The organism is Sulfurimonas sp., assembly GCF_029027405.1.
GTDB lineage: Bacteria > Campylobacterota > Campylobacteria > Campylobacterales > Sulfurimonadaceae > Sulfurimonas.
Genome location: NZ_CP093396.1, coordinates 1 through 57,671 on the forward strand (window position 1 = coordinate 1; position 57,671 = coordinate 57,671).

Annotated in this window: 58 protein-coding genes and 1 tRNA gene (1 of these 59 running past the window's edge); 47 read left to right on the forward strand and 12 right to left on the reverse strand. The window is 32.0% G+C overall.

Annotated elements, in window-relative coordinates:
* Positions 1-172: 172 nt before the first annotated feature.
* Complete coding sequence (locus MOV42_RS00005) at positions 173-2,368, reverse strand: TonB-dependent receptor (protein WP_324171772.1); 2,196 nt, start codon at positions 2,366-2,368, stop codon at positions 173-175.
* A 245-nt stretch (positions 2,369-2,613) separates the two neighbouring features.
* The gene (locus MOV42_RS00010; RefSeq protein WP_324171773.1) at positions 2,614-4,734 is read right to left on the reverse strand and encodes a TonB-dependent receptor; all 2,121 of its coding nucleotides are present in this window, start codon (positions 4,732-4,734) and stop codon (positions 2,614-2,616) included.
* 143 nt (positions 4,735-4,877) lie between these two features.
* On the opposite strand from MOV42_RS00010, the gene MOV42_RS00015 reads away from it, so the two are divergent.
* The 13 genes from MOV42_RS00015 (at position 4,878) to MOV42_RS00075 (ending at position 20,770) form a co-directional block, all read left to right on the forward strand.
* A complete protein-coding gene (locus MOV42_RS00015; protein WP_324171774.1) occupies positions 4,878-7,982 on the forward strand; it encodes an efflux RND transporter permease subunit in 3,105 nt (1,034 codons plus the stop codon).
* 93 nt (positions 7,983-8,075) lie between these two features.
* On the forward strand, positions 8,076-8,564 hold the full coding sequence (locus MOV42_RS00020) for a MotA/TolQ/ExbB proton channel family protein (protein ID WP_324171775.1): 489 nt from the start codon (positions 8,076-8,078) through the stop codon (positions 8,562-8,564).
* A complete protein-coding gene (locus MOV42_RS00025; protein ID WP_324171776.1) occupies positions 8,564-8,890 on the forward strand; it encodes a DUF2149 domain-containing protein in 327 nt (108 codons plus the stop codon). The genes MOV42_RS00020 and MOV42_RS00025 overlap by 1 nt, the downstream gene beginning before the upstream one ends.
* A complete protein-coding gene (locus tag MOV42_RS00030; protein WP_324171777.1) occupies positions 8,887-12,984 on the forward strand; it encodes a cobaltochelatase subunit CobN in 4,098 nt (1,365 codons plus the stop codon). The genes MOV42_RS00025 and MOV42_RS00030 overlap by 4 nt, the downstream gene beginning before the upstream one ends.
* Positions 12,985-12,989: 5 nt before the next feature.
* Entirely contained in the window at positions 12,990-13,697 is a 708-nt protein-coding gene (locus tag MOV42_RS00035) for an energy transducer TonB (RefSeq protein ID WP_324171778.1), read from the forward strand.
* Positions 13,698-13,700: 3 nt separating this feature from the next.
* A complete protein-coding gene (locus MOV42_RS00040) occupies positions 13,701-14,168 on the forward strand; it encodes a MotA/TolQ/ExbB proton channel family protein (RefSeq protein WP_324171779.1) in 468 nt (155 codons plus the stop codon).
* 25 nt (positions 14,169-14,193) lie between these two features.
* Positions 14,194-14,538: a biopolymer transporter ExbD gene (locus MOV42_RS00045; RefSeq protein WP_324173038.1), complete on the forward strand. Its 345-nt coding sequence runs from the start codon at positions 14,194-14,196 to the stop codon at positions 14,536-14,538.
* 120 nt (positions 14,539-14,658) lie between these two features.
* Positions 14,659-16,593: a TonB-dependent receptor plug domain-containing protein gene (locus MOV42_RS00050; protein ID WP_324171780.1), complete on the forward strand. Its 1,935-nt coding sequence runs from the start codon at positions 14,659-14,661 to the stop codon at positions 16,591-16,593.
* Between the two features lie 88 nt (positions 16,594-16,681).
* Positions 16,682-17,671 carry an ABC transporter substrate-binding protein gene (locus tag MOV42_RS00055; protein ID WP_324171781.1) on the forward strand — a complete coding sequence of 330 codons (990 nt, stop codon included), beginning with the start codon at positions 16,682-16,684 and terminating at the stop codon, positions 17,669-17,671.
* Positions 17,672-18,454: an ABC transporter permease gene (locus MOV42_RS00060; RefSeq protein WP_324171782.1), complete on the forward strand. Its 783-nt coding sequence runs from the start codon at positions 17,672-17,674 to the stop codon at positions 18,452-18,454.
* Positions 18,442-19,179, forward strand: a complete 738-nt coding sequence (locus MOV42_RS00065; protein WP_324171783.1) for an ATP-binding cassette domain-containing protein — start codon at positions 18,442-18,444, stop codon at positions 19,177-19,179. The genes MOV42_RS00060 and MOV42_RS00065 overlap by 13 nt, the downstream gene beginning before the upstream one ends.
* Complete coding sequence (locus MOV42_RS00070) at positions 19,179-20,426, forward strand: NnrS family protein (RefSeq protein ID WP_324171784.1); 1,248 nt, start codon at positions 19,179-19,181, stop codon at positions 20,424-20,426. Before MOV42_RS00065 ends, MOV42_RS00070 begins: the two co-directional genes overlap by 1 nt.
* Positions 20,427-20,428: 2 nt before the next feature.
* Positions 20,429-20,770: a DsrE family protein gene (locus MOV42_RS00075; RefSeq protein ID WP_324171785.1), complete on the forward strand. Its 342-nt coding sequence runs from the start codon at positions 20,429-20,431 to the stop codon at positions 20,768-20,770.
* Here the strand turns inward: MOV42_RS00075 and MOV42_RS00080 are convergent.
* The 3 genes from MOV42_RS00080 to MOV42_RS00090 all read right to left on the reverse strand — a co-directional run bounded on the left by MOV42_RS00080 (position 20,767) and on the right by MOV42_RS00090 (position 23,862).
* Positions 20,767-21,645 (reverse strand): bifunctional methionine sulfoxide reductase B/A protein, encoded by an 879-nt coding sequence (locus MOV42_RS00080; protein ID WP_416385460.1) that lies wholly within the window; start codon positions 21,643-21,645, stop codon positions 20,767-20,769. The genes MOV42_RS00075 and MOV42_RS00080 overlap by 4 nt on opposite strands.
* Before the next feature lie 149 nt (positions 21,646-21,794).
* Positions 21,795-22,817 carry a virulence RhuM family protein gene (locus MOV42_RS00085; RefSeq protein ID WP_324171786.1) on the reverse strand — a complete coding sequence of 341 codons (1,023 nt, stop codon included), beginning with the start codon at positions 22,815-22,817 and terminating at the stop codon, positions 21,795-21,797.
* Between the two features lie 67 nt (positions 22,818-22,884).
* Positions 22,885-23,862, reverse strand: coding sequence for a hydrolase (locus MOV42_RS00090; protein ID WP_324171787.1), 978 nt, complete (start codon positions 23,860-23,862; stop codon positions 22,885-22,887).
* Between the two features lie 57 nt (positions 23,863-23,919).
* On the opposite strand from MOV42_RS00090, the gene MOV42_RS00095 reads away from it, so the two are divergent.
* The 9 genes from MOV42_RS00095 (at position 23,920) to MOV42_RS00135 (ending at position 28,928) form a co-directional block, all read left to right on the forward strand.
* Positions 23,920-24,942: a ribonucleotide-diphosphate reductase subunit beta gene (locus MOV42_RS00095; protein ID WP_324171788.1), complete on the forward strand. Its 1,023-nt coding sequence runs from the start codon at positions 23,920-23,922 to the stop codon at positions 24,940-24,942.
* A 22-nt stretch (positions 24,943-24,964) separates the two neighbouring features.
* Complete coding sequence (locus tag MOV42_RS00100) at positions 24,965-25,495, forward strand: carboxymuconolactone decarboxylase family protein (RefSeq protein ID WP_324171789.1); 531 nt, start codon at positions 24,965-24,967, stop codon at positions 25,493-25,495.
* Positions 25,496-26,218, forward strand: a complete 723-nt coding sequence (locus tag MOV42_RS00105; protein WP_324171790.1) for a carbon-nitrogen hydrolase family protein — start codon at positions 25,496-25,498, stop codon at positions 26,216-26,218.
* 250 nt (positions 26,219-26,468) lie between these two features.
* On the forward strand, positions 26,469-26,720 hold the full coding sequence (tssD, locus tag MOV42_RS00110; RefSeq protein WP_324171791.1) for a type VI secretion system tube protein TssD: 252 nt from the start codon (positions 26,469-26,471) through the stop codon (positions 26,718-26,720).
* A 20-nt stretch (positions 26,721-26,740) separates the two neighbouring features.
* The gene (locus MOV42_RS00115; protein WP_324171792.1) at positions 26,741-26,926 is read left to right on the forward strand and encodes a type VI secretion system tube protein Hcp; all 186 of its coding nucleotides are present in this window, start codon (positions 26,741-26,743) and stop codon (positions 26,924-26,926) included.
* Positions 26,927-26,935: 9 nt separating this feature from the next.
* On the forward strand, positions 26,936-27,571 hold the full coding sequence (locus tag MOV42_RS00120) for a hypothetical protein (RefSeq protein WP_324171793.1): 636 nt from the start codon (positions 26,936-26,938) through the stop codon (positions 27,569-27,571).
* Complete coding sequence (locus MOV42_RS00125; protein ID WP_324171794.1) at positions 27,571-27,948, forward strand: hypothetical protein; 378 nt, start codon at positions 27,571-27,573, stop codon at positions 27,946-27,948. Before MOV42_RS00120 ends, MOV42_RS00125 begins: the two co-directional genes overlap by 1 nt.
* Positions 27,938-28,618, forward strand: a complete 681-nt coding sequence (locus MOV42_RS00130) for a M15 family metallopeptidase (protein WP_324171795.1) — start codon at positions 27,938-27,940, stop codon at positions 28,616-28,618. Before MOV42_RS00125 ends, MOV42_RS00130 begins: the two co-directional genes overlap by 11 nt.
* 172 nt (positions 28,619-28,790) lie before the next feature.
* On the forward strand, positions 28,791-28,928 hold the full coding sequence (locus MOV42_RS00135) for a hypothetical protein (RefSeq protein ID WP_324171796.1): 138 nt from the start codon (positions 28,791-28,793) through the stop codon (positions 28,926-28,928).
* Positions 28,929-28,984: 56 nt separating this feature from the next.
* Here MOV42_RS00135 and MOV42_RS00140 read toward each other — a convergent pair whose 3' ends face one another.
* Both MOV42_RS00140 and MOV42_RS00145 read right to left on the reverse strand, forming a co-directional pair.
* On the reverse strand, positions 28,985-29,254 hold the full coding sequence (locus MOV42_RS00140) for a Txe/YoeB family addiction module toxin (protein WP_324171797.1): 270 nt from the start codon (positions 29,252-29,254) through the stop codon (positions 28,985-28,987).
* Positions 29,248-29,493, reverse strand: coding sequence for a type II toxin-antitoxin system Phd/YefM family antitoxin (locus tag MOV42_RS00145; RefSeq protein WP_321779536.1), 246 nt, complete (start codon positions 29,491-29,493; stop codon positions 29,248-29,250). Before MOV42_RS00145 ends, MOV42_RS00140 begins: the two co-directional genes overlap by 7 nt.
* 144 nt (positions 29,494-29,637) lie before the next feature.
* Here MOV42_RS00145 and MOV42_RS00150 point away from each other — a divergent pair, with 144 nt between their 5' ends.
* Genes MOV42_RS00150 through MOV42_RS00165 form a run of 4 tightly spaced genes read left to right on the forward strand, consistent with a single transcriptional unit; the run spans position 29,638 to position 32,483 of the window.
* Positions 29,638-30,285 carry a protein-L-isoaspartate(D-aspartate) O-methyltransferase gene (locus MOV42_RS00150; RefSeq protein WP_324171798.1) on the forward strand — a complete coding sequence of 216 codons (648 nt, stop codon included), beginning with the start codon at positions 29,638-29,640 and terminating at the stop codon, positions 30,283-30,285.
* Between the two features lie 5 nt (positions 30,286-30,290).
* Entirely contained in the window at positions 30,291-31,376 is a 1,086-nt protein-coding gene (locus MOV42_RS00155) for a phospholipase A (RefSeq protein ID WP_324171799.1), read from the forward strand.
* 52 nt (positions 31,377-31,428) lie between these two features.
* The gene (locus tag MOV42_RS00160) at positions 31,429-32,256 is read left to right on the forward strand and encodes an FAD-dependent thymidylate synthase (RefSeq protein WP_324171800.1); all 828 of its coding nucleotides are present in this window, start codon (positions 31,429-31,431) and stop codon (positions 32,254-32,256) included.
* A gap of 5 nt (positions 32,257-32,261) precedes the next feature.
* Entirely contained in the window at positions 32,262-32,483 is a 222-nt protein-coding gene (locus MOV42_RS00165; protein ID WP_324171801.1) for a hypothetical protein, read from the forward strand.
* Here MOV42_RS00165 and MOV42_RS00170 read toward each other — a convergent pair.
* Positions 32,473-33,603: a multiheme c-type cytochrome gene (locus tag MOV42_RS00170; RefSeq protein WP_324171802.1), complete on the reverse strand. Its 1,131-nt coding sequence runs from the start codon at positions 33,601-33,603 to the stop codon at positions 32,473-32,475. The genes MOV42_RS00165 and MOV42_RS00170 overlap by 11 nt on opposite strands.
* Before the next feature lie 88 nt (positions 33,604-33,691).
* On the opposite strand from MOV42_RS00170, the gene MOV42_RS00175 reads away from it, so the two are divergent.
* Both MOV42_RS00175 and MOV42_RS00180 read left to right on the forward strand, forming a co-directional pair.
* On the forward strand, positions 33,692-34,252 hold the full coding sequence (locus MOV42_RS00175) for a PhnA domain-containing protein (protein ID WP_324171803.1): 561 nt from the start codon (positions 33,692-33,694) through the stop codon (positions 34,250-34,252).
* A 5-nt stretch (positions 34,253-34,257) separates the two neighbouring features.
* A complete protein-coding gene (locus MOV42_RS00180; protein WP_324171804.1) occupies positions 34,258-35,325 on the forward strand; it encodes a dGTP triphosphohydrolase in 1,068 nt (355 codons plus the stop codon).
* 171 nt (positions 35,326-35,496) lie between these two features.
* Here MOV42_RS00180 and rpsU read toward each other — a convergent pair whose 3' ends face one another.
* Positions 35,497-35,709 carry a 30S ribosomal protein S21 gene (rpsU, locus tag MOV42_RS00185; RefSeq protein WP_008340937.1) on the reverse strand — a complete coding sequence of 71 codons (213 nt, stop codon included), beginning with the start codon at positions 35,707-35,709 and terminating at the stop codon, positions 35,497-35,499.
* 193 nt (positions 35,710-35,902) lie between these two features.
* Here rpsU and MOV42_RS00190 point away from each other — a divergent pair, with 193 nt between their 5' ends.
* From MOV42_RS00190 to MOV42_RS00200, 3 genes are all read left to right on the forward strand, one after another.
* Entirely contained in the window at positions 35,903-36,046 is a 144-nt protein-coding gene (locus MOV42_RS00190; RefSeq protein WP_324171805.1) for a hypothetical protein, read from the forward strand.
* Positions 36,047-36,115: 69 nt separating this feature from the next.
* Complete coding sequence (gene dnaG, locus MOV42_RS00195) at positions 36,116-37,780, forward strand: DNA primase (RefSeq protein WP_324171806.1); 1,665 nt, start codon at positions 36,116-36,118, stop codon at positions 37,778-37,780.
* Positions 37,781-37,842: 62 nt separating this feature from the next.
* On the forward strand, positions 37,843-38,253 hold the full coding sequence (locus MOV42_RS00200) for a hypothetical protein (RefSeq protein ID WP_324171807.1): 411 nt from the start codon (positions 37,843-37,845) through the stop codon (positions 38,251-38,253).
* Here MOV42_RS00200 and MOV42_RS00205 read toward each other — a convergent pair.
* Positions 38,232-38,483, reverse strand: coding sequence for a hypothetical protein (locus tag MOV42_RS00205; RefSeq protein ID WP_324171808.1), 252 nt, complete (start codon positions 38,481-38,483; stop codon positions 38,232-38,234). The genes MOV42_RS00200 and MOV42_RS00205 overlap by 22 nt on opposite strands.
* Positions 38,484-38,590: 107 nt before the next feature.
* Between MOV42_RS00205 and MOV42_RS00210 the strand changes: the two genes are divergently transcribed.
* The 12 genes from MOV42_RS00210 to MOV42_RS00265 all read left to right on the forward strand — a co-directional run bounded on the left by MOV42_RS00210 (position 38,591) and on the right by MOV42_RS00265 (position 53,125).
* Complete coding sequence (locus MOV42_RS00210) at positions 38,591-40,099, forward strand: flagellar hook-length control protein FliK (RefSeq protein ID WP_324171809.1); 1,509 nt, start codon at positions 38,591-38,593, stop codon at positions 40,097-40,099.
* Positions 40,100-40,109: 10 nt separating this feature from the next.
* Positions 40,110-40,805, forward strand: a complete 696-nt coding sequence (locus MOV42_RS00215; RefSeq protein WP_324171810.1) for a flagellar hook capping FlgD N-terminal domain-containing protein — start codon at positions 40,110-40,112, stop codon at positions 40,803-40,805.
* Positions 40,806-40,822: 17 nt separating this feature from the next.
* Positions 40,823-42,082: a flagellar hook-basal body complex protein gene (locus MOV42_RS00220; protein ID WP_324171811.1), complete on the forward strand. Its 1,260-nt coding sequence runs from the start codon at positions 40,823-40,825 to the stop codon at positions 42,080-42,082.
* Positions 42,083-42,155: 73 nt separating this feature from the next.
* Complete coding sequence (gene flgE / locus MOV42_RS00225; protein WP_324171812.1) at positions 42,156-44,285, forward strand: flagellar hook protein FlgE; 2,130 nt, start codon at positions 42,156-42,158, stop codon at positions 44,283-44,285.
* Between the two features lie 150 nt (positions 44,286-44,435).
* Positions 44,436-45,599 carry a formate-dependent phosphoribosylglycinamide formyltransferase gene (purT, locus tag MOV42_RS00230; protein ID WP_324171813.1) on the forward strand — a complete coding sequence of 388 codons (1,164 nt, stop codon included), beginning with the start codon at positions 44,436-44,438 and terminating at the stop codon, positions 45,597-45,599.
* 37 nt (positions 45,600-45,636) lie between these two features.
* Positions 45,637-46,572: a D-2-hydroxyacid dehydrogenase gene (locus MOV42_RS00235; RefSeq protein WP_324171814.1), complete on the forward strand. Its 936-nt coding sequence runs from the start codon at positions 45,637-45,639 to the stop codon at positions 46,570-46,572.
* A 5-nt stretch (positions 46,573-46,577) separates the two neighbouring features.
* The gene (locus MOV42_RS00240; protein WP_324171815.1) at positions 46,578-46,982 is read left to right on the forward strand and encodes a YqaA family protein; all 405 of its coding nucleotides are present in this window, start codon (positions 46,578-46,580) and stop codon (positions 46,980-46,982) included.
* Positions 46,983-46,988: 6 nt separating this feature from the next.
* Positions 46,989-49,589: an ABC transporter substrate-binding protein gene (locus MOV42_RS00245; RefSeq protein ID WP_324171816.1), complete on the forward strand. Its 2,601-nt coding sequence runs from the start codon at positions 46,989-46,991 to the stop codon at positions 49,587-49,589.
* Positions 49,576-51,108: an FAD-dependent oxidoreductase gene (locus MOV42_RS00250; protein WP_324171817.1), complete on the forward strand. Its 1,533-nt coding sequence runs from the start codon at positions 49,576-49,578 to the stop codon at positions 51,106-51,108. Before MOV42_RS00245 ends, MOV42_RS00250 begins: the two co-directional genes overlap by 14 nt.
* Complete coding sequence (locus MOV42_RS00255; RefSeq protein ID WP_324171818.1) at positions 51,105-51,806, forward strand: succinate dehydrogenase/fumarate reductase iron-sulfur subunit; 702 nt, start codon at positions 51,105-51,107, stop codon at positions 51,804-51,806. The genes MOV42_RS00250 and MOV42_RS00255 overlap by 4 nt, the downstream gene beginning before the upstream one ends.
* 192 nt (positions 51,807-51,998) lie before the next feature.
* Positions 51,999-52,496, forward strand: a complete 498-nt coding sequence (locus tag MOV42_RS00260; protein WP_324171819.1) for a YajQ family cyclic di-GMP-binding protein — start codon at positions 51,999-52,001, stop codon at positions 52,494-52,496.
* 5 nt (positions 52,497-52,501) lie between these two features.
* On the forward strand, positions 52,502-53,125 hold the full coding sequence (locus MOV42_RS00265; protein WP_324171820.1) for a DNA-binding protein: 624 nt from the start codon (positions 52,502-52,504) through the stop codon (positions 53,123-53,125).
* Between the two features lie 11 nt (positions 53,126-53,136).
* Here MOV42_RS00265 and MOV42_RS00270 read toward each other — a convergent pair whose 3' ends face one another.
* Positions 53,137-55,062 carry a DUF1538 domain-containing protein gene (locus MOV42_RS00270; RefSeq protein ID WP_324171821.1) on the reverse strand — a complete coding sequence of 642 codons (1,926 nt, stop codon included), beginning with the start codon at positions 55,060-55,062 and terminating at the stop codon, positions 53,137-53,139.
* 100 nt (positions 55,063-55,162) lie between these two features.
* Between MOV42_RS00270 and MOV42_RS00275 the strand changes: the two genes are divergently transcribed.
* The 3 genes from MOV42_RS00275 to MOV42_RS00285 all read left to right on the forward strand — a co-directional run bounded on the left by MOV42_RS00275 (position 55,163) and on the right by MOV42_RS00285 (position 56,185).
* Positions 55,163-55,250: transfer RNA gene (locus tag MOV42_RS00275), tRNA-Ser, on the forward strand.
* A 403-nt stretch (positions 55,251-55,653) separates the two neighbouring features.
* Positions 55,654-55,872, forward strand: a complete 219-nt coding sequence (locus MOV42_RS00280; RefSeq protein WP_324171822.1) for a hypothetical protein — start codon at positions 55,654-55,656, stop codon at positions 55,870-55,872.
* 73 nt (positions 55,873-55,945) lie between these two features.
* Positions 55,946-56,185, forward strand: a complete 240-nt coding sequence (locus MOV42_RS00285; RefSeq protein WP_324171823.1) for a hypothetical protein — start codon at positions 55,946-55,948, stop codon at positions 56,183-56,185.
* Between the two features lie 189 nt (positions 56,186-56,374).
* Here the strand turns inward: MOV42_RS00285 and MOV42_RS00290 are convergent, their stop codons facing one another.
* A complete protein-coding gene (locus tag MOV42_RS00290; protein ID WP_324171824.1) occupies positions 56,375-57,259 on the reverse strand; it encodes an AraC family transcriptional regulator in 885 nt (294 codons plus the stop codon).
* 113 nt (positions 57,260-57,372) lie between these two features.
* Here MOV42_RS00290 and MOV42_RS00295 point away from each other — a divergent pair, with 113 nt between their 5' ends.
* Positions 57,373-57,671 carry the 5' end (the start) of a TonB-dependent receptor gene (locus MOV42_RS00295; protein WP_324171825.1) on the forward strand. It continues 1,693 nt past the right edge of the window, so only the first 299 of its 1,992 coding nucleotides appear in the window; the start codon lies at positions 57,373-57,375; its stop codon lies beyond the right edge, outside the window.

Below are 57,671 nucleotides of genomic sequence, written 5' to 3' on the forward strand. Positions count from 1 at the left end.
AAAAAACAAATATATATGAAGGCACTCACTTTCGAGTGTTATATTTATTTTATATATCTATGAAGAGTATGGCGCCTCCTATGACATGCTGATATATAAAAACACAGTAAACCTAAGATGAATTTTCAGTTAAACTCTTTGCTAAAAATTAGCAAAGAGTTTAAACTTTATTTTAGAAACGACCTCTGATACCAGTAAAATAATATCTTCCAACATTTGAACCTAGTACATCTTCAACCGTAGCATCTCCTACATTGTTAATTCCGCCGTAAAATTCAAAACTTTTATTTACCTTGTATCCAATAGTCAAATCAACTATATTAATTACATCTGTTGTGGCATCTGGATTGGTCGTTTGAGTAGGAGCTCCTCTATTTATGACCTCAGTGTAGTGTTGTTGACCTATATATTTACCCACAATACCAAGATTAAGTGCTTTTGTTGCTTGGTAGTCAAAGCTAAGCATTAAAGTTCTATCTGGGTTAAATTCTAAATCTTTTTTAGTATCTTCATTTTCTGTTTTAAGTTCACTCCAAAAGAATTTTGAATTTAAATTATCTAATATCTGATAGCCAAAAGACAGCTCAAGCCCTTTTGTGTTTGCATCTGATACATTTTCAAAGGTTGTTATAGCGCCGTTTTGAACTTGCTCTATTTTATTTTTAATTTGATTATAAAAAACGACTAAATCATAACTTAGTTTAGAATTGCGTCCACCAAGTCCTAGTTCAAAAGCATTCGTAGCTTCTGGTTTTAAATCATATCCAACTACATCAGCACCTCGTTGAGAACCGTTTGGTGTGTTCATATTTATATACATCTCTCTGATGTCTGGTGTACGAAAACCTTGTGCAAAATTTGCTCTTACTTTTGCTAGTTTATCAAAAGCATAGATTCCGCCAACACGAGCTGTAGGTCTGTTCTCGGCATTACTGATATCTTCGTATCTAGCACCAAAGATAGTGTTAAATTTATCTGTGACTTCGAATTCATCTTGAATATAGACGGATGAATAGTTAACTTTTTTCTCAGTAGTGCTTACATTATTGTTAAAAACAGAAGATTTTCTTTTTTCATTTCTATACTCTGCTCCACCAGTTAGAAGATGTGATGCACTTGCTAAGTATGTCGCAGAAGCTTCATAAACAGTAATATCAACATCAGCATTCATAGCGGGATTTGTAGAAGCATCCTCATCTGCATAGTTAAAATTAGCAAAATATTCAAGGGTTGTTGCATTTCTTTTTTTATAAGCAGAAGCATCCTCATTGGCATAGTTATAATCAGCCCAATATTTAAGGGTTGTTGTGTTTCTTTTTTTATAACTAGAGTTATAAATACGAGCTTTTACGCTTAAATCATCCGTTGGAGTATATACAACATCAACACTTAAATCAAGACGATTATTTTCATCATGTGAGTTAACTGGAGCATTCCAAGTTGGAATATTTTTACCTGCATTTGATCCTGCTGCAAATTTAAAGTTTGACGGATGAAGATAACCTATATAAACACCATCTCTTTCTTCCTTAAAGTAGTTTACATCTACTCTAGCTGTAAAAGTAGAAGTGAAATCATAGGAAAGGCTTGTACCTAAAGTATAGATACTGCTCTCTTCTCTATAAGTTGTATCAACACCATAGCTGTCCTTAATACTTGTCATATCAGGTACAAGACCAGGAATAGGTGTTTGAGATGGTTTTTTTCCCATATGAACCCAAGTATCTGCTGTTTCTGTTTGGGAGTAGGGTTTTGTAGTCGTTAAGCCTGCATAAACACTGTAACCAAAACCATCACTTTTACCTTGGATGCTAAGAGATAGATTTATATTTTGTGCATCGCCATCTTGGTTCGCACCATATCTAGCCCCTACATCTATTTTTGTCTCTTTTGTTGGTCTTTTTGTGATGATATTAATAACACCACCTACAGCATCTGCGCCATAAAGTGAACTCATAGGTCCTTTTACAATCTCAATTCTCTCAATTATAGATGCTGGAATACGCTCTAAATCATAAGGATTTTTAACTTCTCCAGCTAATCTTCTGCCATCAAGTAAAAATAGTGTTCCATTTGCGCCCATACCACGAATAGAAACAGAAGACTTGCTCTTTGATCTTGAACTTGGAAAAGTTCCATATTGCATAGTTAGTCCTGGAGTCATTTCTAAAATATCTTTTAGACTAGCCGCCCCCATTTTCTCTATCTCTTCTTGTGTAACAACTTCAACAGTAGCTGCCACCCCATCTATGCTCTTTTGGGTTTTTGTTGCTATACTTACCACCTCTATAGCTTTCATATTTTCCGCTGCACTAGCAGAATAGCTCATTAGCAATGCTAATGATGCACTAATTGTAATTTTCTTCATTTTCCCTCCCTTTTTTTTATTCAGTTAATATTAAAATTGTAGGATATCTTAACTTAATTAATAGTCGGAATCAAAAACACAAATATATATGAAGGCACTCACTTTCGAGTGTTATATTTATTTTATATATCTATGAAGAGTATGGCGCCTCCTATGACATGCTGATATATAAAAACACAGTAAACCTAAGATGAATTTTCAGTTAAACTCTTTGCTAAAAATTAGCAAAGAGTTTAAACTTTATTTTAGAAACGACCTCTGATACCAGTAAAATAATATCTTCCAACATTTGAACCTAGTACATCTTCAACCGTAGCATCTCCTACATTGTTAATTCCGCCGTAAAATTCAAAACTTTTATTTACCTTGTAGCCAATAGTCAAATCAACTATATTAATTGCATCTGTTGTGGCATCTGGATTGGCCGTTTGAGTAGGAGCTCCTCTATTTATGACCTCAGTGTAGTGTTGTTGTCCTATATATTTACCCACAATACCAAGATTAAGTGCTTTTGTTGCTTGGTAATCAAAGCTAAGCATTAAGCTTCTTTCTGGATTAAATTCTAAATCTTTTTTTGTATCTTCATTTTCTGTTTTAAGTTCACTCCAAAAGAATTTTGAATTTAAATTATCTAATATCTTATAGCCAAAAGACAGCTCAAGTCCTTTTGTGTTTGCATCTGATACATTTTCAAAGGTTGTTATAGCGCCGTTTTGAACTTGCTCTATTTTATTTTTAATTTGATTATAAAAAACGACTAAATCATAACTTAGTTTAGAATTGCGTCCACCAAGTCCTAGCTCAAAAGCGTTCGTAGCTTCTGGTTTTAAATCATAGCCAACTACATCAGCACCTCGTTGAGGACCATTTGGTGTGTTCATATTTATATACATCTCTCTGATGTCTGGTGTACGAAAACCTTGTGCAAAATTTGCTCTTACTTTTGCTAGTTTATCAAAAGCATAGATTCCTCCAACACGAGCAGTAGGTCTGTTTTGGGCATTACTGATATCTTCATATCTTGCACCAAGAATAGTGTTGAACTTGTCTGTGACTTCCCATTCATCTTGAAGATAAACTGATGAATAATTAACTTTTTTCTCGCTTATTCCTACATTATTTGTAAATACAGAAGATTTTCTTTTCTCATTTCTATATTCGACACCACCTGTAAGTAGATGAGACTCAGTAGCTGCGTATGTAGCGGAAGCTTCATAAACAGTAATATCAACATCAGCATTCATTGCGGCATTTGCAGAAGCATCCTCGTTGGCATAGTTATAATCAGCCCAATATTTCAGGGTTGTTGTATTTCTTTTCTTATAATTAGAATTATAAATACGAGTTTTGATGCTTAAATCATCAGTTGGAGCATAAACAATATCAACACTTAAATCAAGACGGTTGTTTTCATCATGTGAGTTGACCGGAGCATTCCAAGTTGGAATATTTTTACCTGCATTCGGTCCCCCTGCAAATTTAAAATTTGATGGATGAACATAACCTATATAAACTCCATCTCTTTCTTCCTTAAAGTAGTTTACATCTACTCTAGCTGTAAAAGTAGAAGTAAAATCATAGGAGAGGCTTGTACCTAAAGTATAGATTGTACTCTCTTCTCTATAGGTTGTATCAACACCATAGCTGTCCTTAATACTTGTCATATCAGGCAGAATAGCAAAAGGTGTTTGAGATGGTTTTCTTCCCATAGGAACCCAAGTATCAGCCACTTCTGTTTGAGTGTATGGGTCAGTAGTTGTTAAACCTGCATACGCACTATATCCAAAAGCTTTTTCTTTACCTTGGATGCTAAGAGATAGATTTATATTTTGTGCATCACTATCTTTGTTCATGCCATATCTAGCTCCTACATCAATTTTCATTTCATTAGTTGGTCTTTTTGTAATGATATTGATAACACCACCAACTGCATCTGCACCATAAAGTGAACTCATTGGCCCCTTTACAATTTCAATTCTTTGAACTATAGATGCTGGAATACGCTCTAAATCATAAGGATTTTTTACCTCTCCAGAAAGTCTTCTACCATCAAGTAAAAATAGTGTTCCATTTGCACCCATACCACGAATAGAGATAGAAGACTTGCTTTTGGAACTTGAACTTGGAAAAGTCCCATATTGCATAGTTAACCCTGGAGTCATTTCTAAAATATCTTTTAGACTAGCCGCTCCCATCTTTTCTATCTCTTTTTGTGTAACAACTTCAACAGTAGCTGCTACCCCATCTATGCTTTTTTGAGTCTTAGTCGCTATACTCACAACCTCAATAGCATTCATATTTTCCGCGGCACTAGCAGAATAGCTCATTAGCAATGCTAATGATGCGCTAATTGTTATTTTCTTCATTTTTTCCCTTTAATAAGTTAATATTAATATTGATAACCAAAATTAATAATTATTAAAATTGTAGGTTATTTTAACTTAATCAATAGTTAAAATGATATTAATTATTAATATTATTAAAAGCTATATTTTTATATTATTTCAAAATGATAAAAAAATTCATAAGTATTAGTATTGAAAATAAGTCTCTAAATCATATACTTTTCATATTTTTACTATTGCTTGCATTTATTTCTTATAATAAGATTCCAAAAGAAATGTTTCCACCAAATACACTCGATATGATAAGTGTAAAAGGACATTACAGTGGTGCAAACAGCACAATACTAGATAAACTAATTGTTCAAGATATCGAAAGTATTCTACAAAATAATCAAAATTTAACTGATATACAAACTATTATTACAAATGGTACATTTCATATAAATGCCGAGATAAAAGATAAAGCTTCAAAACAACAAATAGTCAATAATATAAAAAACTCTATTGAAAATTTAAAACAAGATTTGCCAAAAGACATGGATATACCAACTGTTGATATCTTGGAAAGTTATTTTCCTCTTATCAATATATCTATATCTTCTAACACAAATAAGGAGTATATTGAAGTTGCAAAAGATTTAACTGAAGATATAAAAAAATTAAAAAATCTCTATAGTGTGACTCTTGATGGAGATTATAGCTCTTTACTTGTTATTTCATTAAATCAACAAAAACTCATTGCTTATGGTATATCAAATGAGAAAGCCTACAATGCTCTCATGGGTTTATACTCTCTGTATCCCATAGGTTCTATTAGTTCTAAAAAACAGAAATACTATGTTGAAAGTAAAAATGATAATATAGATATAAATACGCTTCTTGAGTCTGAAATAAAAATAGATGATAAATTGATATATGTAAAAAATATTGCAGATATAAAGTATGACTATGAAAACAGAGATGTTATAACTCGTACAGATGCCGCCCGTAGTGTAATAATCAATATAAAAAAAGCAAAACTTGGTGATAGTATAGAACTCTCTAAAAAAATTACAAAAATTATCACTACATATCAAGATAACTATCAAGATATTGATTTTAAAGTTTTAAGTGACAGCTCTTTTTGGATAAAAACAAGACTCAATACAATTGGCTCAAATATTATAATTGGTTTAATTTTACTCTTTTTTTCCATCTGGTTTTTTATCTCTTTAAAGATTGCTATTGTTGTTATACTTGGAATTCCTGTAAGTTTTGCTTTTGGATTGATAGGTTTAGATTTTTTTGGAGGATCTTTAAATACTCTTTCTATGATAGGAGTTTTATTAAGTCTTGGGATACTTGTAGATGAAGCAATTGTTGTGAGTGAAAATATTCATCGTCACTCCAACATGGGCAAAAGTATTAAACAAGCTTGTATAGATGGAACTAATGAGATGATGCCAATTCTCTTTGCATCTATGCTTACAACCATCATAGCTTTTTTACCTCTAGCAATGCTTTCTGGAGGACTTGGAGTTTTTATAAAAATAATTCCTTTGATTGTAATTATTTTAGTGATTAGCTCATTTGTTGAGAGTTTTATATTTTTACCACTGCACTATAAGGAGTTGTCGTTTAAGTTCTTAAATGATAGAAGTGGCGGAATCAGGGAAAGAATGTGGAATAAGTTAAGTGTATTTTATATGAATTCACTATCTTTTTTCATAAAAAGACGATATATATGGGGTTTTGCTATTGTCTTTTTTACTCTTTTTGCAACATATAATTTGGCAAAGTCAAGTGTATTTCAACTATTCCCAGAGTTTGATGCTATGACTATAAATCTAATTGGTAAAGTTAAAAATGGTGCTATCAACTATACACTTCAAGAAACAAAAGAATTGGAAAAGATTTTAATCAAAGAGTTGGATTCAGAAAATGTAGCTTCAATTTCTACGATAATAGGCATGAATAGTGATGGTCGTTCCATGCATGAAAAAGGTAATAATCTTTTTACATTAACAATCAATCTAAAACAAAAAAAACATGAAGATTTTTTTAATAGAGTTATAAATCCAATATTCGCACCATATAAAGAGCCAGAAAACTCCAATAGAACAAGAATTCTTTATGCAAAAGAGATTCAACACAAGATAGAATCTTTAATACAAAAACATAATCTTAAAGAGAATTTTTTGGAGTTTAGTATAAATATACCTCAAACAGGTGTTGTAAAAAATGATGTGGAGATATCTCTTTCACATAAAGATAATATAAAGATTAAGAACTCCTTGGAGAGTTTGCAAGAAGCTATAAAAAAGATACAAGGCGTTCATAGTATTAAAGATGATATGAAATATGATGAGTTAAAAGCAGAAATTACATTAAATACATTTGGAAATAGTCTTGGATTTACCCAAAAAATAATTATTTCAAAAGTGAGAAACTTTATCTCGATGCAAAAACTCTCAAAAATTGTAGATACAAATGCTGAGCTTATAGAGCTAAGAGTAGATTTCTCAAATCATGATAATTTATACTCGCTTTATAATTTATCTTTAGAGGTACCAAATCAAAGCTACAATGTGTGTTTAAAAGATATAGCAATAGTAAGTTTTTCTAAAGATATTACTACAATAAAAAAAGATGATTTACAAAAGATATTTACACTGAGTGCTAGTTTTGATAAAGATAAAATCTCTTCTAGAGTTTTTTATCAAAAGCTCAAACCGACAATTCAAATGATTAAAAAAAGTGGAGTAGAAGTTTTTATAAAAGGAGAACAAAAAACTAATAATCAAATAAAAAAAGATATTTTTGTATCTTTATTATTCGCTTTATTTGGAATTTTAATTATTTTAACATGGTTATTTTCTTCACTTGGACTCTCTTTCTTCGCCCTGAGTGTTATACCGCTTTCTATTTTAGGTGTGCTTATAGGTCACAAAATTATGGGTATGGATATCTCTTTCTCATCTTTACTTGGATTTGTTGGACTCATAGGTATTGTAATTAACGACACCCTTATAATGCTAAGTATGATTAAAAAATCAAAAAATACAGATGAATTACTACAAAATGCTTCCCTGCGAGTAAGACCAATACTCCTTACTTCTATTACTACAATAGTTGGATTAAGCACATTAATATTCTTTGCATCTGGAGAATCTCTATTGATGCAACCTTTAGCAGTTAGTATTGGCTTTGGACTTATCTACGCAACTATAATTAATTTATATTATCTACCTATTCTATACAGTTTTAAAAACAGATACAACAACCGATAATCGTTATCAATTTAATAGTGAATTAATTAATTAAAAGCTATTATATCGATAATAATAGTTATTATTAATATAACTTTAATAAAAGGGAATCAAATGATTGATACTACAATGTACACAGTTTCACAACTGTTCTTAACTCCAACACTAGTTTTAATATTACTAATGTTTGTTTATTCGTTTATAGCCTTAGGCTCATTTATTTATGAGGGTATATCTCGTAGAAAAAATATTATGCAGTTAAATACAAATGGGGCATATCCTATTATACGACACTATAGCATTGACAAGCAGATAAGTATGGAAAAGTTAGAACTTTTTGCATTTAAAAAACTAGAAAATGTACGTAATGTTTCAAGAATCGCTCCAATGATGGGTCTTATCGCAACTCTTATTCCTCTTGGACCTGCACTTAAAGCTTTAACAGATGGAAATATTCAAGGTATGAGTGATGGATTGATTTTAGCTTTTTCTGGAGTAACGCTAGGGCTGATTGCAGCTTCACTTACTTACTGGATAGGCAATATTAAAAAGAGATGGTACGCTGATGAGTTGCATATCATTGAAGTTGCAAAGGCATCTTAATGGCAGTTAGATTATTAAACGAGGATGATGACAACAATCCAATGAATTCTGTCATAAACTTGATAGATATATTTTTAGTTGTTATTGCCGCTTTGCTTATTATCATATCTCAAAACCCACTGAATCCATTTAGTAGTGATGATGTAACAGTTATAAAAAATGCAGGAAAGAAAAATATGGAAATTATGGTAAAAAAAGGTAAAGAGATAAAAACCTTTAAATCTAAAGGAAATATTGGCGAAGGTAATGGAAAGAAAGCTGGTATTTCATACAAGATGGAAGATGGCTCATTTGTGTATGTTCCAGAGAAGGATATGAAGATATGATGCGCTGTTTATTATTAGCACTTTTGTTATTTATGCCATTTGTTCAAGCGAATGAAGTGGTGAATATCAAAAGTGATATTCTCATCTTGTCAACAAGTGTGGGTAAAAATCGCCAAGAGAGAAAAGCGGAACTTTTAAAAGAACAACTTGCTCCATATAGTATATCTTCAGAGATTATATTTAATCTAGATGAAGACAAAGCAAAAGAAGCCTTTAAAGATAGAAGATTAGTAATCATAGATGCGTTAGATGGTAAACACGGTGTTGCTTCACTTTTACGCAAATATGAAGATATTTTAGAAGATACTAAAACACCATATATTGCTCTAAAGCTGGAGTATGAAAAGTTTGGCAATATGGATGAAGAGTTTGCATCTACGATTTTAGCTTATTTTTCACAAGCAGGAAAATATAATTATGCTCAAGGAGCCGCCTTTTTGGCAAGAGAATATTTTGCAATAAAAATAAATCCTCTACCTGTTCACAAAATGAGTGATACGGGAATATATCATCCAAATAAAGGAAAGGGTACTTTTAAAACTTTAGATGAATACTGGAAAACTTTAAGTGAAAAAGAAAAAAATAGTCCTATGGTTGGGATTGTTATACATAAAGAAAACATATCTTCTGATGATACTGTAATTATAGATATGGCAATTAAAAAACTTACAAGTGCAGGTATTACTCCTATCGCTTTTTACACAAAAGTTGGTGAAGAAGATTTTGCAGGAGAGCGTTTTTTTACAAAAGATTCTAAACAACTTATAGATTTGATAATCTCTTTTCAGGTTATGATAATGGATCAAGAAAAGCTTAGAAAGGATTATGCAAGAATAGGTCTAAAAGTTATGCAGGGTATCATTTATCGCCAAGGTTCACAAGAAGCATGGGAGCTAGATAAACAGGGCGTTTCTGCGAACTGGATACCGATGACTTATATTATTCCAGAACACATAGGTTATACCGATCAGTTAACAGTTGGAGCCTTAGACCCAATTACGAAAAAAACAACACCTATATCTTATCAGTTAGATATGTTTATGAAAATAGCTATAAATAACTCTAAGCTAAAACAAAAGCAAAACAAAGAGAAAAATATAGCTATTTTTTACTACAACTATCCTCCAGGTGTAAATAACTTCGGTGCTTCATATATGCAGTTTCCAGAATCTTTGTCTAGTATTTTATCTAGTATGAAAAAAGCAGGGTATCAGACGCAAAGTGAGAGTAGTGATTACTTTGTCAAGACCCTTCCTAAGTCTATGGCATATTATTATAAAGATAGTGTTTATAATGAAAAATATGCTGATTTATTACCTTATGATGTTTATTATGAGTGGTATTTAACACTTCCACAAGATACTCGAAATCAGATAAATAAAAAATGGGGACATCCAAGAAAAAGTAAATTTCTTCATACTAAAGATGGAAAAAAATACTTCATTATCCCAAGACTGAAAAAAGGAAATGTTACTTTACTTCCACAACCTAGTCGCTCAAATATTGGGCAAGATAGAATGGGAAGAAAAATTTATGAGGGAAGAATCTATCATGATACTGCCTCGCCAGTACCCCATCATTACCTTGCAGTATATCTATATGTAAGACAGCAAAATGATGCGATAGTGCATCTCGGTACACACGGAACTTATGAGTGGACTTATGGAAAAGAGAGAGGTCTTAGCATCTATGATTCACCTCTTCTTAGTGTTGGTGCATTACCAAACATATATCCATATATTACGAATAATCTTGCAGAGGGCATCCAAGCAAAAAGACGCGGTAGAGCAACATTAATTTCTCATCAAACACCGCCATTTGGTGTTAGTGGAACTTACAAAGAGTTAAGTGATATTATGGATTTGATAAACCAGTATAAGCAGAGTAGTGATGCTGTAAAACAAAATAATAAAAAGCAACTCATCTCTTTGACTATAAAGATGAACTTACATAAAGATATGAAATATACTAAAGAGATGATGGAAAATGAAACAGATGTTTTTGTGTCCGATTTGTATGATTATCTAAATGGTTTAAGTTCAACATTAACACCTCTTGGTATGCACAGATATGGCTCATATCCAAAAGATGACCATATGGTACAAACACTTATGTCAATGCTAGGGGATACTTTTATAAAAAGTGTTGAAGGTGAAAATGGACTAGCAGGGATAAACTACAAAGATTTAAATAAAACAAAAGTTTATAAGATGCTACAAAAGTATGTTATAGAAAATAAAAGTCTGGATTCGCTAGATGGCGGCTTAAAACCATTTATACAAACAGCGAAAGTTTATAGAGATAATTTTGTAAACAATAAAGAGATGCAAAACTTACTAAAAGCTTTAGATGCAGGTTATATAGAGACAAGCGTAGGAGGCGACCCTATACGAAGCCCTGAATCTATCCCTACTGGTATGAATATGTACAGCTTTGACCCCCAGCGTATTCCAACGAAAGCTGCCTATAAAACTGGTGCTAAAATTATGAAAGATTATATTGAAAATTATTATGCAAAATATGGGAAATATCCTCAAAAGATAACTTTTAATTTATGGTCACTTGAAACTATGCGTCATTTTGGTGTACTAGAATCCCAAATACTTTATGCGATGGGGATTAAACCTATCTGGAGTGAAGGTGGGATAAGTGATGAGATGGTGCAAAGTATGGCAAAAGGAATGTTAGCAGGGATGCTTGGCGAAGATTTTGCGAAATGGATTGCTTCATTTGTTACAGTCCAGAGAATTAAAATGTTTGATTTTTTAATGCCCCAAAAGATGAAAGATATGTTTTACGCTGGATTAAAAATGGGTCGTGGAAAAATAGATGGTGTTGAAATTATCTCGTACAGTGATTTAAAGAGACCTCGTATAGATGTAGTAATACAAGCTACAGGTCTTTATCGTGATACTTTTCCTAATGTTATGAGAGTGATTAATGAAGGTGTTGAGAAGATTGCAGCTCTCAAAGAAGAGCATAATTATGTTCGACAACATGCTTTATCTTTGAAAAAAATGCTCTTAGATAAAGGATATGATGAAAAAGAAGCTCAGTATCTTTCAACCATCCGTATGTTTTCTGCCGCACAAGGTAAATATGGAAATGGCGTTTCAGGCACTGTGTCTGTTTCTGAGACTTGGGATAAAGAAACAAGAATCGCTGAGAACTATATCCGAACTTCAGGGTATATTTATGGTTCTGATGAGTCTAGATGGGGAACAAGATTAAAAGATGTAGACATGTTTGCACAAAATTTAAAAGGTACAGATGCTGTAATGTTTAGTCGTACCTCAAACTTGTATGGGATGATGACATCTGATGACCCTTATGGATATTTTGGCTCAATTGCATTGGCTATTCGTCATTTAGATGGTAAAAGTCCACAGATGCTAATCTCAAATCTAAGAGATCCAAATAATGCAAAGATGCAAGATGTTAGTGAATTTATTTCTAATGAATTGCGTTCAAGATACTACAACCCTAAATGGATAAAAGAGATGCAAGATAGTGGCTATAGTGGTGCTACTCGTGTTTTAGATGTAGTAAATAATTTTTGGGGATGGCAGGTGGTTTATCCCGAGGGTGTTCGTTCAGACCAATGGCAAGAATTTGTAGAGATTTACTATGATGATAAGTATGATATGAACATGGATGAATGGTTTGAAAAAACAAATCCTACTGCTCGTGCGCAAATGGCAGAAGTGATGCTAGAAGCTGTTAGAAAGGGCTATTTTCAAACAGATGCTAAAACAATTAAAAAGCTTGTGGAGACTTTAGAAGAAATATCAAAAAAATACAATCATAAAACTCTAAATAACAAACTCAAAGATTTTATTAAGGCCCAAAAAGCGGCAGGATATGGCTTGAGTATACCTATTGCCACTCCTGTTGCAAATGCTCTAAAAGCACAGAGTAAGCCAGTTGTAAAAGTAAAACCTAAAATTAAAGGACAAAAACTTGAAGAAGTAAAAAAAGATATAAAAGAAAAAGTTAACTATGACACTTATGCTATGTGGATGTTTATTTTATTTTTAGTCTTTATCGGAGCTTTTTTAGAGATGCGAAATAACAAAAAAGAAAGTTTAAAGTAAAAATTATGATAAAAAAGAGTGAAGATTTTAGTTTTTTAATTGGTGCAATTATCACTACTCTCGTGATGGCATCACTCTTTTTTGCTAAAGATATTAAAAAGTTTGAGACTCTTAGTGAAAGAGCCTCTAAAACAGAGTCCATACACTATGTAACCATAGTAGATGTAACAAAGAAAGTAGAAACAAAGAAATACAAAAAACCTATAAAAAAACCACAAAAAAGAATAAAAAAAGAAGTAGTTAAAGTGGTTAAAAAGTTAATAAAAAAACCAAAGCTTATAGATGAAGCTGCTCAAATAAAAGAAAAAATAGTACAAAAACAGAAGTTATTTGAAAAAGAATTAGAAGAACAACTTTTACAAGAAGAGTTAGCAAGGCAAAAAGAGTTTAGAAAAAGACAGTTAGCTAAAAAGAACCTTCTGGAAAAAGAAAAAGATATATATTTATCGGAGTTAGCAGCGTGGATAAAACAACATTTAAAATACCCACGACATGCAAGAAGAATGAATCAACAAGGCGTTGTCAAAATCTCCTTTATTATTACAAAACATGGACACATAGAGTCAGTAAAGATAGATTCACCTTGTCCATATAAGAGGCTAAATAAGGCGGCAAAGATGCTTTTAGTAGAACTAAATCGTTTTAAGCCACTGCCTGAAAATTTAGATAAATGGGAATTAAATGTGCCAATAATATATGCACTAAAGGATTAAAAAATGCAATACTATTTAGATAAAGGTGGAGTAATTATGTATATATTATTCGCCATGGCAATAGTAGGAACGATAATAATAATATGGAAAATAGCTTCTATTACGCTTTTTAAATTTCGTACAAGAAATATTGATTTACCATCAGATAAAGCAGAATTAAGAGCAGCTGCTTTAATTGCACCACTTGAGATGGGGCTTACAACTCTTAAGATTGTATCAACGATATCACCACTTTTAGGGCTTCTTGGCACGGTTCTTGGGATATTTATGGCATTTGAAGGGATTATGGTGCATGGACTTGGTGATCCAACACAGTTTGCAAAAGGTATCTCAACTGCACTAATCACAACGGTTGGTGGATTAGTTGTAGCGATTCCAGCTTATATATTTTACAATTATTTTATCGGTGAATTAGATAAAACAGAGCAGATATTAATACAAAAAATAGCAGGAATTTATGAAGCGTCGTGAACCCTTAGGGTTAGATATGACCCCTATGGTTGATATTATATTTATTTTATTGATTTTTTTCCTAGTGAGTTCTGTTTTTAAAAAAGAGGAACTCGCTCTTATGCTTGAACTTCCTAACGCGGGAGCAAGTAAAGAAGTACAAGAGAAAAAAACTCTTAGTATTGAATTATCAAAAGACTCACTTGCAGTTAATGGAGATAAAGTAAGTTATGAAGAGATAATGTTTAAGGTACTGCCTTTAGCGAAAGATGGAAAGATGATAATGTTTTATATTGATAAAGATGTCCCATATTCTCGAGTAGTTCGTATTTTAGACTTGTTAAAAACACATTCTTTAAATAAGTTGGCATTGATAACAAAACAAGAGTAACAGTAAAATTTAATTTATAAGGAGAAGAAGACTAAGGTAAATAGTTTTATAAAAAAGGAATATTTTTTTATATTTATTAAATGATAATGCTTATTGTTATCATACACATAAAGGAAAATAGTGAAAAATAAAATATATTTGAGTTTATTGGTAAGTGTTATGTTAATAAATTCTATAAATGCATCTGATGATTTAACAGATGTTATTGTAACAGCAAAAACACAAAGAACAGCTTTAGATACAGCAGGAAGTTTTTCTGTGATTACAGCAGAAGATATTAAAAAGACAGGAGCATCATCGGTACAAGAAATATTAGAAGGTGTTGTTGGTTTAAATATGGGTATGAACGATGCCTCAATAAATGGCAGGCAAAATATTAGTATTCGTGGTACTGATTCTAAAGATACGCTTATCTTAGTAGATGGAGAGAGGATTTCTGGAAGTGATGCGCAGATTGGTCATAGTGATTTTCAGTATAACTGGATACCAATTAATGCCATTTCCAAGATTGAAGTGATTCGTGGACCAATGAGTGCTATTTATGGTTCAAGTGCTATTGGCGGGGTTATTAATATAATAACTAAAAAACCAGTAGAAAAAATTCAAGGAGATATAGCAGTTGAAGGTGGAGATGCCTCAAGAGATGGAGGAAAAAATATAGATTTTTCAGTTTCTGCTGGTGGTAAAATCACAGATAGTTTTTCAATTATTGGATATGCAAGTTCTAAAATAGTAGAGCCTGAAGATGCAGATGATACTACAGAAGTGGAGGGTAAAAAAATTCAAAATTTGATGTTAAAAGCTTGGTATGATATAGATGCTACTCAGAAAATAACAGCGTTTGCAATTTTAGGAAATGAAAAGAGAAAGACAGATGTGCATGCAGAATTATATGAAATAAAGAAAGCTCACTATTCACTTGGTTATCAAAAAGATTTTAATGATATTAGCTTAAATGTAAAATATTACAATAATACATCAGATACTCATACAGATCAGTTTGAATATACTCATAAAATGCGTGATGATACTCTAAATGCTGAACTGAATATTGCTTCATTTGATAATAATTTTATAGTTTTTGGCGGAGAGTATAGAAAAGAAAAGTATAGAAAAAAATATGATGATGCGGCAGATGACACAAGCAAAGGCTTTGAAGATTCAATAAATTACGCTTCTGTATATTTGCAAGATGAAATAGAAATAGGTAGTAGTACAATCCTTACCATAGGTGCTAGATATGACAAGCATGAGAGATTTGGTGGAGAACTATCACCAAAGGCAAACCTTGTTTATAAGCTGAGTGACAATGGCAGACTTAAGGCAGGATACGGACATGGATTTAGTGCGCCTACAGTTACACAGACTTCAGATAAGTATGGTGTTGCAATTCCAGTAAAATTTTATTCAGCAGGACCTCCATTTTATGGAATGCCTAAAATTTTTCACAGATTTCATGGTAATGACAATCTAAAACCTGAAAAATCTGATACATTTGAGATAGGATATGATTATGAAAAAGACCAGATGACATTTGTAGCAACTTATTTTCATACTGAATTAACAGATCTTATAGACACGCTTTATACAGGAGATACAATGGCTGGACCAATGACTTACAGAGAGTATCTTTACTCAAATGTAGGAAAAGCTAGAATAGATGGTTTGGAGTTAGAGTTTACTCAAAATAATATTTCTGAAATTGTTGATGTTAGCCTTAACTATACATACCTTAACACTGAAAATAAAGATACAAAAAAGGAGCTACATAACCGACCTGCTCATACAGCTAACTTAAAACTTTCAGTTGATCTTCCATGGGAGATTGGTAGTAATTTTAGAGTTAATTATGTAGGAAATCAAAAAGTTGCTGATGGCGATACTCTAGATGCGTATACTACTTTTGGTTTACAGTTTTCTAAAGAGTTTGTTCAAGACCTAACATTAAGTACAGGTGCAGAAAATTTAAGTGATGTAAAGCATATCGGTGATGGAGATAATAGATACTATATTAGAGGACGCTATATGTATGCTAGACTAAATTACTCATTTTAAAGAAAAAAACTCAAATGTTGATTAAAGTCAATGATAATTAATATCAATATGTTATTATTTGAGTATTAATTCACATAGGAGATATTTAATGAAAAATTTCATATATACGGGGTTGTTAGCAATATTACTTGCAATGACCTCATTACACGCTGATGCAAAGGTGGACAAAATAGTTATTGCAGGACCTTTTGCATCTGTATCCCATCCAATACTACACATGATACAAAGAGATGCTCTTAAAGATGTAGCAAAAAAAGTTGAGTTTAGGCTATGGAAAAATCCTGATGAACTTAGAGCTATTGTTATAAAAGGAGATGTTGATTTTGTAGCGATTCCTACAAATACAGCAGCTATTTTAAACAACAAAGGTGTTGATGTTAAGCTTTTAAATGTTTCTGTTTGGGGAATACTTGGCATGATAAGTCGAGACAACAACCTGAAAACTTTAAAAGATTTTAAAGGTAAAAAAATTGCTGTTCCTTTTCGTGCTGATATGCCAGACATAGTTTTTAAGCAACTTCTAAAAAAACAAGGTCTTGACCCTAAAAAAGATTTTGAGTTAATCTATGTAGCTAGTCCTATAGATGCTATGCAGATGCTAATAATGAGAAGAATAGACCATTCTCTTCTTGCTGAACCTGCGATTTCAGTGGCTCTTCGTAAAACAAAATCATTCCCTATTAGTATAGTTGCTCCTGATTTATATAGAAGTGTAGACATACAAGATGAGTGGGCAAAAGTTTTTAATACTGATAGAAATATTCCTCAGGCTGGTATGGCTGTCCTTGGTAGAATGAAAGATGAAAAGATTATTTCTCGATTTATGCAAGAGTATGATAAATCATTAGCATGGTACATGTCTCATCCAAAAGAGGCAGGAGTATTAATTGCAGACAAAATAAATCTTCTTTCAGAAGATGGCGTCGCTGATTCTATAGCTCATATTAATATGAAGAGTATTTCAGCTCCAGATGCAAAAGAAAAAATAGAATTTTTCTTTAATATTTTAAAAGAAGAAGACCCTAAAAGTATTGGTGGCAAACTTCCTCAAGATAGCTTTTATTACAAAGCTCAGTAGATGAAATTTGCTCTAAAAATACTTAAAGATTTTCCAGCTTACTTGTGGAGTGGTTGGGGGTCGATAGCATCTATACTTCTTTTTATCGCTGTTTGGGATATGGGAAATCAAATCTATGGAGATTTAGTTCTTCCTTCTCCACTAGAAACATTCCAAACACTTTTTGTAATGCTTGGTGATGAAGAAATCTTAGAACAGATAAACATAACATTGTATCGTGCTTCAGCTGGCTTTGGAATCTCTTTAGTTTTTGGTTCTGCTCTTGGACTTTTAGCTGGGTTTTTTGTAACAGCATCTATGATGAGTCGTCCTATCGTTACCATCTTAGTTGGAATGCCTCCAATCGCTTGGATAGTTTTAGCGATGATATGGTTTGGTATGGGAGATGAAACTGTTATATTTACGGTCATTGTTGCATCTTTTCCTATCATCTTTGTAGGAGCACTTCAAGGAACAAGAACACTTGATGGTGACTTAAAAGAGATGGCAGATAGTTTTAATCTGCCTTGGCATATGAAGTTTTTAGATGTATATTTTCCTCATATATTTTCTTATGTTTTTCCTGCTTGGGTAAGTGCTCTTGGTATGGCATGGAAGATAGTTGTAATGGCAGAACTTTTAGCTACAAGTGATGGCATCGGAGCAACTTTAGCGGTTGCAAGAAGTCAGTTAGATACGCCAACAGCACTTGCTCTTGTAGTTATTATGATAGGTTCACTTATGTTTATAGAGTATATAGTGCTAGAGCCAATCAAAAGAGAGGTTGAGTTATGGAGAAGTTAGAAGTAAAAAATTTAAATCATCATTTTGGTTTTACAGAGATATTAAGAGATATTAATTTTACTCTAAATAAAGGAGAAGTTCTTTCTATCGTTGGACCTAGTGGCGGTGGGAAAACTACACTTTTACATCTTTGTGCAAACTTGTTAGATGTAGAAGAAGGAAGTGTGATTAACACATTTACGAGCAGTGCTTTTGCTTTTCAAGATGCAAGACTTCTTCCTTGGAAAAATGTTATAGATAACATAGCTTTAGGTTTATTAGCATCTGGAGTAAATAAAAAAGAAGCGATTAAACAATCCTGTGAGATTGCTCTAAAGTTTGGTCTTGAAGAGAGTGATTTTGAAAAGTTTCCAAAAGATTTAAGTGGTGGGATGCGTCAACGAGTTAGTTTTGCAAGAGCTTTAGTTGTAAAACCATCTTTACTTTTTTTAGATGAGCCATTTTCTGCTTTAGACATAGGTTTAAAAAAAGAACTACAAGCCATACTTATAGATATGATTTCTAAAAAAGAGATAAGTATACTATTTATTACACATGATTTGATGGAAGCTATACGATTAAGTGATGAAATCCTTCTTTTAAAAGCTGACCCTGGGCATATAATTAAAAAGTTTTCTTATGAACTTTCTCAAAATGAAAGAGACGATAAATATGTTTATAATGAGAGTGCAAAGATACTTCAAGATGAAGAAATTATAGATACATTTGAACTGGAGTTAAAGTAATGAGTGAAAAACAACAAGAAGAAAAATTACGAGCTACAAACCATTATCTTTACTATCCTGATGAAAAAAATGTTCCTCCATATTTAGCTTATGGATTTAGACCAATATTTTTACTTTTAGCTCCATATATAGTTATTAGTATGGTTCTTTGGGGGCTTGTTTGGAGTGGACTTTTAAGCATTCCTTTTATGCAGGATGTACTTACTTGGCATGTTTATGAGATGCTTTATGGTCTTATAACTGCGGGAGTTTTAGCTTTTCTTGCAACAGGACTTCCTGAACTTTTCCCAGGTTTAATCCCACTAGTAGGAAAACGACTTCAATATGTTGTTATGCTTTGGTTAGCAGGGCGGGTTAGCTTTTGGTTCATAGATATTACTGGCATCTACCTAACAGCTATTTTAAATCTTGCGATGCTTGGTTGGATAATTTGGTTTGCAAAAGATGCGGTTCTGGATAAACTTCAAAGACATGCATCTATCGGTTATACGGCAGTTGCTTTGTTTGTTATAGAAGTATGGTTTTTTGCATCACAGCTTGGTTTTGTAAATACGACAGGCATGGATATCTTAAAAGTAGCACTTGGGGCAACTGTAGTTATTGTTTTGTTAGCTCTAAGACGAGTAAATATGGAAGCGATTAACGAACTTATGGAAGATAAAGAAATAGATGATGTTTTTATCTCTCGTCCTCCAAAAACAAATATGGCTGTTTTTATGGTTATTATTTTTACAGCTGTTGAGTTTATGTACCCTCAAAACTCAGCTTTAGCTTGGTTGGGTTTTGGAGTGGGAGCGGCGATATTAGGAGTAACAAGTGAGTACAAACTTAAAGATGAGTTTATACTAAATCAGCCTTATGTCATATACTTAGCATCTGTATATGTTCTTTTTAGCATAGGTTATGTACTTATGGCTTGGGATTTGTTAAATCCAGATATTAATGGCATCAATCATTTTAGACACTTTATAACAAGTGGAGGAATTGGACTTTCATATATAGTAGTTATGTTAATAATCTCGTGGGTTCATACAGGACGAAGACTAACATCAAACATATATACGCATCTAATGGTTATTTTAATTATTTTGGCTACATTTATGAGAGGTCTGATTCCGTTTTTTGATGAATATACAAGCGAGTTATATTTATACTCCTCACTTATTTGGAGTTTGCCTTTTGTTATTTATATGATACAATTTTCTAAATTTTTGATGCTTCCAAGAGCGGATGGAATAAAAGGGTAAAAATGAAAAACAAACTTTTAATAGTATGGTCAAGTGAAGAAAAAGAAGTTGCAAAAAAACTTATTTTGCTTTATGGTTCTGTGATGTTGCCTCGTGGTTATTGGGATGAAGCGACTATTATGCTTTGGGGTCCATCTGCTAGACTTTTAGCAAATGATAAAGAACTTCAAGAGAGAGTTAAAGTGGTTCAAGACACAGGTGTAAAGTTTAATGTTTGTGTAGTTTGTTCAGACGATTATGGAGTTACAGCGCAACTTGAAGAGTTAGGAATTGAGGCTATTCACACAGGAGAGATGCTAACACAAGCTCTCCAAAGTGATGATGTAAAAGTTATAACTTTTTAAAACCTTTTTTTATAACCATGGCAGTAAGGTTGTGAACCTTTTTTGTTATAGTAATTTTGATGACCTTCATCGGCTTTGTAAAACTCAGCATATGGAAGAATCTTAGTTGCTATATCAAAACCATTTTCATCTAAAAGAGCAATGAGTTTTTTTATAGTATTTCTTTCATTTTCATCATTTATAAAAACAGCACTTAAATATTGTTCACCAATATCAGGATCTTGTCCATTTATTTGAGTTGGGTCGTGAATCTCAAAAAATGTTCTTGCAATTTTCTCATAAGAGATTTTACTTTTGTCATAAACAACTTCAACAGCCTCAAGGTGTCCAGTTTTTCCAGCAACAACTTCATAATATCCAGGGTTTTTAACATGACCGCCCATAAAACCAGAGCTAACTTCTTTTACGCCATCTAACTTTTCTAAGTAATACTCAACTCCCCAAAAACAACCACCAGCAAAGTAAGCATAAGACAACGAAGAATCTTTTTTCTCTTTTTTAACATCTAATTCTAAAGAGATAGAGTTCACACAATGTCTAGTGTTTTTATCTGTAAAACCTTCACCCTCAAAGACATGACCTAGATGCCCGCCACATTTTGCACAAACTATTTCGACTCGTCTGCCATCTGCATCTGGGACTCTTTTAACTGCCCCCTTTATCGCATCATCAAAACTTGGCCAACCACAGTTTGAATCAAATTTAGCACTAGATTTATAAAGAGGTGTTTCACATATTTTACAAGTGTAGATGCCATTAGACTTTTCATCTGTATATTTGCCAATGTAAGGTGCTTGCGTACCTTTGTTTATAAGGACATGCTTTTCTTCATCGCTAAGTGTATCTATTTTGCCCTTCCAAGGTTTTAAATCCATTGCATTCATAGTTGTTAGTAGTAGTATAAAAGAAATAAAAAGTTTCATACCACGCTCCTTGATTATAATTTTGTTTATTATAAAGGAGTAGTTTTAAATAAAGTGCTTAAAATATTTTACGATTCTTTTTTCAAGCCAGTATTTAGGTTTTAAATTTGATGAGTATCTAGTAGCCTCTTCATCTCTTTATCAAAGTCAGACTCTATTTTTTGTATTTTGCTGAACTCTTCATACTCTTTTGAAGCTTTTTCTTTGGCTTGCATATGAGATATTGATCCTTTTCCCTCAAGAACTTTAAACTCATTAAATTCTAAAAATTTATTGACTGATTCACTTACATCTTTCATATTTAGTTCTTGCCGATTTTCAATAATTCTTTCAATATAATCAAAGTATGCACCGATAGTTCTTTCTAACTTTTTAATGTCTTCTTCTTGAAGATAGTTTTTTGCTATGCTTGTATCTGACTTTAGTACTCTTCCATCGGGTGAGTTTTTCCAAGAAGTTAAGCCCATGTTTGGCTTCTTAATATTTGCATTTTCATATACGATTTCAGCTGCCGTTTTACCTGTGATAGCAAAGTGAAACTTGTTTTGTACAGTGGCATAAAAATCTTTTGTCGTTTGTGCATTTTCATTATAATCAAAACTACACTCTGCAAAGATGTCAGTTACTTGCTGATATATGCGTCTTTCACTTGCTCTGATAGAACGCACACGCTCAAGAAGCTCTTTAAAGTAGTCTTTTCCAAAGTGTTGACCATTTTTAAGTCTATCATCATCTATGGCAAAACCTTTGATGATATACTCTTTTAAAATCTTAGTAGCCCATATACGAAACTGTGTAGCCTTCGATGAATTAACACGATAACCAACTGAGAGAATAGCATCTAGGTTATAAACATTAACCTCTCTTTTTACTTCTCTTTTACCTTCCATTTGAACTATTGGGAATTTCCCAATAGTTGCAGTCTCTTCTAGTTCGTGGCTTTTATAAATATTTTTAATATGTTCATTTATTGTTGAAACATCTACACCAAAAAGTTCTGCCATCCTCTTTTGAGGTAACCAAACTGTTTCATTATGCATGAAAATTTCTATTTTTAAATCACTTTTATTGGTGGAGTAAAGTAAAAACTCTGTTAATTCATCTTTTATGCTTAAGCTTTTCATTATGTACCTATTTTTTTATTGGTATTTATTATACCGAAACTCAAACTAGTTAAAATTTAGTTATAAATTATGCTAACTTCTGTTTAAAATATTTTACGATTCTTTTTTCAAGCCAGTATTTAGGTTTAAAAATAGTTCCTTCTATAAAACCTACATGACCGCCATATTGATATATTTCAAGTTTAACGCTCGAAGATATTTCATCTTCATTTGGAATGATTTTAGGTGTCATAAAGGGGTCGTCTAAAGAGTGAATAATAAGAGTATCTGTTTTTATGTGTTTTAAAAACTGTTTGGAACTTGATTTTGTGTAGTAGTCTTGAGCAGATGCAAAACCATGAATAGGAGCGGTATAAGCCTCGTCAAAATCCCAAAAAGTTTTTAAGTTCTTTACATCTTTTTTTTCTAAATTTATAAGAGTTTTGAAATCATGTGTTTTAAACTTTTCTATTAAAGTGTCATTTAGATTTTTTACAAGGATATATTGATAAAACTTTGCAAAACCTTTGTTTATGTGATTTGCACAAATATCTAACAGCATCGGAGCAGATACTGAAACAGCAGCAGTTATCGTAGAACTGGAAGATAATTCACCTAAAAGTTTTAAAAGCATATTGCCACCAAGTGAATAACCGATGCAAAAGAGTTTGTTATCTGTGTACTTTACTTTTAAAGAGTTTATAAACTCCAAAGCATCATCCGTTCTCCCACTATGATAAGAAGTGGCACTTTTGTTCATAACACCAGAACAACTTCTAAAGTGAACGACCACACTATTGAAACCATTTGCATCTAGCTCCTGCATCGTTCCTTGAATATATGGAGATTTATATGAACCAGCAAGACCGTGAAAAAGTAAAACGATAGGTTTTTTAGACTTGCTTGTTTGTTTGTTATACCAAAAGCAATCTATAAAATCACCATCACTTAATTCAAATCTCTCTACTTCAAACTTATGTGATTTTATTTTTCTAAAGGCAGATGAATATAGCGTTTGAACATGCTTATTTTTTAGTAAAAAAGAGGGTTTAAATTGATTTATCATAATGTAAGTTTAGCAAAGTTTTAGATATAATCAGTAACTTAAAAAATAGGCTTCAAGATGAACAGAAAAAAAATTTATAACCCAGAATCAACAGAAGATGTAAATGATAGAAAAATATTTGGTGGAGACCCAACAGGTATATTTGAGTTAAATAATATCAAATACCAGTGGGCATATAATCTTTGGGAAGTGATGCTAAACAACACTTGGTTTCCAAAAGAAGTAGATATGACTCGTGATATAAATGATTATAAAAATCTTACTGAGGCTGAAAAAGCAGCTTATGATAAGGCTCTTTCGCAGTTGATTTTTATGGATTCATTGCAAACAAATAATCTTATTGACAATGTAAACCCTTATGTGACTTCTCCAGAAATAAATCTTATTTTAGTTCGTCAATCATTTGAAGAAGCTCTTCACTCACAATCTTACGCAGTAATGGTTGATAGCATCTCCACAAACTCTGAAGAGATTTATGAACTTTGGCGTCGAGACATGATGTTAAAGAGTAAAAATGATGCAATTGCCGCTATTTATCAAGAGTTAGCAGCAAACCCAACTGAACACAACTTTGTAAAAGCATGTTTTGCAAATCAGATTTTAGAAGGCATCTATTTTTATAGTGGGTTTGCTTATATCTATACTCTAGCTCGTTCAGGAAAGATGCTAGGAAGTGCGCAGATGATTCGTTTTATACAAAGAGATGAAGTAACACACCTTGTACTTTTTCAAAACCTCATAAACACTCTTCGTAAAGAAAGACCAGACCTTTTTACCTCAAAGCTTAAAGAAGAAGTGATAGCGATGTTTAAAGAGGCCGTAAAACTTGAAAGTGACTGGGGTAAATATATAACTCAAGGTCAAATCTTAGGTTTAACAGATGAAATAGTTGAACAATATATACAGTTCTTAGCAGATGAAAGATTAAACGCAGTCGGATTTGAGAAACTTTATAATGTAGATAACCCTATTAAGTGGGTTGATGATTTTGCAAAATTTAACGATCAAAAAACTAACTTTTTTGAAGGCACTGTAACTAACTACTCAAAAGGTTCTTTAACTTTTGATGATGATTTTTAATAAATAAAATTAAAGGAATAAGATGGCACATATAGATTTACCAGAGTTTGAAGAAATGAGTCCAGCAATTCAAGATAAAGCTAGACCAATTTTAGAAAAAACAGGAAAACTAGGAGAGATATTTAAACTCTTAGCAATTGATGAGAAAGTTTATTTTGCAACTGACGAAATGATTCAAAAGTATCTTCTTGATGAAACTTCACTTTCTTATGATATAAAAGAGTCTATAGCACTTCTTATTTCAGTAGAGAATGGTTGTAAGATGTGTGTAGATGTACATAAAAGCATTGCAAAAATGCTTGGACTAACAGAGCAAAGAATTGAAGAAGTCTTAAAAGGTGTAGATGCTATAAGCACTACAAAAGAAGAAAAAGCACTTTTAAACTTTTGTATAAAAGCTTCTAAAAAAGATAATTATAAAATCTTAAAAAAAGAAATAATTGCTCTTAAAGATATGGGTTACAGTGATGTTCAAGTTATAGAAGCTGTTGCTATAACTGGATATTTTAATTATATAAATACTCTTTCCAATGTTTTTGCTTTAGGGGAGTAGTTGTACTCCTTAAACTCTTTACTTTTTGATACAACGACAAAAGACTATAACACTAACTTACAAACACTTTTAAAACTCATAGATGTTTGCGGAGACAACTCGCTTATTGTCGCCCCAGAAGTTTGTTTGAGCAGTTATGATTATGAAAATTTTGATGAGGTTTTGGATTTTGCTGATGAAGCTATACGAGAGATTAAAAAGGTCTCTTTTTCTAAAATAATTATACTTACTATTTTAGAAAAACGAGATGGAGAAGTTTTTAATTTTGCGAAGATTTTTCATAATGGTGAAGTGGTTTATGAGAGAGCAAAAGCTAGACTGTTTCGTTTTGGTGATGAGCATAAGTATATGAGTGAAGGAAGTGATGAAAATATAAAAATAGTAGAAGTTGATGGAATTAAAATAGCTATTTTTATATGTTTTGAGCTTCGTTTTAAAGAGTTGTGGCAAAAATCGCAAGGCGCAGATGTCATAGCCGTTCCATCTTGGTGGGGAGTTTTAAGAACTGAACATTTTGCCAACTTAACTCAAGCCTTAGCTATTATGAACCAATGTTATGTAGTTGCAAGTGATTCTTTAAATGAAGACTGCACAAAAATGAGCGGGATTATAACTCCTCATGGGGTGGTGCAAAGAAATATAGATAAGCCTTGTTTAAGTCTTGAGTACAGCCCAAAAGAAATAAAAATTATGAGAAAATATATGGATGTTGGGATAGCGTAAGATAACTCTAAAGTTTTGTTATTTTCCGTAATGAGTCCAAATTCTTGATATTCTTACAAGTTTCCTGTCAACAACGGAGTAAAAAACTGTTGTTGATTACGATTTGTATTTCTTACTCAACAATACCTCTTTAAGCCCAGAACATAGACTTTTACCAACTGCAACTTATATTAGCTTTAATAAGAAATTTATAAATTTTATTTAAGTTATTTTTAGATATATTATATTTTATTTAATAATAAGGTCTTTTATGGAAAATTCTGTATTTATGACAATCAACGGTTCAACACAAGGTTTAATTACAGAAGGTGCTTTTACGCCTGACTCAGTTGGAAATATTTATCAAAATGGGCATGAAGATGAAGTGGCAATTAAATCTTTTGATTATGGAACTTCAACTCCTCTAAATCAAGCAGGTCAAATTTCTGGACAACGTTCACATCAACCATTAAGTATTGTTAAGCATCAAATAAAGGTGAAACACTTACATCAGTTGAGTTAAAAGTATATAGAACTTCATATATGGGAAAGCAAGAACATTTTTATACTATTGCTTTAGAAGATGCTGTTATATCAAGTCTTACGGCATCAAGTAATGGAAGTGAACCTGTAGAATATTTGAATTTTTCTTATAGAAAAATAGTATTAAGACATGAAACATCAAGTACCTCTAGTTCAGATGATATTAGAACAGGTGTACCTAGTTAGGAGGCAGTAATGAGCGATGTTGTAATTCCAATTGTTTTTCCTGATTATAAAATTTCTGTTAGTGTACCTAAAGCTAAGTTTGACCCGATTCCATATTTTGAATTTGATAACTTTTCTACATCAGCATACAAAGAACGCTTTTCAGGTTTAGGTCATGCAGGTATTCTTTTTATTAATGGTCAAACAGGTTCTACTAAGTATTTTGAATATGGACGCTATGACCATCCAGCATACTTAGGCAAAGTTAGAAAAATTATGAATCTTCCTAATGTGATTATTTCAAATGGAAAAATCAACTTACAATCTTTGAAAAGAACACTTTATGTGATTTCAGATAAGTCTGGTCATAATACTAGAATTCAAGGTGTTTATATTGAGGTTCCAAATAAATTCGATACTATGCTTGGTTACGCTAGATTAAGAAAAGAACAAAATAAAAATTCTAACAGAAAACCTTACAACATACTTTCTAATAGTTGTGTCCATTTTGCAAAAGAAGTGACTCAAAAAGCAGGAGTAAATACTCCTTGGATGATTGACCTTAGACCAAATTCTTATATAGGAGAGTTCAGAGATGACTTTATAGACCTTGATTTTAATTTTCATAAAAATCAGTTAAAAATTGAAGGAAAAGGAGTATTTTAATGCTGTATAATATTAATAAGCTTAAAAAAAATATCTTATTATTAATAATATCCTTATTCTTTTTTGGTTGTGATATTCAAATAGGACAATTCCATGATGAAAATGCAACTAGACATGAAAATATACCAAAAAGTGCTATGTGGATTGGTGGTTTAGATGGTGGTGTTTATATTGATATAAAAAAACTACCGATAGATGAAAAAACTATATATAGGGCAACAGTATTTTATGAAAGTGGATCTATTGACTACAATGGCACATTAAAAATAAATTTATTAGGAAAAAACTTTAACTATTCTGATGTCAACGCATACTCAGGTTGGGATGGAGATACGTTGTATTTACGAGATGGAAGGTTTTTACAAGTTGTTAAGTAAATTATTTACATTAGTTCTATTGCTTACTAATGCTTGTGCAAGTAATGATTTAAACACAAAAGCACAAGAAATAGAATCAAAGTTTTTAAAAGCAAAGCTAACTCGACTGAGCGATATTGATTCCTCTATTAAAGTAAATTTAGTTAACTCAAACACCGATAACAACTTTTTTAAGATGAATTTCTATGGAAACTTAAATGAATGCTATTTACAGAAAAAAATTATTTATAAGTTAAAAAAGGCACAAGCATTTTTAAAGAAAAGTAATCCTAACTTAAGCTTATTATTAATGGACTGTGCAAGACCAAGAAGTGTTTCTTGGCAAATGTACAATAAACTAAAAGGGACACCCTTTGAGAAATATGTGGCAAATCCTGCAACGGGTTCAATGCATAACTATGGTTCCGCAGTAGACATAACTTTAATTAATGCTAATGGGTCTCACTTAGATATGGGGATGAATCCATTTTATAAAAATAGATTTGAATTACTTTACGCTGTAACAAAAAATAAGTTATTTCCATCTTTATCAAAAGAACAAAGTAAGAATAGACTTCTTTTAAAGTCTGTTATGGAAAAAGCAGGCTTTAAATCTATTAAACTTGAGTGGTGGCACTTTAATGGTTTTTTAAAAAAAACAATTAGAAAGAAATATAAGATTATAGAATAACTTTTCCGTATTTTAATATTCAAATGCATTCAAAAAAGTCAGCTTTATAAGCCTATAATATATCTTCCAGTATAGTAAACTAACGACTAAGTTAAGCTTCACTTAGATATATCTCATAAATCCACTTGTAGATTTCTGGAAGATGTCTTAGCATGAGTCTCCTGTCATTTGTTTGAGCAGTTATGATTATGAAAATTTTACCAAAATTTTTTATAATGGTGAAGTAGTTTATGAAAGAGCAAAAGCAAGACTTTTTCGTTTTGGTGATGAGCATAAGTACATGAGTGAAGGAAGTGGTGCAAAGAAATAAAAATTATGAGAAAATATATGGATGTTGGGATAGTGTAAGATAACTCTAAAGTTTTGTTATTCTTCGTAATGAGTCCACATTCTTGATATTCTTACAAGTTTTTCATCTTCAATAATTTCATAAATTATTCGATGTTTAATATTTACTCTGCGTGAGTATGAACCGCTTAAGTTTCCAACTAGTTTTTCATATGGAGGTGGTTTTTGAAATGGATTGTTTTTAATAAGTCCAATTAATTCTTTGGCTTTTTTATCTAAAGAAGCAGATGAAAGTTTTTTTGCATCTTTTAAAGCTTGTTTTGAATAAATAACTTTGTAGGCTACCATTCAATATCTTCACTAAATTCGCTATTAGGAGCATCCATAGCTTCTTTTATAGAAGTTGCCATACCTGGTATAGCGTTTAAGAATAAGGTCTCTTCAATCGCGTTCCAGTCTTCTTCACAAAGCATTACAACATTATTTCTTTTTCCAGTAATCATAATAGGTTGATGCGTTTGGGCCGTTTCATCCATTATTTTATAAATGTTTATTCTAGCTTGACTCACTGTCATTACCTTTGTCATAATCAGTCCTTTTTATAATAGTACCAAATATCGTACGCTTAGTCAAGTTTTAATTTATTATCCTTATGATGAAGAAAGTTAAAGCATAGTGCAAAGATGAGTTTTAGATATAATTGCAATCTAAATTAATTTTAAAATATATGGATGTTGGCGTTGGATAGAATAACTGCAAGTAAAACAGCAAGATTAGCAAATGAGTGTCATCAAAATTTTTCTTTGAGTGATGATGTAAAAGATGCCATTGCTAAAACAAATAGAGAAGAGTTTGTTCCATCAGGATTTAAACATAATGCTTATAAATTAGATGCTTTGCCAATAGGTGCAGCACAATACATAAGCTCTCCTTTAACGGTTGCCAAAATGACTCAATATTTAGAGCCAAAAGGTGCAGATAGAGTCTTAGAAATTGGTTGTGGCAGTGGTTACCAAGCAGCGGTTTTGTCACATCTTTTTCGTGGTGTTTTTAGCATCGAACGCATAGAATCCTTGATGTTAGAAGCAAAAAAAAGATTTAGAGATTTAAATATTAATAATGTCCATACAAGAACAGATGATGGACAAAATGGCTGGATACAATATGCTCCTTATGATAGGATTCTTCTTTCTGCATCTACTAAAGAAATCCCACAAAAATTGTTTGAACAGTTAGCGGATGGTGGAATTTTAGTTGCTCCTATTGAAAAAGCAAACAAACAAGTTATAACAAGTTTTAAAAAAAATGGCAGCTCAATAAAAGTTAGTGAACTTGAATCATGCTTATTTGTTCCTATATTAAATGGAATACAAAAGTAAATTTTATGATGAAAATATTAGTATTAATAACTATTCTTACGACACTTCTTTTTTCCTCTTCAAAAAATTTTGAGAATGCTTATAGACTTTATAAAAATGCTGAATTTGAAAAATCATTTGTTATATTTGATGTTTTGGCAAAGAATGGAGATGCAGATGCCGCTTATTTTTTAGGTAAAATGTATAAAAATGGAGAGGGTTGCCAAAAAGATAAAGAACTTTCTGCGAAGTGGTATAAAACTTCTTCAAAAAGCTACTATAATCAGATGAAATATGATACTTCAAGAGATATTGATAAAGAACAAAGAGAGCTGTATAAAAGTATAGAAAAATCTAAAGACTCACAAACTCAAGATACAATAAGACAATATACACAATCTCTTTACAACATAAAAGCATATAAAGCGAACTATTTTTTACCTCTTAGTTATTTAACAAATGGAACCTATGCCGATACAAATAGTTATAAGACAAAAGAGATAGAAGCAGAGTTTCAAGTGAGCATAAAGTTTGATTTTGCTTCAGATTTGTTGGGATTTGGCGAGATTTATTCTGTCGCTTATACTCAACTGGCTTTTTGGCAACTCTATGCTGATTCGGCATATTTTAGAGAAATAAATTATAACCCAGAGCTTTATATTATGATTCCTACTTCTGAGTTTAATGATGGTAAGTTTTTAAAAGCTGTAAAGTTTTCATTTGAACATGAATCAAATGGTAGAGGTGGTGATGAAGAAAGGTCATGGAATCTCTTAAGCAGTAGTTTTTATTTTCAGTATAAATATATATTTTCTGAATTGAAGTTGTGGTATAGGTTGGCTGACAACTTTGATTATAACCCTGATTTAATTGATTATATGGGACATGGGCATCTAAAATTTATATTTCCATATAAAAAGCATTTAGCAGAGCTAAAGTTGAGACATAACTTTTCTAATCATAGTGCGATCGAGTTAAGCTACAGCTATCCTATTTTTGGCAGAAAAGATTTATTTTTATATGTAAAAGGCTTTAGTGGTTATGGAGAAAGCTTGATAGATTATGACAATAAAGTAGATAAAATCGGAATCGGCTTTAGTATATCAAGATAATAGTAAAGACAAATTATAGTAAAATATCAATAATTTAATTTAGGGAAGATGTATGGAACAAATGTATGGCATCGAGTATTCTAAACCAGAAGTGATTTTACTTCAAGATACTGGTATCGGTGTTGCAGAAACAGCGGCTAGAACTTGTTATGACTCTTTTTCAAATAGTGAAAATGAAGTTATAAACTATATCGAAGATAATCTCCCAGATGCAAATATGTGTGATGATATAAACTCAATCGAGGACTCAAGTCTTTTGGGCGATTTATCTTGGACATATTTTCATCACTCTATTTTAGAACATGCTAATTTATCTTTTTTAATAAGAGGAACATCAAGAGGAGTTCTTCAAGAACATGCCCGTCATCGCATCCAAGCCATAAGTGTTAGAAGCACTCGTTATACGATGAGTTCAATCATAAATGCTTTTGTAGCCGCACAAGGTGATAAAGAATTTTTTATAAATAAGATTTTGAGTTTTGATATGTTTGTTACTTGTGATGAGGGTTATAACAGAGTTGAGATAGCATCTATGTTTGATAAGCTAAGCTATCAGCAAACAAAGGTAGAAGATTTCAATTCTATCTCTGTTGCCAAAAGTTCTCTTGGATTTTTGCAGGATTTTAAAAATGATTCAGATGGGCTTTTTGTGGCGCTTCAAGCTGGAAAGAAAAAAAGAAATGTTGGAGATGCTTTTAAGCATATAATTACGGATAATGTAAAAGTTGATATGGTTGTTACTTTTAATCTTAGAAGTTTAAAAAACTATTTTACACTTAGAGATAGTGGTGCCGCATATTTTCAAATTCGTTGGCTTGCTCAAGAGATGATGAAAGTTACTCCTAGTAAATATTTAGATTTGATTGTAAAGAAGAAGTGAAAATTATGTATAAATATATTTTAGTATTAGCATTTTTATTTAGTGGATGTTCTCATCTTACATTTAATGCGTCTATGTGCGAGCAAATTGCATCTGAGCCAAATACTGTGATGCCTGAGGAGTGCAGAAACTACAATGAAGAAGAAGCGGACAAAGCTTTTAATCAGACTAAGCATAAACAAGAAAGTGAAGTTGATTCTCTCGAGTTTAATAAAGCTAAAAATTAAAAGATTCTGTCTTAAGAATTTTTAATTTTGTTACTTCTTTATTGTTTTGAAGATTTAGTTTTTTAGCTGCTTCCTTAGAAATTCTTCTAACTCCTAAAATTAATGTCACTTTATCCCCAGTTAAAATTTTACTCTTAAAAGTCACATCTTTTTTCGCATAGATTAGAGTGTCTTTTAGTGTTTCATTCGCTAACCAAGGCATAACTTCTTTTCCATCTTTTGCTAAAATTCTTGTAAAGATAAAAGGTTTTAAGTTGATGGTTTTGGAATCTCTTAAAATATTGACCTGTAAAACACCCTCTCTAAAAGCTTGACCAAAAAGAGCATGATTTGATTTGTTTATGATTTTTACACTAAAATTATTTTCTTGTCTTTTTATACTAAAATCAATATATTTACCCATCTCTTTATTCATATGATAGATGCCAGCAATCCCATGAAAAGCGTGAGTTTTGCTCTCATTTAAAGTAACTTTTGTTCCGCTGACCTGTGGCATATGACAAGTTACACAAGTATTTTTATCTTTCTTGTCAATCATAGCATCTAGCATTGTAATATCAAAATTATGCTCATTATTTACATGCGAATGACAACCCATACAAACATTTCCATTATAGTAGTTTTCATTATTATAGTCTATCTTATGGAAAGGTGAGTTTTGTGACACTTTAACCAAGCCAAAAAATGAGCTTTTTGTTGCATATTCAGCTTTTTTTGAGCCTTTTTTTTCTTTTTGCGCAGTATAAAATTCTCTATTTTTATTTGTTATTAGGTTAGTGTTTGAACTATCCCCTTCTTCTACTGTTTTGATAGTATGACAATAGACACAAGAGATAGGCTCTTCTCTTTGAATTTTATTATCTTTTAAAATACCTGTTTGCATAAGTTCTTTGTCACTTGGAGAGTGACACTTAGCACAGCTATATCCATCTGTCCCTTTAGGATGTTTGTCCCAAAGGGCTTTATGAATAGGATTATTTACAGTTGAAGCTTTGCGATGCGAAGACTTGCAGTATTCATCATATATGATAGGATGACATTTTTGACAAACTTTACTTTCATTTGCGTAAGCAAATGAGGACATTAAGAGAGCGAGTGTTATATATATTATTTTTTTCATGTGCGGATTTTAGCATAAAGCAAAATCTAAGTTATTAATACAAATCAAGAAGGTATAATTTCATGATTAATAAATGAGGCATGATTTGATGAGTATAGAAAAAGAGTTAATATCAAGAAGTGGAAATAAGTGTGAACTTTGTACAAATATCGAAGATTTAAGTGTTGTAGAAGTTTCTCCATCTGATGGTAGTGCTGATAAGGCTATTTATATTTGTGAAAAATGTTCTAGTGAGATATCTAAAGAAACAGATTTTGATGAAAATCATTTTAACTGTTTAAACGATAGTATGTGGAGTGAAGTTCCTGCTGTTGTTGTTACGACTTATCGTCTTTTAAATGCTCTTAATCGTCAAGATTTAGTTGATATGATGTATATGGAAGAAGATGTAAAGACTTATGCGAATGCACAAAAGATTGGAGTAGATGCAGATGCTCTTATTTATAAAGATGCAAATGGAGTAACACTTAGAGCTGGAGATGCTGTTGTAATTACAAAAGATTTAGATGTAAAAGGAACAGGTTTTACAGCAAAACGCGGTACGGCAGTTAGAAATATAGGTCTGGTTGCAAATGATTCAGAGCATATTGAAGGTCGCGTAAATGGTGTTAAGATTCATATACTTACAAAATTTTTAAAAAAGTCGTAATATTTATGCAATCTAATGAACGATTTCATAAGATAGACAAGGATTTTAGAAATCCTTATGCGAGAGATAGAGATAGAATTATTCACTCTGGAAGCTTTAGAAAACTGGAATACAAAACACAAGTTTTTTTAAATCAAGAAGGTGATTTTTTTAGAACTCGCTTAACTCACTCTTTAGAAGTTTCTCAAATCGCACGATCTATTACTTCTCATTTAGGTTTAAGAGAATCCTTAGCAGAAGCCATAGCTTTAGCACACGATTTAGGGCATACCCCTTTTGGACATATTGGTGGAGATACTTTAGATAAGTGTTTAAAAGAAGATGGTTTTAAAAATGGTTTTGAGCATAATTATCAAAGCTTTAGAGTTGTATCATCTTTAGAAAAAAGATATAAAAATTTTGATGGATTAAATTTAACCTTTGCTACATTAGAAGGAATTTTAAAACATTCATATCCCTATAAAAAAAGTTTTCTGCCATCTTGGATAGATGAAAAATTTAATCTTGATACGCATCCATCTGTTGAAGCTATGATAGTTGACCGTGCTGATGAAATTGCTTACATGAGTCATGATATAGATGATGGTATAAACTCTGGACTTATAAGTTTTGATGACTTAAGAGAGAGTGAATTAATACAAGAAATACTGCAAAAAGTTTATGATGAAGATATATCACAAGATGAAGATGAGATGTTTCGTTATCGTTTTAGCTCACATTTTATAAATCATCTTGTATATTCTCTTTTGGATTACTCAAGAAAAAAAATAGAAGCTAAAGAGGAGTTTCCTATAGGTTTTGATGCTACATTAGAAACGAAAATAAAAAAGCTAAAAAAGCTACTTTTGAATAAACTTTACCAGCATAAAGAGATAGTTATTCGAATGTTTGCAGGAAAACAGGCAATAAAAGGTCTTTACAGCGCTTTAATGCAAGAGCAAAAAATGTTACCTAAATTATATTTTGAGCAGTTAGAAAAAAGACACGAACACCGTGTAGTAGCGGATTACATAGCATCTATGAGCGACAGATATGCACTGAGTTTTTACAATGAAATGTATGGAAAACTATAACTATATAGTTTTTTATATAATAAAATATATAATAACTGATTTAAAATGAAAAATTAGAATTTGACAGTAAGGAAATGGGACTTTATACTTTAAAGATATGTCTCAAATAAAGAGTTTAATTATTGGTCAGGTAAAGTTTTGAGGGAAGTAAGTTAAGCCCGAAGGCTTATCTTATAGGCGTGATTCGTAGCGTCTCATCATATAAAGACGCTTAAGCATTTTCTTACGAGAAGCTATTTTGAATTTCTTACGCTTTTCAGTTTCTGTTTCATGGAAACGGCGAGCACGAGCTTCAGTAACTATTAAGTTACGGTCAGTCTGCTTCTTGAAACGGCGGTAAGATGCATCAAAATTATCATCTGAACGAAGTACTATTCCTGGCATATCACATCACCCACTTTCTTTAAAAATTTGTCGAGACGGAATTATAACTAAATCTTGCATAAATTCAAAATAAGTTAAATCAGACAATTTTTGTCCTTTATTGATTCATATCAATATTGATTCTTTTTAAATCGGATAAAATTCCTCCGATTTAAAAATTTAGAGTGTGATGCACTCTTATCAAGGATAAAATATGACAAAAATAATTTTAGCAATAGCTTTAACAATAGCTGCCCTTCAGGCTGCAGATGTAGTAAAATATGATATTAGAGAGACAAAAAAACCTCAAATTACTAAACCAAATCATCCAACTACTGAGCTCTATATAAATAAATAATATTTTTGCTCCTTTAATGTTTTTTGAGTATAATTATTCTTAAAAAACTAATGGGAAGAAAAATATATAATGATAGCGCAAGACTCCATAGAAGCTCTAAAAGCACGACTTGATATAGTTGATGTAGTTGGTTCTTATGTGGAGCTAAAAAAAGCAGGTGCAAACTACAAAGCACCTTGCCCTTTTCACGATGAGAAATCCCCATCTTTTGTAGTAAGTCCTCAAAAACAAATATATCACTGTTTTGGTTGTGGTGCTGGTGGAGATAGCATCAAGTTTACTATGGAGTATGAAAAACTAAACTACCCAGAAGCTTTAGAAAAGTTAGCAGATACTTATAATTTTATACTTTCATACACAGATAACAAACATAATAAACCTCGTTCTCAACTAATGGATAAATTAAACGAGTGGTATCAAAACTTACTAACATCAAAACAAACGGCACTAGCATATATAAAAGAGCGTGGCATCTATGAAGGAAGTGTAGAAAAGTTTGGAATCGGTTATGCTCCAGATACTTCCTCAACAATCAACTATATAACATCCGAGCAATTTAGTATAAATGAAGCTGTTGAGATGGGAGTTGTTGGGTACAATGAAGATAACAGAACTTCTTATGCAAGGTTCATTGAGCGGGTTACTTTTCCTATACATTCAGCGAATGGTTCAATTGTTGGTTTTGGCGGAAGAACTATAACAGGACATCAAGCAAAGTATGTGAACTCCCCACAAACATCTTTTTTTAATAAATCTCGCCTCTTATATGCTTATCATCATGCCAAACAAACACTATATAAAACAAAAGAAATAATCGTTACAGAGGGTTATCTTGATGTTATTATGCTTCATCAAGCAGGTTTTACAAATGCAGTTGCAACTTTGGGAACAGCACTAACACAAGAGCATTTACCGCTTTTAAGAAAAGGAGAGCCAAGAATTGTTATGGCTTACGATGGAGATAAAGCAGGTAGAACAGCCGCTCTTAAAGCATCTAGGCTATTGAGTGCTGGTGGATTTAGAGGAGGAGTAGTCATTTTTTCAGATGGCCTCGACCCTGCTGATATGGTAAATAAAGGAGCTGTTGAAGAATTGTCAAATATGTTTAGAGAGGCAAAATCTTTTATAGAGTTTGTGCTAGAAGAGATTTTATCTTCATACAATCTTCGTGATCCAAAAGAAAAAGAAGATTGTATGCAAGATGGAGTATCTTTTTTAAAGACTCTTTCTCCTCTTCTACAAGAAGAGTATAAAACTTTTTTGGCTTCTCGTTTGGGTGGATTGGGTGTTAGTCCTTCTTTAGTTAAGATTACGCAAACAGTTTCAAATCAAAATACCCCTTTAATTCAAAAAAACACTCATAAAGATATGTGGGAACTAAGTTTAATAAAGACAGTTTTGGAGCATCCAGAATTAATTAACCAAATCTTAGATGCTCTTGATGCAACTCTTTTACAGTTTCATTCACAAGAATTTTCTCTTGCCCTTTTGGGTAAAACAGATGAACCACAAATAATGGCAATTATGGTTGACGAACAGATAAAAGCATTAAAAGATGAAGAGGCTTTAAAAGCAGAACTCATTATATTTTTAACAAGACACTATGAGAGAGAATTGAAAAGAGTACCGCTACAAAATTCTATCCCTTTTGAGGAAAAAGCATTTTATATTCGAAAGATTCATAGAAAGATAATGAAGCTAAAACAAGGCGAATTAGTACCTTTTGAAGACTAAGTTTTAATATTTTATAAATTTTTGATATACTGAGATTACATAAATAAAACAAGGAAGTACTCATGGCTGGTATTCACTTTCAATTTGAAGATTTTAAACAACTTCTTCGCTTAAATATAGGTATTGCTGATAGACTTGATGAAAATAGAGCAGAAAGTTTTACTATCTTATATTGTGATTTATCTTCTCAAAAAGATGATAAAATAGAGGCGGCCTTAGAGAAAATACTTAGAGCTTCTGACACAATAGCTAATAAGGAAAAGGATTACTTTTTTGTTTTTCCCTATACTGATAAATATGGAGCAGAAATTGTAAAAAAACTATTTGATAATTTTTTTGGTAGTTTTTTAAACTCTTTTCTTATAAGTTATCCCGCTAATGGAGAAAGTGCAGACGAATTAACGGCTGTTTTACAAAATAGTGTAAAACATTTTTGTAAAAAAGATTTAGACTACTTAGATTTACTAAAATAATCTTTAGAGTTTTTATAAAACTCTATTGCATCCGCGATTCTTTGTTCCTTATAAACTTTTTTATCACATACTAATCTACATTTTATTTTTTTATTTTGAGAAGCTTTTTTATTTTCAATACTTTGTTTTTTTTCAAACACACTAAGGTTAAACTTTTTTGCTTTTTTGGTTTCAAAAGGACTTGAAGCGAACATTAGCAAAGGAAAAAGTAGACAATACATTCTAATCATACTTATAGTATCGACAAGAGATAACTTTTATTAAATAAATTTTATGGAATAATTAATGCTTGAATATATTAAAATCCCCATTTTAAAGGGTTGAAAAGGAGTAAAAGATGATTTCATTAGAAACAAAAGCTGATGTGACTCCATCTTTACCTTTAAGTTTATCTACTCCAGATGAAGAGTCAACGCTCTCTTTCTCGGAGCTGCTTAGAGGAGCCGGTAAGAAAGATGATAAAGTTATTCAGAATGGTATTTTAGTCTTATCTCTTGGCGTAGATGAAAAAGATATACAAACTACTTTAAAATCAAATAAAAAACAAGACACACTCCTTTCTTTATTAAAAAATGATGAAGCAGTAAATGCAGAGACTAAAGAAACTTTAGAATTAAATCCAAAGTTAATGCAAAACTTGAGTTCAAAAGAATTAAAAATTTTAGTAGCAGATGCTAAACAATATCTCAAGTCTAAAATTATGAATAGTGATGGTTATAAAAAACTAGATTTAGAAAGATTTCCTAAAACGCTAAAAGGGCTAGCATCATTAGCTAAGAAAGTTGGTATTGATATCTCTAAAATAAGTATACAAGAGGTAAGAGAAACAAACTTAAAAACAAATGAAATAAAAGTAAAAAACACAGATGCTAAAGAGTTAAAAACAACGGAGACTAAAGAACAACATCTTGTAAATAATAAAAGTACAAAAGTACAAAAAACACAAATAATACAAAGTCCAACAACTCAAGAAAATACTCATAAAACAACAAAAACAGTGAAAGAGGTTGGCACACTAAAGACTCATGAAGACAGCACCCAAGAAGATAAAAAAACAGTTGTTAGTAAAAATATTGCAGAAGTAAAACCAACTCTACTTTTCAAAGCACAAAATATTAAAGAGTATACAACAGAGCAAATAGTTCAGGCAAAACAGTTTAAAATAGAAGTAAAAACACCAAAAGAAAAAGCAGATGATACTCTTAAGCTACTGCTCCGTGGTGAAAAAGTGACTCATAGTTCTTTAACAGCGGATTTTTCCGTAGCAACAGCTAAAGTAATAGCTCCAAAAATAACAAGTGATATATCAAAATCATTAGAAGTTTTACTTCATGGTGAAAAAAATGAATCATCTCAAACAAATGTAAAAACAGATTCTATCTCAACACATAAAACAGATAGTTTTGAAGTGAAGTTAAACGAAGCTAAACAGATGATTAAGTATATTTCACAAGATGTAAAAACAGCATTGCAGGAGTATAAGTCACCATTTACTAGAATTAAAGTTCAATTAAATCCTCAGAAACTTGGAGAGGTTGATTTAACTATTGTTCAAAGAGGTAAAAATTTACATGTAAATATTAGCTCAAACAATACAGCAATAAATACTCTTGCAATGAATGCAAGTGAGTTAAAAACCCAACTAAGTAACAGTGGAATAAATAATGCTACATTAAACTTTAATAACTCTTCACAAAACAGTGAACAACAATCTTCACAGCAACAAAACCGCCAAAATGAGCGAAAAGCTGAAGAAGAATATGCGATTCACGGGCAATTTGATAAGGAAGAGACAAATGAAGAGATTTTAAGCTCTTTAGAAATTGTAGTTCCTAACTACGCATAAAGGATATGAAATGGCAATTAATGCAGTAGGTCAAGACCTAGCGACATATGGTAGGGTACAGACGAAAAAAGATACCGAAAATAAAGGTATTTTAGGCAAAGATGATTTTATGAAACTTCTTTTAGTGCAGCTTCAGCATCAGGACCCGACAGAGCCTATGGATAGTCAAACTATTTTAACTCAGACTTCTCAGCTAGCAACCTTGGAAGCTTCGGGAAATACCAATAAAGCTTTAACAAACTTAGCTACTTCTTTAAAGGCATCCCAAAATTTTTCATCAGTTGCAGCAATTGGTAAAACGGCAGATTTAGGAAGCAATGCTATCGGATATAAGAAAATGTCTACAAGTACATTTGAAGTTTATTTCCCACAAGAGATAAAAGTTGGTACTGTAGAAATTCTAGATAATAAAGGTAAAATAATTGCTACTATGCCTATTGACATGAAGGATAAAGATGGTAAAGCCTTAGATAAAAAGGCTTCTGGTGTGTATAAGTTTGATTGGGATGGTAAACTTACAGGCGGGGCTACTGCTGAAAGTGGAATATATTATGTGACTGTTAGTTATAAGAATCCAAAGGGAGAAGCTCAAACTACTAGACTTGGAACTTATCCGATAACAGCCGTAAGGTTTGAAGATGGTAATGTACAAGTTAAACTAGGTTCAAACTATGTTCCATTAAATAAGGTAAAAGAAATTTATTAAATGTAAAGGAGTTCGTTATGATGACTCAAGCTTTTTATTCAGGTATATCTGGTTTAAAATCAAATCAAACAGGTATAGATATTGTATCAAATAATATAGCAAATATTTCAACTGTTGGTTTTCGTGGCTACAATGTGGAGTTCTCTTCAATATTTGAAAAATCCATAAACACTGTTGTAAACTCTTCAACTTATTCCTCAGTTGGGGTTGGGGTTAAAGTTACCGCATCAACAATGAATAGAGATATTGGTGTGATTCAACTAGCAGAAAGTAGTACAAATTTAGCAATAATTGGTAATGGCTGGTTCGGAGTTAAAGGTGGAGCAGAAACACAATATACTAGAGCAGGTAATTTTACTTTTGATAGAGATAATGATTTGGTAACGCCTGATGGGTATTATGTTCTTGGAACAAAGGGGGGAAATATTAGTGATGATAATGTCTTAACCACTGTTTTAGTAGGAGTTCCTTTGGGAAATGTAGATACTCAAGAAAAACTTCGTTTTCCAAAAAATTTAACATACCCGTCAAAAGCAACAACAACGGCAAAATTTATGGGAAATATTGGCAATGAAGCAGAAGTAAGAACTATTGGGGCTAGTGTAATTGATCCACAAAATAATAAAAATCATTTAAGATTAGAGTTTACAAAAAAAGCTGTACAGACACCCCCAGGAAGTCAATGGGATGTAAAAGCTACAACACAAACGCTAGATGGGACAACAATTTATGATACAAAAACAGGTGTTGCAAATTTTGACTCAAAGGGTGCTTTGATAAATACTACTTTGACAAATATTGATAATAATGGAGCAAGTGTTGCTATTAATTTAGGTAGTGACTTTGATGGTGTAAAAGCAATTGCAAACTTGTCAATTAGTGCTTCTTCTACATCAGATGGAACACAAGGCGGTGATTTAAGAGGTTATAGTGTAAATAAAAATGGAGAGGTTATTGCAACTTTTACAAATGGCTTGCAAAGTAGTGTTGGTAGAATTGCTGTTTATCACTTTAGAAATGAGCAAGGACTTGAACGCGCAGGTGGAGTAAGATTTACTGAAGGAAGCAATAGTGGAGAGCCAATCTTTTATAAAGATGCAAATGGTCAAAATATTATAGGCACTGATCTAGCAAATTTCAATCTGGAAGGCTCAAATGTTACCATGACTCGTGCACTTACTGAGCTTATTATTCTTCAGCGTTCTTATGATGCAAACTCAAAATCAATCACAACGGCTGATCAAATGATGCAAAAAGCCTTACAGATGGATGCATAAAAGTTGGAACACTAAATGCTGTACATCCTTTACTAATAGCTATCATTATAAGATAGTAAATAAAGGATAGAAGATGCTTAAATCATTATTTTCTGGTGTGTCCGGGCTACAATCGCACCAAGTTGCAATGGATGTAGAAGCAAATAATATTGCTAATGTAAACACAGTAGGTTTTAAATACTCTCGTGCAAATTTTTCAGATCTCCTTGCTCAAACAAAGGCTATTGCAACGGCTCCACAGGGAGAGTTAGGTGGTAAAAATCCTGTTCAAGTTGGACTTGGTTCTACCGTTTCTTCAATGACTCGTATTTTTTCACAAGGTTCAGTTCAAAATTCTGATAAAAATACAGATGTTGCAATTCAAGGAGATGGTTTTTATATTGTTTCTCCAGATGGTGGAAATACTTATAAATACACTCGTGCAGGTGACTTCAAATTTGATGCAAAAGGAAACTTTGTGGATAATAATGGATTTATCGTTCAAGGTTGGTTGCGTGATTCTATAACTGGTAAAGTTGACGCAACTGCACCAATTACAAATATTAATATTCCTCCAGGATTAACAACCCCAGCAAGCGCAACAAAACAGGTTGTTTTAAAAGCAAATTTAAATTCTGGTCCAACTGTTGATAGTTTTTCTCCAGCCTATCAAATAAATTCAGGAAGCACAAATATTCAACCAGCGGCTGTTGACGCAAACGGAAATGCAATTTCTGCAGGAAATATAGGTGTAATGTTTAATGAAGTAGGAGAAGCTTTTGCAATTCAAGAAAATCAGGGTGTTTGGGCTTCATTCTTAAGTTCTAAATTGACAGCAGGAACAGTTGTAGCTAATACAGCTTTAGATGTAACTTTTAATGTAGACCCAGAACTTGGGATCCCTGGTAATGCTGTACAAGTTACAGCAGTTGCAGGGGCAACTGTAGCAGAGACAGCAAATAATTATGTAAATGCAATTAATGCAAAAAGTTCAATAACTGGCATTGCAGCTTCAGTAGACGCTGCTAATGAAATAACATTTATTAATACAAATGGCTCAAATACAGCTTCTCATAATATAAATTTTGTTGTTGCTTCTGGGTCAGGGTTGGCATCAGGCACCAATGTTACTGCGCATAGATATCAGTATAATAAATCTTCGGCTGCTAATATTGCCGGCGGAGATAAAACTTTTACATCTATGGCAGATTTGAGAAAATGGATGGAAGATGAAGCTAGGAATCAAGGTTTTATTAGTGGTGGTACCTTAACCAATGGTATTACGGTTGAAGTTAATGACGCTGGAAAATTTGTTGTTAAAAATCCAAATAATGGTGTTGATGATTTTGATATAAATCTTAAAATTACAGCATATACAGATAAAACAATAGGCGCAGTTATAACAAATAATACTAAATTTACGAAAAATATGGAAGCTTTAAGTACTGTTCTTCCTCAAGCTAGTGGTGGTCAAGCAAGTTCAGGGAGTTTCAATGCGGCAACACACTCAAGTTCAATTGATGTTTTTGATTCACTTGGTTCTAAACATACACTTAGAGTGGTGTTTAGAAAAACACAACTTGATATTTCAACTGGTAGTACATGGGATATGCAAGTAAGTGTTCCTTCTCCAGCAACAATTGACACAACCCCACCATTTAATGAAAAAACAGGTTCTATTCGTTTTAACAATGATGGCTCTCTATCTACTTATAATCCACCAAACATCTCTTTTTCTGGGAATAATGGTTCGGCACCAAATCAGCAAGTAAATTTGATTTTTGGTTCTGGAAGCTCTTTTAATGGAATGACAAGTTTTGACTCAAAGTCATCAACTTCTAAAATTGCTCAAGATGGATATACTGGTGGTGATTTAGTTGGAATACGAATTGATCAAAGTGGTACTTTAGTTGGTTCTTTTTCAAATGGTCGTTCTTTTGCTCTTGCACAAATTGGTATGGCAAAGTTTACTAACAATGAAGGATTATCTACAGAAGGTGGAAATATCTTTATTCAAACTGCCAATTCAGGAGACCCTATTATCGGGACAGCTGCATCGGGAGGTCGTGGTTTTATTCAGGCAGCAGCTCTTGAAGCTTCAAATGTTGACCTTTCACGAGCATTAACTCAGCTAATTATTATTCAAAGAGGTTTTCAGGCAAATGGTAAAACAATTACTACATCTGATCAACTTCTTCAGACATTGATTGGATTGAAAAACTAGTTTCAATCCGTCCGCTAAAGGAAGTAAATTCCTTTAGCTTCGCTTGGACTGCTGTGGTCACTAAAGCTAAGCTCTTTCGAGCTAGATTTTTTTCTTTTTAAACTCATTACGATATAATTCATGTAATATTTTACATTAGGAATTATTCACATGCAATTCTCTGCTCCCCTTAAATCAAACTCAAAAAAAGTAATGTTACTAGGTTCTGGCGAACTTGGAAAAGAAGTAGCTATTGAAGCTCAAAGATTAGGTCTTGAAGTTGTAGCAGTTGATAGATATCAAAATGCTCCAGCTCATCATGTAGCACATCGTTCATATGTTGTAAACATGCAAGATAAAGATGCTCTTTTAGAAATTATATATCGTGAAAAACCAGATTTTATATTACCTGAAATAGAAGCTCTGTCTATTGATGCCCTTTTCGCAGCAGAGGATAAAGGTTACAATATTATACCAAATGCATCTGCAGTTAGCAAAACTATGAATAGAAAAAATATTCGTACATTTGCGGCAGAAGTTTTAAATCTCAAAACAGGTCCTTATGAATTTGTATCAACTGAGGAAGGACTTAGAGAAGCATCTAAACGAATGGGTTACCCTTGTGTAATCAAGCCTGTTATGAGTTCTTCAGGGCATGGACAAAGCGTACTTAAATGTGAAGAAGATATAGGTAAATCTTGGGAGATAGCAAAAGAAGCAAGAGGCGATGCAAGTGAGTTAATAGTTGAAGCTTTTGTTGATTTTGATTATGAAATAACTTTGCTAACTGTTAGAAATGGAGAAGAAACAGTTTTTTGTGAGCCAATAGGACATGAGCAAAAAGATGGAGACTATGTTTTTTCATGGCAACCAATGCAAATGAGTGAAGTTGCAAAACAACGCGCACAGGAGATGGCAAAAACTATTACAGACGGGCTTGGTGGTCGAGGTCTTTTTGGAGTAGAGCTTTTTATAAAAGGTGATGAAGTATATTTTAGTGAAGTTAGTCCTCGTCCACATGATACGGGAATGGTTACTTTAATAACTCAGTCCCAAAGTGAGTTTGCATTACATATAAGAGCCGTTCTAGGACTTCCATTAGGTTTTACATTTTATGGAGAGGGTGCATCTGCTGCTTTTAAAACAAGCAAGCATAATTACGCTCCTGTTGTGGATGTGGATGAAAGTCTCTTTAGCGATAACTCTTTTGTAAGAATTTTCTCAAAACCAGAGGCACATGAAGGCAGAAGACTTGCAGTTGCTCTTGTATTTGATGAAGCTCAGAGTGCATTAGAGAAATCTCGTGAACTTATCCAAAAGATAAGTGATTCTTAAATGATAAAAACTAAAGTTCAATGCAGGAAGGCACTAAATGCCGAGTAGTAAAATAGTTCTTTTAGATGCTCTAACTTTCGGTGAAACAGATTTAAGTGCTTTTGATAGTTTAGGTGATGTTAAAGTTTATCAAACAACTTCCGCTTCTCAAACACAAGAACGCATAACAAATGCAGATGTTATTGTAACTAACAAAGTTGTTATAACAGATGAAAATATGAAAAATTCCCCAAGTTTAAAACTTATATGTGTCGCAGCTACTGGCATGAATAACATTGATTTAGAGAGTGCAAAAAGTAGAAATATAAAAGTAAAAAATGTAGTTGGTTATTCAACTGCCTCTGTTATACAACACACATTTTCAATGCTTTTTTATCTTCTAGGGTCTTCAAGATATTATGATGATTATGTAAAAAGTGGGGAGTATGTAAAAAGTCCTATCTTTACAAATGTATCAAAACCATTTTTTGAAATCAAAAATCAAAAATGGGGAATTATTGGACTTGGAAATATTGGTCAAGGAGTAGCAACCATAGCATCTGCGTTTGGTGCGGAAGTATGTTACTACTCAACAAGTGGAAAAAATCATTCTCAAGCGTACAAACGAGTTGAGTTAAGTGAGCTTCTAAAAACTTGCGATATTATATCAGTTCATGCACCTTTAAGTGAGAAAACAAAAGACCTTTTAGATTATGAACAGTTGTTAACTTGTAGAGATGCGGCCTTTGTTTTAAACCTTGGGCGTGGAGGTATTGTGAATGAAGATGCAGTCGCTAAAATAATTGATGAAAAAAATATCTCATTTGCTTTAGATGTTTTAATCAAAGAACCAATGAGAGAAAATCATAAATTATTAAATATAAAAAATCATAAAAATTTGTATATTACCCCTCATATTGCTTGGGCATCTGTTGAGGCAAGAGATACTTTAGTAGCATCTATACAACAAACTATACAAGAAGAAAACTTTTAGTTGCTATGGCTGAAATAGCTCTTTTTTTATCTGCTTTTTTAGCAGCAACTATACTTCCTTTTTCTTCAGAACTTGCATTTGTGACGGCACTAGCAAATGATATGCCTCCTTTGCGGGCTCTTCTTTTAGCATCTAGTGGAAATGTTTTAGCTATTTGTTTGAACTATTGGTTAGGTTACTGGCTTTATGAAGCAACAAAGACCTCCCTGCAATCTTCAAAAATCGGAATAAAAAGTTTAAAGTATGGACATAAGTATGGATATTATGCACTTTTACTTTCATGGCTTCCAATCATTGGTGACCCACTAACATTAGTTAGCGGTGTTGTTCGTTTGAAGTTTGTTTGGTTTGTTATGATTGCTGGAACACTAAGGGTGCTAAGGTACTACTTCTTAACGCTTGTGGTATAATATAACATGAAATACATTCTGCTTTTGTTCACATTTTTTTTAGTATTATCTGCCTCATCTAAGCCTTTAGACAAAGTATCTTTGCAACTTATTTGGTTTGACCAATTTCAATTTGCTGGATATTATATAGCAAAAGAAAAAGGATTTTATAAAGATGCAGGACTTGATGTAGATATTAAAAAGTTTAAGTACTCTATGAATACTGTAGATGAAGTTTTAAGTGGAAAAGCTACTTTTGGAGTAGGTCATTCAAGTATTATACTAGAACGCTCTGAAGGAAAAGAAATAGTTTTATTATTTACTATACTTCAGTCTTCTCCTCTTACGCTTTTAGCTTTAGAATCTTCAAATATAAAAAGTATTAAAGATTTTGTAGGTAAAAAACTTATGCTTACCAAAAATGATGCTGTAACTGCATCTATAGTTGCTATGATTCTTTCAAATGGAATTAGTGAAGATGAGATTATTAAAGAGTATAATTTTGATTTTGAAGAGTTTATAGCAGGTAAGGTGGATTTGTGTTCAGCTTATACCTCAAATGAACTATACATTTTAGAAAAAAGAGGCATAGCGTATAAAATATTTTCTCCAAACAAATTTGGTTTTGATTTTTATAGTGATATTTTATTTACATCGGAGAAAGAAGCTCAAAGAAACCCATTAAGGATAAAAGCTTTTAGAGAAGCTTCACTAAAGGGGTGGCGATACGCTTTTGAGCATATCGATGAAGCGGTAAAAATTATAGAAAAAAAGTATAACACTCAAAATAAAACAATAGATGCGTTAAAGTTTGAAGCAATAGAGTTAAAAAAACTAGCATATGCTAACAAGCAAGAATTAGGAACAATTACTGAAGAAAAGATAATCAGAATACTTGATGTTTATAAATTAATGGGCTTCACAAAAGGCGGTATAGATGTATCTAGCTTTATTTTTAACAGTCGTACGATTTTTTTAACAACTATAGAAAAAGAGTATCTAAAAAATAAACAAGAGATAAAGATTTGTGTTCCTCCAGATTCTTTGCCATATAGTGGAGTTGTTGATGGTAATTATGTTGGGATTGGTTCTGATATTTTAAAAATTGCAAAACAAAGTTTAGGAGTTTCATTTAAGCTTATTAAAACAGATACTTGGACGCAGTCTTTAGAAAAAGCAAAAAAAGGAGAATGTGATTTACTTCCTATTTTAGAGGAAACTCTATCAAGAAGAAAATATTTAAATTTTACAAGCTCGTACTATCAAGACCCACTTGTAGTTGTGACAAATAATTCACAAAAGTATATACTTGATATACAAACTGTTTTAGATGAAAAGTTTGTAACAATAGAAGGAAGTTCATATATAGAAAACTTACTTTTAAAGTATCCAGAGTTAAAATTGAGTATAGTTTCTTCTAGAGAAGAAGCATATAAAGGTGTGCAAAGCGGAAAATATTATGGTTACATAGATGTTATGATGATTGCAGCGTATTATATGCAAAAATACTCAAAGCATGATTTAAAAATTTCTGGACAATTTGAGGATAGTATTGCAAGTAGTTTTGGTGTAATAAAAAAGGATAAAATACTTTTTTCAATATTTGAAAAAGTTGCTCGCAGTCTTGAAAACAGAGATATTCAAAAGATTTTAAATGAGTGGGTTTCTATAAACTATACAACTAATGAAAATTATGAAAATATAAAAAAACTTATTATTTTTATATTTATTGCTGGAGTAATATTTTTATATAGACAATACATATTAAAGAAAAAAAATATAGAGTTAGAAATACTACAAAATGAACTCAAAGAATTAAATAAATCACTAGAAGCTAAGGTAAAAGATTCGGTTGATGAAATAGTAAAAAAAGATGCCTATTTGCTACACCAGTCAAGGTTAGCTCAGATGGGAGAGATTCTAAGTATGATAGCTCATCAATGGAAGCAACCACTTAGTTCTATATCAAGCACTCAAATAGCAATTAAAATGTCAATAGAATTAGAAAAATATGATTTAAGTAAAAAGCTACAAAGAGAAGAATTTATAAGATATGTAGATGAAAAACTAGACAAGATAGGAAACTATACTCAAAATCTTAGTCAAATAATTTCAGATTTTAGTGATTACTACAAACCAAGTAAAAAATTAAAAATAATGAATATAGATAAAGCTATATTAAAAGCTTGTGCTTTAGTAGAAGAGAGTATAAGCACAAGAGGAATATTTTTGGAGCTTAAGCTAAATTCTAAAAAAACAGTGCAAATTTATGAAAACGAATTTATGCAAGCTATTTTAAATATAGTAAATAATGCAAAAGAACAACTAGTTGACAATAAAATAAAAAATGGACAGATAGAAATCAAAAGTTACGATAAAGAAGATTTTGTTTTTTTAGAGATAAAAGATAATGCTGGCGGAATAAATAATGAAATAATATCAAATATATTTGATCCGTATTTTTCAACAAAGATGGAAAAAAATGGAACGGGTCTAGGACTCTATATGTCTAAAAAAATTATTAACGAGCATCTAGATGGAAGTATAATAGTAAAAAACAGTGAAGATGGTGCTATTTTTATCATAAAAATCAAAGCACAGGAAGAGAGAAGAATTGCTAAAGTGTGATGTTTTAGTTGTTGGGGCAGGCGGAGCAGGTTTAGTAAGTGCAATCAAAGCACATGAAAATGGCTCTAAAGTTGTTGTTATAACAAAAGAGTACCCAACTCGAAGTCAAACATGTATGGCCCAAGGTGGCATAAATGCAGCTTTTGGTAATGCTGGAGATGATAGCGTTGAAGCTCATATACAAAATACTTTAAAGTCTGCTCATGGTTTAGCTGATGAAAAAGCTATAAGATTTTTATGTGAAAATGCAAAAGAAGCTGTAGAGTGGTTAGACTCGTTAGGTGTTTGTTTTTCTAGAACTCAAGATGCGAAAATAGCACAAAGAACACTAGGCGGAGCATCTGCTTCTCGTGCTTGTTACGCTCAAGACTATACAGGCTTAAAAATACTTCATACTCTTTATGATGTTTGTCTTGGTTTGGGTATAGAGATTTTAAATGAGAGATATCTACTTGATTTTTGTGTAGATGCAAATATGATTTGTGGTGCAAATATTTTAAATATACGAAGCGGTGAACAAGAATATTATAGTGCTAAATCTGTTATAGTTGCAACTGGCGGATATAGTCGTATTTACTCTAAGTACTCAACAAACTCAACGGCTACGACAGGTGATGGAATAGCAAGTGCAATAAGAGCAGGAGCTAAAGTCAGTGATATGGAATTTGTGCAGTTTCATCCAACTGCTTTAAAAAATTCCTCTATTTTAATTTCTGAAAGTGCTAGAGGTGCTGGTGGACTTCTTTTAAATTCAAAGAACAAAAGATTTGTTGATGAACTTCTACCAAGAGATGAAGTGGCAAGAGCTATAAACGATGAAATATCTAAAGGAGAAGAGATTTTTTTAGATATTCGTCATCTTGGAGAAAATTTTATTGATACTCAGTTACCACAAGAGAGAAAGTTAGCAAAACTATATGAAAATATTGACCCCGTATATGATTTAATACCTATAAAACCTGTTGCTCACTATACTATGGGAGGGATAGAGGTAGATGACAATACTATGACAAATATTAAGGGTTTATTTGCTGTTGGAGAGTGTGCAAATCATAGAGTTCATGGAGCGAATAGACTTGGAGGAAACTCTCTTTTAGAGTTAATAGTTTTTGGAAAACAAGCAGGAAAAAGTGCCTCTAAGTTTGCTTTAGGTGTAGATGCTCAAAGAATATGTAAAGAACAAGTAAGCCTAGAGATTTTTTTCAAAAAACCAAGTTTTGATTTTTATAAAATAAAGGAACAACTTGCTAGCTCTTTTTATGAAAATGTTGGTATATCAAGAGATGGAGATGGTCTTCAAAAAGTTTTTGATGAGGTAGAAGTATATAAAAGTCAACTTGCTGATATGGGTGTAGAGGATAACTCAAAAATTTATAACACTAACCTAGTAGAGTTTTTAGAATTTAAGAATATGTTGGAGTTGGCTAGTTTAGTTCTAAATAGTGCAATGCAAAGAAAAGAGAGTAGGGGTTCTCACTTTAGAACTGATTTCCCACAAGAAAATGGAGTGAAGAAGTGAAAATCTTTGTACAAAGACAAACTAAAGTAGAGTATGAAGTTCAGATGCAAGGTGCTACTCTTTTAGAAGTTTTACAAAATATAAAGACTTCTCAAGACTCAAGCTTAAGTTTTACTAGTGGATGCAGAAGTTGTGTATGTGGGAGTTGTGCTGTTCGTGTAAATGGCAGAGAAGTTTTGGCTTGTTCTTATAAAGTACAAGAAGGTGATCTTGTAGAGCCACAAAAAAATTCTGAGCTTATTCGTGATTTAGTTGTAAATATGGACAAAGCATACAAGTTCAATAAAAAAGCAAAAGCTTGGCAAAATCCATTTATTTCAGATGCAAAACCAACACAAGAAAATGAAAAAATAAATGAGATTCAAAGTGATTGTATTTTGTGTGGCTCATGCTATAGTGCTTGTCCTGTTTATAGTGTAAATGAAGATTTTTTAGGACCATTTTCACTAACAAGGGTTTGGAGATATGTGAGTGATGTTAGAGATAGTGATGAGTCTTCTAAAATAGATGCCATACAAGTAAGTGGCATTTGGGATTGTACTTTATGTAACGAGTGTACGCTTGTCTGTCCTCAAAATATTTCAAGTAAAGCAGATATAGAAAAGCTTCGTGCAAAATCTATGATGAAAGGTTATAGTGACCCAAATTTTACATCTTTTGGTAGTTATGGTTCTTTTGATGGAAGCCTAAGTTTTTAAAACAGCTAACAAACTTAGTAATATGTTATAATAATCAAAACCGTTATAAATTAGAAGTTCAATCACACTAGTGTGATGGGCTTCCTGCCGAAGGAAACTTAGCGTTAGCGTAGTCAAAGAAATTACTTTCTTTGGCGTTGCAAACAGATAAAAGATTTCCTTCATTTTATGAAATAAAATTAAGGAATTACTGTGGCAAAAGAACATTCATTTGATATTAGTGCGAAAATAGATATGCAAAATTTTAAGAATGCTATAAATATGGTAGATAAAGAAGTTGCTAATCGTTACGACTTTAAGGGAACTACATACGAAGTTACTTATAATGAAAAAGCAAAAACACTCATTCTCATAGCATCTAGTGATAACAAACTTGATGCTCTAAAAGACATAGTGGTGGCAAAATTTTTAAAACAAGGACTCTCTTCAAAGGTTTTAGAAGAGTTGCGTGTTGAGGATTCTTCAGGAAATAATAGAAAAATCACCTTTAAAGTTGTTGATTACATAGAGTCAAAAGAGGCTAAAAAAATAACAGCAGATATAAAAAAGATGAAGTTAAAAGTGAACGCTCAAATAGAGGGAGATGCTATTAGAGTCAAAGGAAAAAGCCTTGATGATTTACAAAAAGTGATGACTGAAATTCGTTCAGGTGAGTGGGAAGCACCACTTGTCTTTGAAAATATGAGGTAACAGATATGAGTAAAATGAGTATAGCGGATGCTGCGATAAAACTTGGTGTATCAAAAGAAGCAATCCATAACCGAATAAGAAGAGGTTCGTTAGAGTGCATAGTTGAAGATGAAATAAAGTATGTTGTCATTACAAAAAATTTACAAGTAGCTAAGAAAACTAATGTGAGAAGAGTGGTAAGTTCAGACACAGATGCAAAGTATTATAAATTTCTAGAAGAGCACAACCAAAAGCTACAAACAAAAGTTGAAAAACTTGAAGGTGAAACAAAAACTTTAAGAGATCAAAAAGAGCAGATGCTAATTTCTGAAAGAGAAAAAATCGAGCAAATATATAAAGATAAAGATGAACAATTAAAAAATATACTCAATGCTATTTCTTCAAAGTTTTTATTAAATGCTCCTGATGAAGAAGAGTTAGTAGAAGCGGAGATAGAGCCGCAGGTAAAAGAAGGCTTCCCAATCTCTTTAAAAAGTTATTTAAAAGATAGTAACATTTCAAAAAAGAAGAGTATTAAAATCAAACAAAGATTTAAAAAGATAGAAAAATCTGATAGCAGAATAATTAGAATTGGTAAAAAATACTATATCAATTTAATTAAATATGATTATAGTGATCTTTTAAAATAATAAATTTAAAACTATAAATCAGTACTTTTTAGGGTTAATCCTTTGAGGTGCGATACGGGGTAAGAGTAAGATAAACCATCTCCTTTCCCTACAATGTCTAGCTTTCTCATTACTGCGAGAATAATCCCATCAACTTTTTTACTAGGCACAATAAACATTAAGTTTACATCTGTTGGATCACTATAGAGTCGTTTATAGAAGTTGTCCATCTCAAGTAAGCCCATGCCATGAGCGTCCATAATAGTTACACCACCAGCACCAGAATCACGAGCAGCTATAATAGCTTTGTCCTGATTTTTCTTAGGAACTATAACATGAACAGCTGAAAATGGCATCTTGTATGAATGACGCTCTCCTGTTTCTTCTATATTTATAGTTGAAAGCCCCATGTCGTATGCATGTTCTAGTGCATTTTGAAGCTCATGTTTGTGAATTTCTTCAATTTCTTGAATACCTTTTATACCCATCCTGTCAGTTATAATGCCATAGAGCATAACTGTAAGCATTGGGAAAAGTGAGGCAAAAGCAATCAAACCAAATCCATCAATAAGCGGATCTCGTCCATCTATGTTTGTAGCAAGACCAAGACCAAGTGCGGCAACAAGAGGAACGGTAATGGTTGAAGTTGTAACTCCACCACTATCATAAGCAATAGGAATAATATATTTTGGTGCCATAAATGTAAGGGCGATTACAAAAAGATAACCCGCCATAATGTAGTAAACAATCTCTCCACCAACAACAATTCTATATGCACCAAGTGAGATGCCAATAGCAACACCAAGAGCAACAAAAAGACGAAGGGCAAAATCATTTATTTTACCGTCACTAATTTCTTTTGCTTTTTTTGCGATAGCAGTTAGAGAAGGTTCTGCCATTGTTGTAGAAAAACCTATAAGAAAACCAAAAGAGTAAATAATGAAGTTATTGTCGTATTGGGTTAGTTCAAACGCCATTAACTCACCAACAGAAAATAGACCCATCTCTAAGCCGACTACAAAAGCATCTAGACCGATAATAACTAAACCAAAACCGATAATAACTTCTTTTAAATTATCGATTTTTTGTTTAAGAATTACATATTGAAAAAATAATATGATAGCTAAGATAGGAATAACATCTATAACAACGCTTATAAAACCTTTGATAATTGTAAGAAATTTAAACTCAAAAACTACAGGAGTTTTTGCCATTTCAACAATGGAAGGGTTTATTATATTGTTCGCATCTATAAACTCATAAACAAAAATACCATAAAATTGTACGAAAATCATAGGAGTTAAAGAGGCAAAAGCGATGAGTCCAAAACCATCTAAAACAGGATTTCTGCCTTTAATAGTAGATGCTAGACCAATTCCAAGAGCTGCTACAAGAGGAACTGTTACTGTAGAAGTTGTGACTCCACCTAAGTCATAAGCAAGCCCAACTATTTCTTGTGGGGCAAAGGCAGTAGCTGCTACAACCATTATATAGCCAGAAATTATATAGTAGTGAATTGGGTGACCTTTTATAATCCTCCAAACACCAATAACAATAGCAAAACCAACAGAAAAAGCAACAACAATTCTTAAAAATGTAGCGTCAATTCGCCCAGCACTAATACTAGCTGCTTTTTGTGCAATAACTATAAGAGCTGGTTCGGCAACAGTTGTACCAAAGCCAATCATAAAAGCAAAAATGATTATCCACTTTGTTGAGCCTTTTTTTGCAAACTCTCCAGCAAGACCTTCACCAACGGGGAAGATACCAACTTCAAGACCTAAAAGAAAAACAGCAAGTCCAACACCAACAATAGCAAGTCCAATAGAGGTGCTTAACCAATTTTCAGGGACACTTTGAATAATCGCTAGTTGAAAAAACATAATAACAAGAATGATTGGTAGTAGGTCTCTAAATGACTCTTTTAAGAGCTTTAAAAATGAAGCAAAGCTTAACATCTTCATCCTTTGTTATAAATAATATGTGATTTTACCTAAATGAAGATAAAAGTTTGATTTTTAAGTGTGATAAAGGTAAAATGCGGTTTCTTTTTAATATGGTCGAGTGTCCGAGTGGCCGATGGTGCAACCTTGGAAAGGTTGTGTAGGGTAACCTACCGAGAGTTCGAATCTCTCCTCGACCACCATATCAAAAACATCCCTTTTAGTTCCGTTATAATCCTTCCTATATACCCCCTTGAAAACAATACATAGTGTATTGTTTTCAAATGACATTAAATCCCTAAATATAGGGCTTACTAAGGTGTTGAAGTTGAAAGTTTTATATTTCAAAGCTCTTTAGCAGTCTTAAACTAGGGAACACACAAACACAGAACTAAGATGCACTAGAGTAATCACACAACTCACGCAGAAATTACACAGGTAATGCACAGATGATACTCACATACCAATAAACCACCCCAATGACTATCCACCCGATACGGGGAAGCAATATCGTGGGTAGTGGAACGGGTAATCTGTATTTTGTTGTAGTGAAATGACTAACATGCTATAATCTAAATTATAAAAAATATTCAAAAAGGAGACCTCATGCAATTAGCAATAGATATCAAAAATGAACCTATCGCAGATAAAGTTCTGTGGATGTTAGATCGCTTTAAAAGTGATGGTGTCGAAATTTTAAAATTAAACTCTAAAAATGAAAAAGAAGTAATAAATAATTTTAGAGAGGGGTTAGAAGAAATTAAAGCTGTTAATAATGGCAACTTACATTCAAGACCTGTAAAAGAATTACTTGAAGAACTTTAACATTGAAACCATTCCTCGGTTTGATAAAGATGTTAAAAAATAAAAGAAACGATTTCCAAAAATAAAAGAAGATTTGTACCTTCTTATTGAAGAGCTTAGTAAGAATCCAGAATTAGGGGTAGCCCTTGAAAGTGGACTATATAAAGTAAGACTTCAAAACTCATCTATACCAACGGGTAAAAGAGCAGGTTTTAGAGTTGTGACATACTATGTCAATGGAGATAATTTATATCTTGTTACAATGTATGCAAAGAGTGATAAAGATACAATTTTGACTCATAAACTAAAAGAAATTATTCGTGATGAGATATAAAAGTATCATGCAATAACAGACATAGTGTTACCTTTTTTTAAAATACATATCTTAAAAGTACCTGGTATAGGGCTATATAAGGCTTTTCATTAGTGGACTTGATCATCATGTTTTAGATGATTTTGGTTATTTTTGATTTAAAGTAAAAAAATGGTATCTTTATTTTTAGGGGCATTATACTAGGAAATATTAAAAATAATACTTCCTAGTTTTCATAATATCTTTTGGTCTTAATCCAAATCTATTAAAAAATGCATTTGAAAAATTTGAAGCATATTTATATCCGATTTTTTGTGATATTTCAGTTATATTTAATTCACTTTTTTCTAAGAGTAATTTTGATTCTTGTAAACGGTATTCTAATGAAATAGAATAAGGTGTTTCATTAAAAAACTTATGAAAACCTATTTTTAATTTTAAATCATTTATAGCAACTTTTCTTGCCAACTCTTTAATGCTAGGAGGATTGCTAAGATTATTTATCAAAATATTTTTTGCTCGATATATTGCATCTTTGTCAGCACTAGATAATTTAATAGTTTTATTTATTTTTACTTCATTTTCTTTGAATAAATCTGTAAACTCTGTATAAAGTAATTCTAATACTTTTGATTCTATGAACATCTTCTCTAATTTATCTTTATAGGTATTATTAAAAATTTCATGTGCAATTAATTGCGTTTTTTGATTTGTTTTTTTATAACTTATATTTTCTATATTTTTATTACTTTGAAAAAAATTAATATATTTTTCAGTGTGTCTATTTTCAGGTAAGTTTTCTTCTAGAAATTGTTTACTAATAACTAATTGTAAAAATTGTTTATGAGTATTTCTTTTTATTTTTGATATACCTTCATCTTTATTTATTAAATCAATAATAGTATGTTTTTTTTCAGTTTTAATACTGTAGTTATCTAATAAACTTGTATATTCATTTTCCATATCTTTTTCTAAGTTTATATATAAGATTAAACCATTAATATTGCTTTTTCTAAAGTTTGAACTATCTTGATTGAAAAATTCATCAACTTTATGTAAAGTTATGTGACTATTTATTTTATATTCATTTACCATATAATATCTTTCTAATAAGAAATAATATGTTTTTAATATTATTGCTCTTGATTTTAATAATTGTTATTGATTATACTACTAGCTACTTAAAATTTAATAAACAAGGATTTTTGATGGTTAGAAAAAGAATAATACTTTCGATTAGTATTTCATTTATGTTAGTAAATAATATTTTTGCAAAAGAGATAAAACATTTAGATACTGTAACAGTGACGGCACAAAAAGTTGAAGAAAATATGCAAAGAGTACCTATTTCCTTGACAGTTTTTGATGAATTTGACCTTAAAGACAAGAATATAAAATCAGTTAAGGATATTGCTTATTATACTCCTAACTTATTATTATTTGATTCAGGTGGTTTTGGTGGCTTAGCCCCAACAATTAGAGGGATAAGTACAGATCCTCAACTGTC

Coding starts and splice junctions, on each gene's coding strand:
- MOV42_RS00270 (WP_324171821.1), bottom strand. CDS start 55,062: ATGTTAAGCTTTGCTTCATTTTTAAAGCTCTTAAAAGAGTCATTTAGA.
- MOV42_RS00200 (WP_324171807.1), top strand. CDS start 37,843: ATGGCTGGTATTCACTTTCAATTTGAAGATTTTAAACAACTTCTTCGC.
- MOV42_RS00290 (WP_324171824.1), bottom strand. CDS start 57,259: ATGGTAAATGAATATAAAATAAATAGTCACATAACTTTACATAAAGTT.
- MOV42_RS00120 (WP_324171793.1), top strand. CDS start 26,936: ATGAGCGATGTTGTAATTCCAATTGTTTTTCCTGATTATAAAATTTCT.
- MOV42_RS00280 (WP_324171822.1), top strand. CDS start 55,654: ATGCAATTAGCAATAGATATCAAAAATGAACCTATCGCAGATAAAGTT.
- MOV42_RS00165 (WP_324171801.1), top strand. CDS start 32,262: ATGTATAAATATATTTTAGTATTAGCATTTTTATTTAGTGGATGTTCT.
- MOV42_RS00095 (WP_324171788.1), top strand. CDS start 23,920: ATGAACAGAAAAAAAATTTATAACCCAGAATCAACAGAAGATGTAAAT.
- MOV42_RS00040 (WP_324171779.1), top strand. CDS start 13,701: ATGCAATACTATTTAGATAAAGGTGGAGTAATTATGTATATATTATTC.
- MOV42_RS00170 (WP_324171802.1), bottom strand. CDS start 33,603: ATGAAAAAAATAATATATATAACACTCGCTCTCTTAATGTCCTCATTT.
- MOV42_RS00215 (WP_324171810.1), top strand. CDS start 40,110: ATGGCAATTAATGCAGTAGGTCAAGACCTAGCGACATATGGTAGGGTA.
- MOV42_RS00235 (WP_324171814.1), top strand. CDS start 45,637: ATGCCGAGTAGTAAAATAGTTCTTTTAGATGCTCTAACTTTCGGTGAA.
- MOV42_RS00045 (WP_324173038.1), top strand. CDS start 14,194: ATGGTTGATATTATATTTATTTTATTGATTTTTTTCCTAGTGAGTTCT.
- MOV42_RS00265 (WP_324171820.1), top strand. CDS start 52,502: ATGAGTAAAATGAGTATAGCGGATGCTGCGATAAAACTTGGTGTATCA.
- MOV42_RS00015 (WP_324171774.1), top strand. CDS start 4,878: ATGATAAAAAAATTCATAAGTATTAGTATTGAAAATAAGTCTCTAAAT.
- MOV42_RS00055 (WP_324171781.1), top strand. CDS start 16,682: ATGAAAAATTTCATATATACGGGGTTGTTAGCAATATTACTTGCAATG.
- MOV42_RS00025 (WP_324171776.1), top strand. CDS start 8,564: ATGGCAGTTAGATTATTAAACGAGGATGATGACAACAATCCAATGAAT.
- MOV42_RS00140 (WP_324171797.1), bottom strand. CDS start 29,254: ATGGTAGCCTACAAAGTTATTTATTCAAAACAAGCTTTAAAAGATGCA.
- MOV42_RS00005 (WP_324171772.1), bottom strand. CDS start 2,368: ATGAAGAAAATTACAATTAGTGCATCATTAGCATTGCTAATGAGCTAT.
- MOV42_RS00070 (WP_324171784.1), top strand. CDS start 19,179: ATGAGTGAAAAACAACAAGAAGAAAAATTACGAGCTACAAACCATTAT.
- MOV42_RS00060 (WP_324171782.1), top strand. CDS start 17,672: ATGAAATTTGCTCTAAAAATACTTAAAGATTTTCCAGCTTACTTGTGG.
- MOV42_RS00210 (WP_324171809.1), top strand. CDS start 38,591: ATGATTTCATTAGAAACAAAAGCTGATGTGACTCCATCTTTACCTTTA.
- MOV42_RS00175 (WP_324171803.1), top strand. CDS start 33,692: ATGAGTATAGAAAAAGAGTTAATATCAAGAAGTGGAAATAAGTGTGAA.
- MOV42_RS00100 (WP_324171789.1), top strand. CDS start 24,965: ATGGCACATATAGATTTACCAGAGTTTGAAGAAATGAGTCCAGCAATT.
- MOV42_RS00030 (WP_324171777.1), top strand. CDS start 8,887: ATGATGCGCTGTTTATTATTAGCACTTTTGTTATTTATGCCATTTGTT.
- MOV42_RS00085 (WP_324171786.1), bottom strand. CDS start 22,817: ATGAAAAGCTTAAGCATAAAAGATGAATTAACAGAGTTTTTACTTTAC.
- MOV42_RS00190 (WP_324171805.1), top strand. CDS start 35,903: ATGACAAAAATAATTTTAGCAATAGCTTTAACAATAGCTGCCCTTCAG.
- MOV42_RS00035 (WP_324171778.1), top strand. CDS start 12,990: ATGATAAAAAAGAGTGAAGATTTTAGTTTTTTAATTGGTGCAATTATC.
- rpsU (WP_008340937.1), bottom strand. CDS start 35,709: ATGCCAGGAATAGTACTTCGTTCAGATGATAATTTTGATGCATCTTAC.
- MOV42_RS00010 (WP_324171773.1), bottom strand. CDS start 4,734: ATGAAGAAAATAACAATTAGCGCATCATTAGCATTGCTAATGAGCTAT.
- purT (WP_324171813.1), top strand. CDS start 44,436: ATGCAATTCTCTGCTCCCCTTAAATCAAACTCAAAAAAAGTAATGTTA.
- MOV42_RS00145 (WP_321779536.1), bottom strand. CDS start 29,493: ATGACAAAGGTAATGACAGTGAGTCAAGCTAGAATAAACATTTATAAA.
- MOV42_RS00065 (WP_324171783.1), top strand. CDS start 18,442: ATGGAGAAGTTAGAAGTAAAAAATTTAAATCATCATTTTGGTTTTACA.
- MOV42_RS00220 (WP_324171811.1), top strand. CDS start 40,823: ATGATGACTCAAGCTTTTTATTCAGGTATATCTGGTTTAAAATCAAAT.
- MOV42_RS00080 (WP_416385460.1), bottom strand. CDS start 21,645: ATGGATTTAAAACCTTGGAAGGGCAAAATAGATACACTTAGCGATGAA.
- MOV42_RS00160 (WP_324171800.1), top strand. CDS start 31,429: ATGGAACAAATGTATGGCATCGAGTATTCTAAACCAGAAGTGATTTTA.
- MOV42_RS00155 (WP_324171799.1), top strand. CDS start 30,291: ATGATGAAAATATTAGTATTAATAACTATTCTTACGACACTTCTTTTT.
- MOV42_RS00240 (WP_324171815.1), top strand. CDS start 46,578: ATGGCTGAAATAGCTCTTTTTTTATCTGCTTTTTTAGCAGCAACTATA.
- MOV42_RS00180 (WP_324171804.1), top strand. CDS start 34,258: ATGCAATCTAATGAACGATTTCATAAGATAGACAAGGATTTTAGAAAT.
- MOV42_RS00245 (WP_324171816.1), top strand. CDS start 46,989: ATGAAATACATTCTGCTTTTGTTCACATTTTTTTTAGTATTATCTGCC.
- tssD (WP_324171791.1), top strand. CDS start 26,469: ATGGAAAATTCTGTATTTATGACAATCAACGGTTCAACACAAGGTTTA.
- MOV42_RS00090 (WP_324171787.1), bottom strand. CDS start 23,862: ATGATAAATCAATTTAAACCCTCTTTTTTACTAAAAAATAAGCATGTT.
- MOV42_RS00150 (WP_324171798.1), top strand. CDS start 29,638: ATGTTGGCGTTGGATAGAATAACTGCAAGTAAAACAGCAAGATTAGCA.
- MOV42_RS00125 (WP_324171794.1), top strand. CDS start 27,571: ATGCTGTATAATATTAATAAGCTTAAAAAAAATATCTTATTATTAATA.
- MOV42_RS00020 (WP_324171775.1), top strand. CDS start 8,076: ATGATTGATACTACAATGTACACAGTTTCACAACTGTTCTTAACTCCA.
- MOV42_RS00205 (WP_324171808.1), bottom strand. CDS start 38,483: ATGATTAGAATGTATTGTCTACTTTTTCCTTTGCTAATGTTCGCTTCA.
- dnaG (WP_324171806.1), top strand. CDS start 36,116: ATGATAGCGCAAGACTCCATAGAAGCTCTAAAAGCACGACTTGATATA.
- flgE (WP_324171812.1), top strand. CDS start 42,156: ATGCTTAAATCATTATTTTCTGGTGTGTCCGGGCTACAATCGCACCAA.
- MOV42_RS00075 (WP_324171785.1), top strand. CDS start 20,429: ATGAAAAACAAACTTTTAATAGTATGGTCAAGTGAAGAAAAAGAAGTT.
- MOV42_RS00115 (WP_324171792.1), top strand. CDS start 26,741: ATGGGAAAGCAAGAACATTTTTATACTATTGCTTTAGAAGATGCTGTT.